We start from the raw sequence: 57,671 nt of genomic DNA, 5'->3' as shown, positions 1-57,671 counted from the left end.
CCAGAGCCTCCAAACTCAGATGATGGAATGGGTGCGCTGTGCTGAATTCACCTGCGATCGCGCTGCCCTTTTGGTGTCCCAAGATCCTCGGGTGGTGGCGTCGGTATTGATGAAACTCACGGGAGGCTCCCCAGCTCTGGCCCCTCTGCTCAACCTGGATGCATTTCTCGACCAAGCGCGCTCCTACGACCAAATGAGTCAGGGCGACCTAGGGCAACTGCTGAAAGAAGCGCAGACCAGCCAGCTCACCCATCCCCTACCCGTCCTGCGAGCCAGGGAAATTGATCAATGGGCCCAAACTCAAACCTATTCAGATCTTCTCGAACGGCGTTTAATGCGCTATGATGATCAAGCTACTAAGGGCGGATGGCGAAATTGGTAGACGCACCACACTCAAAATGTGGCGACTTCGGTCGTGGGAGTTCGAGTCTCCCTCTGCCCATACAGTAAAATCGATAGAATAGGGTTAATCATCTCAGATGAGTCCAAGGCGATCGCGGGCTTGTCGATAGACTCTAGGATAGATGAATCACACAACCATAAGGAGGACACCCATGGGTCAGCAGCTCAAGCGATGGGAATCTCCTCGGAAACCTGGACGCAATACCAAGGGGCGAGGCGGATCCGCACGACAACGGCAGCGACGCAAGCAGTTGCAAAACCTGCGTCAGCATCTTAAATCAGACTCTTCTCATACACAGACATCTAACCGGGAGGGCGATCGCCTTTCCGGTTTTGTTCTAGGTGCTGCCGAATTGGATAGTGCAAGGGTTGCTGATCGGTCTGCCTGAGTATATTCCCCATCCCCTGAGAGCACCGATCTTGTGGAGCCCGTCCATCCTATCCCTGCTGGTGTATCAGCCTTGAGGCACCCCCCTAGGCATCTTAGACGTCAGACAGTGCCTTGCCCATGCAGGGCATCGACGTTTTTAAACATCCTTTGAACGCAGCGCTGAAATAGTCGCTAGAATCACACCATCATCCCTAGACCATCATCAGTTTTTCAGCGTAAGCTTTCTTCATGGGAGCTTCATAGAAATTCTGAATGATTGCGATCAAATCTGATCCATAGTAGAAGACATCACTGAATTGGGTTGCATCGATTCCATGTCACAGACCATTGATAACGATTGATAACAGTAGGGTGTTTGCATAGAGTGGCAAAGGCATCTTGTTTTTTAAATCCACTCAGGCAAGCTATTAACTGTTAGGAATCATCTTGAACGGGTGTTGTCTATCGCGATTACTTTTATCTCTCTTAAACTACTTCCATTTACCCCCATCGGTCACGCTGCCTTCGAGACGTATGCCCTTCGTATATCATCTGTGTAATCTCTATTATTGTTATGCTGTCTTGCTGATCGAACAACGATTGGCAGGTTATGTAGCAGAACTAACCTCCCATGGCCAAACCATCCCTGGATGGATGGATAGCGCCAGCCGAGCTATGTCAGTGCGAGTTACATCAGTGAGGGTAGCGTGATGAACAACCGTCTGCTCCAACAGCACTTCGAGACTGCCAAGATCTCGTTCAAAAATCTTGAAGATGGACTCAGCGACTACCTAGAGCCTAGTGGCTCGTCCCTGGCAGAGTTGGTGGCAGCTTTGTCATCCTCGTTGACGACCCTAGAAAAAACCTGTCGCTCGATGCAGCGTCGTAATGGTGAGCTGGAGTCGTTTTATGAACAGGCGCAGCAACTGAATGCCGATCTTGAACAACAGGTACGGCAACGGACGGAGGAAGTGCAGCGTTCCCTTGACTTTGAGTCGATGCTCAAGCGCATTACCGATCGGGTGCGAGATTCCTTGGATGAAGGGCATATCCTACAAACGGCGGTGCAGGAGCTGACGCTGGTGCTGGGGCTAGGGGGCTGCAATGCATCGCTGTATGACCTAGAACAGGGTACCTCCACGGTTTGCTACGAGTATATTGACTCGGTGCCCACCTCTCGCGGCAAGGTGGCCCAGATGGATCGGTTCCCAGAAATCTATCGTCAGCTACGGCGCGGCCATTATTTCCAGTTTTGTTCTCTCATGCCCAACCCAGAGCGAGGGCATGTGGCCTTGTTGGCCTGTCCCATTTTTGTAGATACTCACTCGCCCGGCGCTGGCGATCAGCAGGTGTTGGGGGATCTATGGCTGATTCACCACAAAGACTATGTGTTCAACGAATTTGAGATTCGTATGGTGCAGCAGGTGGCCAATCAATGTGCGATCGCTATCCGCCAAGCCCGTCTTTACCAAACCGCTCAAGCTCAGGTTGAGGAACTAGAGAAGCTTAACCGCCTCAAGGATGAGTTTCTGAGTACGGTGTCCCACGAACTGCGTACCCCCATTTCCAATGTGAGGATGGCGGTACATATGCTGCGCCAAAATGTGGATGAGAGTCGGCGGCAGCGATATTTTGAAATTTTGGAATCGGAAGCGGCTCGGGAGGCAGAGCTAATCGATGATTTGCTAGATCTCCAGCGCCTAGAGGTTGCTTCTTACCCCATTGAGGTGCAGTGGATTGATCTGGCCGTTTGGCTACCGGAAATCGTTGCGCCCTTCCAGTCACGGGTGGTGAACCGTAAGCAGCAGCTATCGGTAGACTGCGCCTCGGCCTTGCCGGCCGTTCTCTCCGATAGCACCATTTTACGGCGGATCTTGGCAGAGCTTTTGAACAACGCTTGTAAATATACGCCCTCAGAAGGAGCGATCGCCCTCCAGGTGACCCTAGCCTCCACGGAAGCCCACAACGGCACACCGCCCCAGCCCTATTTAGCCTTCACCGTGCGCAACCAGGCCGAAATCCCTAGTAAGGAAATTCCCCATATTTTCGAGAAGTTTTACCGCGTGCCCTACGCCGATCCTTGGAAGCAGGGGGGGACAGGCCTGGGCCTGGCTCTCGTGAAAAAGCTCGTTCATCAAATCAATGGAGCGATCGCCGTGGAAAGTGTAGACGGCTGGACGATGTTTAACGTCAACATTCCCATTGAGCTGGACGAATCCTTGACTACGTCCTAGCGCGAAACATACGAAAGTGGGGCGGCCCTTGTGCCCCATTTCTCAGTCCTGGTAGGTGTCGTCTACCCTCTACCCATCAGCGATTAATCAGCGATCGCCCCAGCTACACTACCAGCCCGCGGATAGAGCTTCATCAAGGCCTGCACCTGCTCGGCATGGTAGGAACTGCGGGTGAGCGGCGAGGATACGACCTGCAAGAAGCCGATGCTCTCGCCAAACTCACGCCAGGCATCAAACTGCTCCGGGGTAACAAAGTCCTGGACGCCAAGGTGCTTTTGGCTGGGCTGGAGGTATTGCCCAATCGTCAAAATGTCGCAGTCCACCGATCGCAGGTCGCGCATCACCTGCCGCACCTCTTTATCGGTTTCCCCAAGACCCACCATAATCCCAGACTTGGTGTAGAGCCATGGGGCAATCTGCCGCGATCGCCGCAATAGATCAAGGGAGCGATCGTAGTCGCCCTGAGGACGCACCCGGCGATAGAGGCGGGGAATCGTTTCAGTATTGTGGTTCAGCACCTCTGGGCGGGCAGACAGCAGCGTCGCCAGAGCATCCCAGTTGGCGCACAAGTCAGGAATTAAAACTTCAATGGTGGTTTTAGGCGACAAAGCCCGCACCGCTTCAATGCAGCCGATAAACTGCGAAGCGCCGCCATCGGGCAGGTCATCCCGATTCACCGACGTAATCACCACATGGTTGAGCCCCAAACGTTTCACCGCTTCAGCTAGACGCGTCGGCTCAGTGGGATCTAAGGCCTGGGGTTTCTTTTCAAAGTCAATGTCACAGTAGGGGCAAGCACGGGTGCAGGCGGGGCCCATGATCAAAAACGTGGCGGTACCGTGATGGAAGCATTCTCCAATGTTGGGGCAGGAGGCTTCTTCACAAACCGTATTCAGCCCTAGATCACGGAGCGTGTCTTTGACACTGCCAACCCGTTGCCACTGGGGCGCTTTCACCCGTAACCATTCTGGCTTTACTGTCACGTTCACGACCTACTGATTCTTACCAAGACCCTCATTTTACCAACAGTCTCCTGAGTTTTGCAGATCCCCTGCGGAGAATCTCAGCTTAGGTTATAATGTCTCAGTGCTAACGACGGGATGTGGCGCAGCTTGGTAGCGCACTTCGTTCGGGACGAAGGGGCCGCTGGTTCGAATCCAGTCATCCCGATTTTTCTAAAATCTACTGCGGAAGCGCTTTGTAGCTGACGCATCAATCTTTGGCTGACCCTAACCTAGGCTACGGTCTGACGGCCGTGGAAATTGCAGTGGTTGAACAACCGGATGGCAACGTTCGCTGGCAGCGATCGTTAGGACGCCGTTTGTTGTGAAACAAGATGTAGCGACGAATCCACTGCACGTAGGTTTGCTCTGTGCGGCAGGAGTAGTGCTTCAGACGGCTTCATGCACTTGGTCTAGCAGCTTCTTAGAACGACGATGCTCCATGACAGCTCCACATGCAGGTATCCAATACAACACTAGTGATGCATAGGTACGTCTAGCAATAAAATGGCAGATATACAGATCTTTGCTGTCTATCTGCCCTAGAGAGGGCTATTATGCAGATTATTCGCCGCCTATCTACCCCAAAAGGGTGATTAGACGACCCATAATCTGCCTATTCACCTAGTAGGAGGTATATGGGCAGATTGGATCAGTCTAATAAGTTGTTAGGTCGCTAAAGATATCGGTTAAGACGCAGTCGAAAGCCCATCTCTGGGTATTCAGTGTTAAATTCTTAGTGGGTGCGGAATAACTACTTCTCATCTAATGGTTAAAATTTAGAGGGAGAATTTAGATTGTCCTAAAGGAGTCATAGCGTTGTGACACCAAATGTCGAGATTTTGAAGACAGAATTCCGCGAATTTTGCGTAATCTACTTGTATATACGTAATATCAATGATATTTTTACCGCTGCTGGAATCGAGCAGGGAAAATCAGGAAAGAATTTAAGTGGTGATCGTAGATCGCTTGTTGAAGATTATTACGCCTCCCTAAATTGGGAAAGTATGGAGTCGATCCGAAAGTTTGTCAAAGTTTTAGAAAATACATTACTTATAAGTTGGATTGGTGATGAGGGGAAACAAAAACTACGCTCTCTTTGCGAAAAACATGGTTTTGCAGTAGACAAAGATGGTTACAGAGTTTACCTCACCACTCTAGGAGTAGGTAGCAACGTTAAAAATTTGATTTTTGCGGCGAATGGACCAAAACCAGAAATTATTTTCTCTGATTCAGTCAGCAACGACATTGAAATTGTAAAAAATTCTGCTTATTGTCTCATATACGATCGTCCCATTAAGTCACATGGTCTTCTTTGGAAGGAACTTATTGATTGGTGGAGGGAGAGAGAAAAACTAAATGAAGAATCGGACATAGAAGTTGGCAGAAAACTATATGCTCGTTTGTCTCAATCATTGACTTCTGCACCGGAGAAGTTATTTTGGAAGATTTATTTTAAGAATTTCTATGAGTCATTAAAAGAGAAACTGCCTGCTCTAATTCCACAAGTTTATTTGCACTATGATCCGTATACACTGAAGCAGTTGCAAGATCAGCGTCGCTTGGTGCGACAAAGAATGGATTTCCTGTTTTTACTATCAGATCGAATAAGGATAGTAATAGAAATTGATGGCAAACAACATTATGCTGAAGAAGATATAGCCAGTCCCAGGCTATATTCTGAAATGATTGCTGAGGATAGACGACTAAAGCTATCTGGCTATGAAGTGTATCGATTTGGAGGCTATGAACTTAGTAGCGAGAGTGCAGCGGAAATAATAGTAGAGTCTTTTCTTGTCAACCTATTCAAACGCCATGATTTGATAGCAAACGCAACCTAACACTTCACGGCAGCGGACGGACGAAAGCCGCTTGTGGTGTTGCCAAGGTTATCTGCCGCCGCTGCGTTTTGCCGTTGGGCCGCTTAGTCTCCAGTAGTGACAAAGCCGGAAGCGCATCTGTTCGCAACTTGGGTTGAAAGCTATTCCAACATTTGGTGCTGGTGCGACGAATTCTAAGGAATATTCTGAGAGTGAGTGTAGGCTAAGATTGAAGAGAACTCTGCTCATGGATAGCTGATATGACAGCCACAGCGCGTGTTATTCATAGTGACCCTGATATTCTGGGAGGAACTCCTGTTTTTGTTGGAACTCGTGTACCAATGAGAACTTTGATCGATTATCTCGAAGCGGGTGATCCACTCGATGAATTCTTAGATCATTTTCCGAGTGTTAGGCGTGAGCAAGCGATCGCAGCTCTGGAATTAGCAAAGGAAATGCTAACAACTTATGCGAATCCTGCTTGATGAATGCGCCCCACGTCCCCTCAATTGTGAACTGGTTGATTACGAGATACAAACAGTTGTTGAAATGGGATGGTCAGGAAAAAAGAATGGTGAGTTGTTGAGACTCATGAACCAAGAAGGCTTCGCGATTCTACTAACCACCGATCAAAATTTGCGGTATCAGCAGAATTGAGAGCAAGCTGGAGTAGCAGTCGTTGTTCTTGTAGCACGCAGTAATCGATTACCAGATTTAGTACCTTTGATGCCTGACGTTTGTAGTGTGTTGACCACAATTTCACCGGGGCAAGTCATCGAAGTCGGAGGCTCCTAATAATCATGCAAGCGTTGCAGCACAACAACCCCCATACATCCGACCGTTGAGCCGTTATCGGCTGGATGTTTGAGGTAGCCTGCAGCGGGTGATTGGGAACCTTAGCGGTCTTTGCATCCAGTCCTTACACTTGTCCGTCTAGACTGTCTGTGCGTCCGAAAGCACCCAAAAATGGTTGAATGACTACTATCGAGTCCAATACTCGATCTTTAGTTCGATTAGCCAAGAGAAAATCTGCTCGGTGTTGCTGAACCAAGAGATGAACTGCTAGCTATAGGATCTGAAACTCCACGCAACATGTTGCGGAATCATCCCACCATTCAGCAATGCCGAAACCTGTACTGTCACTGATTCCTCAAACGGAGGGAGCGCTACTCGGCGCTTTCCTTGGACGCTTCACTTTCTAGGGTTGCCAGGCTATCGGTGATTCAAAAATTTCTGTCTCAGAGAACGGGCAAGATTGGGGAAGTTGTTCAGGGTCGAGGGATGTTTCTCGACCTACCAGATCTAGACCGTCTTCATAGCCAACACCAATAGCCTCGGTTAGATAGGGTTTCAAGCTCGGGTTGTCTTTCAGGTGGCGCTGAATTTTCCGGCGCTGCTCTCGGATAGTGTAAACCCAGCTCTTAGATCGAGCCTCGGGCTGGTAGTGCCACTTGAGCAGGTGTCCTAGCAGCACTCCCAATCGATTCCGCAACTCCTGCCGCTCTTGCCGCCCCAATGACTCAATCTCCTCAATTAGATTTTCAATGTCGAGCTCGCCTAGTTGACCTGCGCGCAACAGTTCAACCTGGCGCTGAGTCCAGGCGTAAAAATCTTGGTCATAGAGCGTGGTGGTTTGCATCGAAGACACCGCAACGTTCTTAAATTGTACCTATGATTCTCTGCTTTACCTGATACTACCAAGCTCAATGGAAGAAATGGTCTGAACATCTTGTCCGTTTTGCCCAGCCACCCTCTCTCAAACCATGTTTAAAGATTTATGTCGCACAACCTCGTCATAGTACAATTGAACTAATATGGTTGAGTAGTTAGCTGATGTTACGCCAGCAGGTGACCACCATGTCTGAGTCCGGCATCATAGCTTTTCGTCCCGCTACCCTTGCTGACGCGGCGCTTCTTCGTCATTGGGATGCCCAGCCCCATATCATCGCTAGTCACGGCGACGACGACTGGGGTTGGGAGGTGGAGCTAGCCCGCACTCCCACTTGGCGTGAGCCATGGATTGCAGAGCTAGAGGGTCGCCCCATTGGTTTTGTTCAAATCATTGATCCTGCTCAAGAAGATAGCCACTACTGGGGCGATGTGCCTGATCATCTGCGAGCGATCGACATTTGGATAGGGGAGGTTACAGCGTTGGGCAAGGGCTACGGCACCACCATGATGCAGATAGCTCTATCCCGCTGTTTTGCTAACCCTGATGTAACGGCTGTTCTGATTGATCCGTTGACTAGTAATACCCGCGCCCACCGCTTTTATCAGCGTTTCGGCTTCCAGTTTGTGGAGCATCGATGCTTTGGTGACGATCACTGTTCTGTTTATCGCCTAGATTGAGCCACGTGGTCTAAGTTCAACGCTAAAGCCTTGTAGCTACAGTGCCGAGACGGTTCTGAGGGTGTTCTGGAAAATGTCTGCGCGACTGAGGGAAAGTTGTCTATCCCATGAGCTAGGGCTGTTTTAACTGTCCTGTTAGCAACCTTCGCGATCGCTGTTTTGGCGAAACAAGGTCTGTCAAAACCGACGAACTATCATACCTGTGGTCAGATTGCGATCGCCACCATAACTATCGTTGCTGGCATTAGCCTTTTAGTTGAGCCGACAACATATTGCTAGGGGCTGGCACTTTCCGCTACGTCATGATCCATACCACACGTTTTATTGAAAAAAGAGGAAACCGTTATGCAAGTTAATCCTTACCTGTTTTTTGATGGTCAATGTGAGGAAGCCTTCAAGTTTTATCACCAAGTCTTGGGTGGAGACCTGTGTGCCATGATGCCGTTTGCCGGTTCGCCTGCCGAAGCCGACGTGCCACCGGAATGGGCTACCAAAATCATGCATACTCAACTTACCTTGGGCAACTGGGCCATTATGGGATCAGATTGCCCTCCCGGAAGTTATGAGATGCCCAAAGGATTCTCGGTTTCACTGCAAATTTCAGATCCAGATAAAGCCGAGACTATCTTTCAAGCTCTATCCGAAGGTGGCAAGATTCAGATGCCCTTAGAAAAAACCTTCTGGGCACAACGATTCGGTATGGCGATCGATAAATTTGGCATCCCCTGGATGATCAACTGTGAGTAGTCCTTGAAAAGATGTTGCTGAATAAAGATATGACATCAGAATAAGAGTGAGATGCTCACACTATCTTGATTGTGAGTGTGAACGTCGCGCTAACGAACCGTGAGCGCAAATCCTATCGCTATTCAGCAACGCCACATTTGAACCTTCCCGATTTCCGGGAAACTCTGTCAGGGGGCAACGTTCATCACCCATTTCATCCATTGCAAGAGCGATCGCCCCCCTGAAAGACGATGCAGACCTGGAGCCTTGGCTGCGGCTAAGCTATCCACCGATCGCAGTGCCGCATACTGAAGACCCAAAAAGCTATCCACCGCTGCGTAGGGGCCGCCCAAGGTCATCGCCCCTGCCGCATAGACTCGCCCTTGCCCCGATCGCAGGTCAGGAAGTTCAAAATCCTGGGATACTGCGAGGCGTCCTAGGGGATTCAAGGGTAAGCCATAGCAGGTGACCAGATCGTCCAACAGTGGATTGGCGGACACCTGGGCATCTAGACCTGTGGCATCAATAATAAAATCGGCTTGTAGTTGGCGGGTGCCCTTAAAGTCGCGATCGCGAATGTGGGTCAGGGTGCCCTGGCCAGTGCTTGGCTCCACCCGCTCCACCTCGCCAAACTCAATTTTGTACCAGCCTTGGCGCAATCCCTCTTGGACAATCTGCTGCCAGTCATGGCGATCGGCGGTGGTGGTGCCGCCCCAATCGGCTAGCAGTCGTTGACGTTCTGAAGGACTAGCCTGCTCTAGCATTACCCGCAGGTCGCCGCTCCAGCAGGCTTTGGGCCAATTAAAGGGCTGTAGTTCGTAGTGATTTTTCACCTGTCGCTGGGCGGTACGAAATCTATGTCCACTGGGTTTGGGCGATCGCATCAGATGGAGGAGATAGATCTGGGGATTGGTCTGACGGGCTTCGTAAATGCGCTGCACCACCCGCGATGCCACAATCCCCCGCCCCCGAATCATCACGGTGCCGCCGAAGGTTTCCAGGTGTTGATAGACATGGTCATGGTCTTCGTAGGCATTCACCACGGTTTTAAAGTCATGGGTGGCGGCTCGATAGGCCTGCAGGTCGGGCAGAAACTGAATCGCTGGGTAGCCGGTCGCCAGATGTAGGTAGCGGGCGACCACAAAGGCATGGTCGCGGCGGTCGGCGGTGGAACGGGAATAGGCGATCGCATACCGTCCATCTGTGGTTTGGCGAATGGAGCGAATCCGTCCGTAGTCAAAACAATGGTTCCAGCCAATGCGCGCAGCTTCGCGATCGATGGAGGCAAACACCCGCCCCGATCGCGGCGTATAGGTTTCGGCCAGCGTCGGTTCGGCAAAGACCTGCCACAGGTACCGTAGGGCAGGGGCAAGCTTGCCGCGACCCAGATCATCCCAAGCTTCCCGTAGAGCGTAGCTCGGCCAACCCCAGATATTGTCTGGGCAAGAGTCTGAGTTAGATCGCAGCCGTTCATGGGGGGGAATTTGGGAATTGAGGCAAAGACGCTGGTAGCGGGCGTAGGGCACTGCTTCCATGCCAATGGCCAGAATCTGCTGAGCGGATACCCCGCCCAGGCGCAACAGATCTACCCAGACAAAGCTACCGAGTCCTGCCCCGAGGGCCACATAGTCAAATTCGCGGATGGGCAGCCCTGTATCCATGAGATCCCGTAGCGATACGTGGGGCTGTTGAAAGAGCGGTGGCGGAAAGGAGGCTCCCGACGTGGGCGCGCTAGCCTCGGGAAATAGAATGGTGGAATTGGTTGAGGACTCGGACTCGGACGGCCCGGTCTGTCCTTCGATCGACCAGGTTAACGTCAGCGTGTAGGGGCCAATTAGCAGGCGATCGCCCTCGCTGAGGACGGCGGATGCTTGGCGATCGCCATTCACGAAGGTGCCATTGCTGCTGCGCTGATCGTCTACCACCACGTCACCACCCTCTTGCCTGAGTAAGGCGTGGAAGCGCGACACCTGGCCACTGTCTAGCACCATGCGCGACACCCGCTGCCCATCGACCTGAGCTGGCATATGGGCAAAGTCTCGCCCGAGGGCGATCGGCAACGATAGCACAGGAGTGCGCAGCTCCCCCGTGGCCGGGTCTTCCCAACTTAGTTGCAAACGGAGAGGCGGATCACTCATGGGAATTTACGGATATGCCGGTGGATCAACAAGCGATCGCCCTTAGTGTTGCAGGGTGCTTTCTGTCCAACCCTAGTGGGTGGAGCGCGGGACTGCTGGTGGGGCTAGCTCAGGCACTAGAGATAGGCGGTGACGACGTAGGGCTAGATCTTGATGTTCCTAGGTCTGTCTATCTTCTATCCCCAACCGCAAACTAGCATATCCGTTATACCATTCCTCCAGCCATTATTAATTCAAGAACAGTTGGAATGTATAGCTATAGCCGACCTTCTTGAGTTCATCTAGGGCGATCGAGCCAGGGCGATCGCTTGCTGAAAATCTTTACTGGTTGAGCCATAGACGTGGGCGGAATGCGGAACGCGATATCTGTATCTCTAGTCTATGTCCTAATAAGGTCGGCTATGGCCATACAACGTCGAATGAGAGGTGGGCAGACAGACAACAATGAAGTTGATCTGATGGATGAGGCAGGTTTCGCACATTGGCTGACGACTATACAGGTCATCGCCGAGTACGGTGGGGTGGACTGGTGCAAAGAGATCATGATGGGCCGGGATACACCATTTGGCAGCGGCGGTTTCACCATCCTGGTTCTTCGTGTTATTTGAAGGTAAATTTACTTTGGCATCAGGGAAATCACTGATTTTTTGTTATTTTATCCTCGTAGCGGGTCTGGAAAACTGTAAAATTACAGATTTACAGCTACTAATGCAGCCATTTAAGACTTCATATAATCTACTTGACAAACTCAATTGCAGGTCACATAGTATACACAGAGGTGCAGAAAAATACGCATTCTACCTTAGGTCACAAAAATCATGCAAAATAATTCAGTTTTTATTCGCCGCTGGTTACGTCGCGGCGTTTCGCTCTCTGTTCTAGTTCTGGCCGGTGTAGTCACCTCCCAGGGATCGCATCGTTTTAATATACTCTCCGCTGCAAATCAACCTTGGTTGACTCTGGGTTCCTCAGCTTACGCCCAAGAAGCCTATGACTGGGCGCAGATTGAGCAAGACATTATTACCGTACAAAACCAAGTCCGCCAAGATCCAGCCAGCTTGATCCCGTTGTTGGAGGAACGCCTGGCCAATATGAATGACGAGGGTGTAATTAGTTGTGGGCCTAACTGCCGTCCTATTCAAACGCAGGAAGGAAGGCCAGCTGTTCAAGAGGCCATTGATTTTTTGCGTCAACAGGCGGCGGTTTCTACCCTAGAAGCCTCACCTAATGTTGCCCAGGCTGCTAAAGCCCATGCTCAAGATCAGGCTAGTGGTAGTATGGGGCACGATGGCTCTGACGGCAGTACCACTGCACAACGGATAGGCCGCACCGGAGCGCTTTATGTATCCAGCGGGGAGAATATTGCCTATGGGCCAAGCACGGGGCAACGAGTGGTGCTGGATTTAATTGTTGATGATGGTGTGCCTAGTCGGGGGCATCGTACCAATATTTTTGACCCTAGCTGGACACATACTGGAGCGGGCTGTGGTCCCCATGCAGGGTATCGTATCGTCTGCGTTATTAACTACATCAGATTTACGACTCAGCTTAATGTGGTTAATAACGGTAGTGTTAACCTAGAGAGTGTTACCCTCGGCGAGATTAATATTTTGGGTGATGCTCTAGCACCTGGCGAAACTCGGGAAATTACGTTGCGTGAAGATCAGTGCGAAGGTAGTCTAGGCTTGCAGATGAGTGGCTATCTTCCAGCCAGTATGGCAAGTCGTATGGTATGTGGTTCCACCTTAACCGTTAACCCGAATAACGGCTTCCGGCTTTCGTCTCAATAGGTAGTTAGCCGTAGCTTCTGGGGCAAGGGTGCTGTCAACGTCGGCCTCACTGAGCCCCAAGTATTGTCTACTTAGGGGCTTAGTGAAGCCGACGCCGCGCCGCTTGAGCCGTATAACAGCCGCCTGATCTCCGCTTTTACATACGCGATAGTGCAGTCACCTTCTTCAACTTGCTAGAATCGAGGCCATCCAGATCGTCTAGGTAAAGCCACCCTTCCCGCACGAGCTGGGAGAACACAAAGATGAGGACTGAATATCGATAGTCGTACTTGCCATCAATATCATGTCGCCGAGCACTGAGGTAGTCATGAACCTGCCAAAGGTCGTCTAGCCCTGTGATGCTGTGCATCTTAGTCTTAACATCGCTGACGAGGGCGCTAATTTCTCGTTCATAGGCTGCTTGAAAGGCCTTTTGAGCGATCGCCTTCTCCTCAGTTGTCCAGTCTGTATCTATTCCTTGCATTCTGAAACCTTATAATTATCATCAGTCTTTCTATTTTGCCGCGATTATTCAATGAAATCTACCCAATTTAGAGCAAAATTTTGAAATAATCTAATGCTTACAGTTGTTCCCACAGCAGGACGATAGGCCCCGTCAAACCTAAACCTGGGTTGCGGGAGCAAGTAAGTACAAATACTTATTTATTAAGTCCGATAGGCATAGCCTCAACGGCCGTAGCAGATTGCGGTAGGGGCAGGATTTGATCAGCTCAGCCCAACGGCAGTATCTTCGTCATCCTTAGGTTAGTCGCAACTGCAATGTTCAGTCATGATGGAACCATCAGCCGAGGATGCTTAAGAGGGCAGTTTCTTGATTGCCTCTACCGGCGGGCAGCCGGCAGGCGGTACCAAGGCAGATGGGGATACTCGTGATGCTCCCAGTGGTAGCCCAAATGATAGCAGGTGAGAAACGACAGCCAAACGGGATAGTCGCTGCTCACGGCTCGATGGCGATTAGGGTTTCCCTGATTACTGTGACGATGGGGTAGATATGTCCCAAAGATAAAAAGCTGGAAAGAGCTGAGTACGAGTGGGCCGACCCAAAAGGCGATCGCATTCGTCGGCGACACCTGAAAGCCATAGACCAAGATACCCAATACGCCGATCCAACTGACAATGAGCTGCACTAAGCGGTAGCCTGACAGGTATTCCCCCATAAATTTGAGATACCAAGCCACCGGATGGCAATGCACTCCGTCGTGGAAATCAGGGTCGCCAAGTTGAGCAGGACAGCGATGGTGGTCGCGGTGCTGCTGGCGGCAGTGTTGGTAGGATAAGAATGCATACAGACCGACCGCAACATGACCCATGGCATGATTGAGCCGGGGATGTTGAGGCAGAAGACTGAGATGCATTGCATCGTGGGCAACGATGAATAAGCCGGTCTGGAGAACTGTACGCCCTATGATCACAACCAGGACAACTAGCCAAGGGAGCTGAGCAATAGGTATGTACAGAAGCCCCAGCAAGCTTCCTATCCAAGTCAGGAAAAGTGCGATCGCCCATCCAACGCCCAGCCAGCTCCCTGATTCAGAGAGGGGGCGGCGAGTCATTGACTCAGGGGAAGACGCCATGCAGGAAATATAGTTGAATCACTTGAAAGCACCTCCATTCCCGTGACCTTAGATCAGGGAATGGAGGCAGTGTTAGATCAGACGTTCATGATCTGAGCAGATATCTGAACAGAGATTAACGGGTCAGATTTAACAGTTCCTTGGGTGATGCCAAGAGGTCAATAGCCACAAAGTAGATCTTATTCTCAGGGTTGAGTAAGAAACGCCAGGCCATGTTCATACCCACAGCGGCACCAAACCAAGGGGTTTGTACTTTACCGGTGACTTTGATTTGGGTGTAGCCTTCATCAGCGGGTTCCAAAACACCTCGTTCGGGCATCAGCTTAAGGTTTTGGCAGTCTTCCCGGAAGAACTTCAAAACTGCGTCACGACCGACAATCGGGCGTTGGAAGGGAGGCTGGAGCGCACCATCATCGGTGAACAATTGAATCAACGCATCAAAGTCGTTGGCATTCATGTTGTTCATGTAGCTCAGCACGGTGGGGTTATCAATCCCTTCAATGGTAACGGCTGTCCGCTTATCGGCTACAACAGGAGGCACGATGGGCTCTGCTACGCTTTGGTAGGAACCGAGCTTTTTGGGATCAAAGCCCATGTCTACGACCGAGTTGCGCAACACGGTGATTTGTTGACCAGACTCTAGGTTACGGATGGCTTGCAGGACAGCGGCGGCGTTGGCGGAGAGCTGATAGCCTTCAGGAATAGGAGCGACGAGACCTTCATCCATCCACTGTCCAAGCTGGTACCAGAAGCCAAGCTTGATGTTCGATGACCACATGGAGTAGGTGCGGCAGATGGGGGTGTCAGCCCGGTTCGCCAAGTCACACATGGCTTGAGACTGCTCTTGGAAGGACATTTGCCGAATTTCATTCAACGTATTTTCGGCAAACTGCATGTTGGCTGCACCGGGAGCCGCGATGGTGATGGTTTTTCCCATTTCCAGGTAGGCAAACCAAATCAGCGCTAGTTGATCTTCGGCATTCAGTTGAGTGAATCGAGCAATTGTAGCTGGCACAGCATCGGCAGAAAGGGTGCCGGGAAAAATACTGCGGGCTGATTCAATGGTAAAGGGCATAAGGTACCTCGCCTTAAACTACGGTTTCACAATCTCGAAAGGCATGATCTTAGACAGTCCCAGCTATGAATGCATAGCTATGGGTTAACCCAAAATCGCCCCCAACCGCCCTAAAAATAGCCGTCATGACAGGGTTAGAATTCGGGGGATAGCACTATTATCTCAGCAGGATGTCGAAGAATCCACTCTCTTACGACAGATGCTTTTTTAACGACACCTTCAATTTATCACGGGTTTGTAACAAAAAGAAACATTTCTTTATATACTGTCCATAGGCATACGCTCTTGCCACGGCATTCCGGCACCTTTGGGTCTCGGTCGATGTGAACCGCAGGGCTCTGTGTTTGGGGTTCTCTGATCACCGATAGGGCGATCGCTTCCCCGTTAAAGACCTTTGCCCGGCACAGGCAGGAGCTGAATGTAAACAAATGCAACGAAATAGATGAAAAGGCGATCGCCCCGGAGTCTAGGGTTTTTCCATGAGTACGCTGTTGGCGGCGGCTAGGGACGCGCCACACCATGGGCAGCCAGACTTGAGATAGTCGTAGGACGAGACTTGGCCACAGCGGGGGCATTTGAGCCCATAGGCAGAAGGGGCCGTGGGCTTAAGTGGCTTCAGGGGCAGCGTCGTATCACCGGAATGCTCGACTGCCGGGGTGGTGACGATGGTGGGAGCGACGGTCTCTAAGACGATGGTTCCAATGTGCAGCTCAACCAGGCCTAGACAGAGGCGATCGCCCTCTGCTAAGGGCTGCTCGTCCTCTAGGATGGGACGATGATTGAGCAGGGGAGGATTGCTGGGGCGGAGGCTATGGACGTAGAAGGCTGAACGGGGAGGATCATAGAAGAGTTCGACATGCAGACCTGAGACCGTGGGATGGGATAACACCAGATCACATCGAGACGGATCTCGCCCTAGCCTGACCCTACCCACCTGTTTCGTGAGCATTTGATCGGTCACCGTAAACGATTTGTGTTGCTCATGCTCCACCCATTCCAGCGTCAATCGATTCATGATTTAGGAGTTGAAATGCGACATCGTGATCCCGTTGACCTGATGAACCTCGGTATACCCAGCTAGCTAGGGATTGGTTCAGTCCTGCAGACCTATTCTCTCACACCTATTTCAGGACTGCCTTCTCTTTATAATGGGCCGCATCCCCTTCATGGCTATGCCCATTCATGTCCAATCTGCACCAGCATCGATGGCGGCGATCGCTCTCTATCTTACTTATTCTACTGCTCTGGGGTGTGGCAGGATGTCAGCCGCTGCAGGCTAGGGACAGCAACGGTATTCAGCACCTTACCCTTTGGCATGGCGTCAATCCACCGGCGAACCGCGACGTGTTAGATGATCTGGTGGCACAGTTTAACCAAAGCCATGATCAGATTGAGCTGGAAGCGCTCTATGTGGGGCAGGGCGATCAGCAGATCCCCAAAATCCTCACCGCCGTGCTGGGGCAGTCTCCGCCAGATTTACTGTGGTATGCGCCCATGCTGACGGGGCAGTTGGTGGAACTGGACGCCATCCGTCCCCTGGATGATTGGTATGCGCAAACCAAGCTACTGGATGACTTAGACCCGAGTCTATATGAAGCGATCGCTCTTGAGGATCATCTCTGGTCGGTGCCCTTTGGGGTGAATAATGTAGGGATCTTCTACCGTCCTAGCTTATTTGCAGAAGCTGGCATTGCCGACCTGCCCCGCACCTGGGATGAACTGCGCCGGGTCGCTCAGCAGTTGACAGATAGGGACGCCCATCCTCCCCGGCACGGCATTCTCCTGCCCCTGGGTAAGGGAGAATGGACGGTGTTTATGTGGCTATCGTTTCTTTGGAGTGCAGCCGGGGATCTGCTGGATCATGGCCAGATTCATCTCGTCACGCCAGAAGCGATCGCTGCCCTGCACCTGTGGCAAGACTTAGTTGCAGACGGCTCCGCCCTGCTCTCCCAGCCCGAGCGTGGCTATGAGCTAACGGATTTTCTGGCAGGTAAGGTAGCGATGCAGCTTACCGGGCCGTGGACCTTGCGAGAACTGCGATCGACGGGGGTGGATTTTGCCGTGATGTCCATTCCCATGGATCAGCAGCCCGCCACCGCGATTGGCGGCGAGAATTTATTTATTTTCCGTACCCAGCCTGAACGAGAGCAGGCAGCGCTGCAGGTTGCTGAATTCCTCGTGAGTGAAGCCGCCCAAACCCAGTGGGCCATCGGCACCGGTTATTTACCCGTCAATCTGCGATCGCGGCAAAGTGAGTCCTACCAAGCTGTGGTGCAAGACCAGCCTGCCCTACAGATTTTTCTCGACCAGGCTGAGCAGGGGCGATCGCGGCCGATTTTTGCCAACTACAATCGTCTGTCGGATCAACTGGGGAGAGCGATCGAAGCTGTGGTGCTACAGTCAAAATCACCGGAGGAAGCTTTATCTCAGGCTCAGCAGCGGCTAGATCGCATTCTCGGAACGTCTCCCCATGAGCGATAATTTATTTACCGATAATCCATATGGGGAAATAAGCTGGTATCGACATAGCTCAGCCGCGCCATGGGGCTGAGGGCTTCTAACACCTGTTGTCCGTAGCTCCGATGATTGACGCGGTTATCCAACAGGGCCACCACGCCTTGCGTTTCCCGCACGGGGGCGATCGCTCGCTGCAGGGTGCTCAGGGCTTCCGGCAGGAGATAGAGGCGAAACCAATCTTGGCGATTTTTCTTGTAGGCGGCGACTCGTCCAGCCACGAGGGGATTTTCCAGGGACGGAATCGGCAGGGTTGCCATCACCAAGAGCTGCGGAGCTGGAAAAACGGCTTGGTGGTTTTGCCAGAACTGCCAGCCGCTCACCAAAATGCCGTTGTCATCCAAACAGGTGCGCTCCATCTGCACCCGCGATCCATACTCCGCTGCCAAAACGGAGGCAACTTGAGCCTTGAGGGGTGTGTCATCAACTAAAAGCACGGTTAACCCCGGTCGTTCGGCGCTGATCATCAGCAGATGGCGGATTTCCAGCATCATGGCGGGCTGAAATTCTGGCGTATTAGGAAACGGTAGGCGATCGGGTACGTAAAGCTGAATGCTTTCTTGCTGGCGATCGGGGGCAAATTTCACGCAGGTCATATCCCCCAGCCCTAGGCGCTGGCGATAGACGGTCGCCTGGGTATCAAGCTCCACAGCTCCGCCTATGAGGATCACCGGCTGGAGTTGCCACATGAGATCTAACTGATCGGCTAACTCCAACGGACGACAGTTCAGCGAGAATTTTCCTTGGGCTCGATCAAGCCTAGCCCAAAGCAGGTGGGGTGAACAGGAAAACTGTTCCCAAAAGGCTTGCCAAACCTCTGGCAATTGATCCAGCAGATCCTTTCCTTGAAAAACGCGCCATAGGTCAAATAAGGCATCTTGCTCTTGATCTTCTAGGCGATAGCAGTTGTAGGGATTTTCGGGATGCTGGAAGAGCGATCGCGTTAGATAAATTCGCACATCGCGAATTAGATCAACCTGAGTTGGACAGGCGCGCATCAAAGCATCCCAGTGATTGGGCATCACCTTGGCGGTGAGCTGGTTTTGCACCCAAGCTTCTAGGTCATCAATGCCGTCAACTAAGGTAGGAATATGGTCGGGAATGTGGCCGCTATGCTGGAGGCGATCGCTCAACCAGGCCTCGGGTGTGGTGATCAACAAGCCTTGAAAGGACGATGAGGGCCAGCGATCGCCCACCTGAATAGGCTTGGTGGTGGATATCCACTGCTGTAATCGAGGAATATCAACCTTCAGCAGCCTCGACTGCACCGCCGCCGGCACCACTAATACGACCCCTTCTGTCCACATGAGGGCCGGCAGTAGGTAGCTGATGCGATAGCGACCATGGTAGCCCGACGGTGCGCCGGTTTGAATCAGCGAACTGCGCCCTAGGCGCAGGGCCCGCGCCACTAGCCGCGCCATGGTTAGATGATGGGGCCAGCATGATTCTCCCTGCTGGCGCAGGAAGGCACGCAATTGCTGGTGGACTTCAACCTCAATCACAGGCGCTAGGGTTCCTTCCGGACAACTGACACATGAACCTCCATTGTGACATACTCTTTCATCGCCTACGGTGGTGCCGCTCTATGGATCGAGATGAGGTGAAAAAAGGCTTAAATCGTTACCGATGAAGGCGATCGCCCCTTTAGACAAGCCTGAACCAAGGCTGGGGCAAGGGCTGGATGGCTATCAAAATGCAGATGCACGTAGCTGGCCAGTACCGATCCTTGGCAATATCCTTCTGCCTGGGGCGGCTGGTTCCAGCGACGGAGTTGGTAGGGAGCGGTGGGGGCGATCGCTTGGGGATCGGCGGTATCCCACACTTGCTCAGAATAGTGAAATCGATGTCCGCGTAGGCGACTGCCGGCGGGGAATAGGGTATCGGCAGCCACCACGGTCACGTCGGTATAGCCCAGGGTGGGTCGGCGACCCATCTGCACCCAAAAGGGCAAGAGACCCGCCCAGGGATGCCGTCCTTCTGGGGTGATCAGACCCTGGGATAGATACATCAGCCCTCCGCATTCGGCATAGATCGGCCGTCCTGATTGAGCGAATTCCTGGAGCTGCGATCGCAAATCATTCCGTGTAGCCAGGCGCTCTGCGTGAAGTTCCGGATAGCCGCCCCCCAGATAGAGGCCATCCAGGTGGTCGGGGAAGCGATCGCTCAGGGGTGAAAAATAGACCAGTTCGGCCCCCGCCTGCTGCAAGCGTTCTAGATTGGCGGCGTAGTAAAAGCAAAAGGCTTCATCTCGGGCAATGCCTAAACGCACGGGCGAGGCGGATGGCGTCTGGGGTGTCAGTGTGCCGCAAATGGGCGCGGCTTGGCGGGCTAGGTCAAGAATCTGATCAAGATCGAGATGGGTTTCCACGAGGTCTGCCAACTGATCAATATAGGTCTCTGCCAGATGATCCTCTTGGGCCAGCCATAGCCCCAAATGCCGGCGCTGAATTTCCACCGACGCCTGGCGAGGAATGCCGCCTAGGACTGGAATACCTAGGGGAGCGATCGCTCTCTGGATGCGATCCAGGTGGGAAGCACTGCCAATGCGATTGCAGATGACTCCTGCAATGGCCACATCGGGGTCAAAGGTTGCATAGCCCTGCACTAACGCTGCTGCACTACGAGCGATCGCCCTGGCATCCATCACCAACAGCACCGGAGCCTTCAGCCATTTGGCCATCTGAGCTGTGCTGCCTTCCTCCGTGTCGCCATAACCATCAAACAGCCCCATCACGCCTTCAATCACCGCCACATCCGCATCGTGACAGGCATGGTAGACGGTCTGACGGTTGACCAACGGCGACAGCATCCAGCCATCGAGGTTGTAGGACATGCGCCCCGTGGCCAGGCGATGATGACCCGGATCAATGAAATCTGGGCCCACTTTGAAGGGCTGCACCCGTAATCCCCGCCGCTGCCAAGCCCGCATCAGCCCGATCGCCACGGAGGTTTTTCCCACACCGCTCTGGGTACCCGCGATCGCCACTATGGGAATCTGTCGTTGCATCAGCTCCACTTTTTCACCTACTCATGTCTGTGAACGCTTGGCCATGATGCCATGACGCTAGGCTATTTAACGGTCGAACTCGCCTCTACAGGAGGAGATGATCCTGGTTGACGCGATCAGCATTGATAGTTTGCAGCACGATCAACGGCTGCGATCGCCCGCTAATGAACACCGAGGTATCATTGCCCGTTTGCACCAGCTCGATTTCACGGCGGAAGATGGCTCCTGGACTGCTGCTGTCGCTGAACAGATCTTGTAGATCGATCACATCTCGGTCTAGCTCAAAGTCGGTGATGATGTGGGTGCCACGGTTGCGGGTAAATAAGAACGTATCGCGTCCTGCCCCGCCTGTGAGGATCGTTTGACCATGGCCGCTGATGAGCAGGTCATCTCCGTCACCGCCCACAAGGCGATCGCTGCCGTTGCCGCCTCGCAGGATATCATCTCCGTCGCCGCCCCGCAGGCGATCGTCGCCTGCCGTGCCGATCAAAACGTTGGGCCCAGCATCTCCGGTGAGCGTGATGCCATCGTTGACGGAGAGCGATCGCGTAGCGCGGTCATCATTGAGAATCGTCACGGTGGCGTTGCGTCTTCTGGTTTGAGCATTTCGAACGCTCGTGAGCTGCAGCCGGAATTGCTCATTGGGTTCCACGGCGGTATCGCCGAAAATCGGCACTTTAATGACCTTGCGGGTTTGTCCTGGTCGGAAGACTAGCCGCCCTCGCACCCGTCCATAATCGCTGTTGGCAACCTGGGCTGTGCCGTCTATCGTTTGATATCCTATCTGAACGGGCAAGCCACTCGCCTGGTTGAGGCGGAGGACAATGTTTGCAAAGCGTCGGCCGCGATCGCCCTCCTGCACCCGTACTGCCCTCATCGTGAGGGTGGGGGTTGGATCATCGTTGAGAATTCTAACCACGCCTTGATTTTTTCTAATCTCGGCAGCGGTGGGATCACTGAGGTTGATGAAGAAAGGTTCGTTGCGCTCAAAGCGGCGATCGCCCACGATGGGTAAGGAAATCTGCTGGATGGTTTCGCCGGGCTGAAAGGTGAGGATACCGTCTTGGGCAAGATAGTCTTCTCCGGCAACGGCTGTGCGGTTGGCGGTGGCGTAGTTGACCGTAATCACTTCTGAACTTGGGGCTGTTAATGTGACTGGAATGACGACATCTTGCTGCCCACGATGGCCTTCTATCTGGCGCACATTACGGATAATAATAGAGGGGCGATCGTCGTCGTTCACCAGCGTAGCGGTTCCAACCACGGGCGTAGGATCAGCGTTCACAAGGTTGGTTAAGGCTAGGCTAAAGGTTTCGTCGTCTTCAAAGGCGCGATCGCCGACGACTGAAACGGTGATGAAAGCTGTGGTTTCACCTGCGGGTAAGGTAAGTTGCCCTTGGGTGGGAGTATAGTCCCCGGCGATCGCTGAACCATCTTGAGTTGCGTAGTCAAGCGTGATTGGAGCACTGGCAAAGCCGTTGACCTGTACTTCAAACACCGCATTTTGAGTGCCGCTATCTCCTTCTAAAACCGTGATGTCACGGATGGTGAGTTGAGGTAGGGCGTCATCGTTGAGGAGGGTGACGGTGGCTAGACTTGTGCCTAGAGTGGTGTTGACGGGATTGCTGAGGACAACGTTGAAGCGTTCATCCTCTTCGTTGACTAGGTCGCCGATGACCGTGAGGGATAGGATCGCTTGGGTTTCGCCAGGGGCAAAGGTCAAACTGCCGGCGATCGCTGAGTAGTCTTCATCGCGGCGGGCGGTGTCGTCTTGGGTGCTGTAGGCGAGGGTGATGGTTTCGCTGCTGGGGTTGCTGAGGCGTACGGTCATCGGCGCGAGGGTGGTGCCGCTGTCCCCTTCTGCGACCGTGGTGCCGACTAGGATGACGGTGGGTTGAGGATCGTCGTCGAGGATGGTGGCGGTGCCTTGGGGGGCGGATAGGGTGGCCCCGACGGCATTGGACAGCCCCACCTGAAAGGTTTCCTCGGGTTCAAAGCTGAGGTCGTTGATGATGCCGACCGTCAAGGTTTGCAGAACTTGCCCGGCGGCAAAGGTGAGGGTGCCGCTGTTGGCCAGATAGTCCTGCCCAGCTATCCCACTGTTATCCTCGGTGCTGTAGTTGACGGTCACGGTGCGGCCGGCGGGGCGATCGAGGCTGACGGTGAAGATAGTCTGGCCGGCTCCTTCGTTGAAGCTGCGGTCGGTGATCGACAGCACGGGCGGCAGATCATCATCAACCAGGGTGGCGATCGCTGTTGTGGTGCCGGGAAGAGCGTTGGTGGCATTGCCTAGCAGCAGTTGGAAGGTCTCGTCGTCCTCGTGCAGGTCGTCGCCTAGGATGTTGATGGTGATCAGGCGCTGGGTGTCGCCGGGGGCAAAGGTGAGGCGATCGCCCGCTACGGCGGTGTAGTCGTCGGGGGCGATGGCGCTACCGTTTTGGGTGCGGTAGTCGAGGGTAATCTCTTTGCCAGAGGGGCGATCGAGGTTGACGGTGAACACGGCCGCTCCAGCATTTTCCAGCACCGTGAGGTCGCTGATGCTATAGGTGGGGGGCAGGTCGTCATCTTGGATGGTGCCGAGGGCGCGATCGCTAGCGAGCTCGGCGTTGGTGGCTCCATTCAGCCGCAGTTGAACGATGCGATCCTCGTTATCTAGGTCATCATCGGCGATGGTGACGGTGACCCATTGCCGAGTTTCGCCGGGGGCAAAGGTCAGCGGTGTGGCTAGGATAGGCGTATAGTGAACCGAGCCGATGGCGGTGTCGTCGTCTGTACGATAGTTGACGGTGATGGGTTTACCTGACGCCTGGCTGAGGTCGAGGGTGAAGATTATCTGTCCGGCCTGCTCTGTGGCGATCGCATTCTGAACCGTCAGGACGGGCGGTGCATCATCGTCCAGAATGGTTCCCGTAGCGCTTTCCCGCTCTAGGGTGACGTTAACAGGGTTGCTGAGGTTGAGTTGGAGGGTTTCATTGTCTTCATCCAGACTGTCGTTGATCAGCGGCAGGGAGAGAGTTTGAACAGTTGTCCCTGCTGCAAAGGTAAGAATGCCGGCGGGAGCCACATAGTCGAAAGGGGCGATCGCGGTACCGTTGCTGATTTGGTAGTTTACGGTACTATCTCGACCGGAGGGCGTGTTCAGGGTCAGGGTAAACACCATTTGACCATCGCCTTCCCCGTTGCTTTCGAGGGCCGTGACGTTGCCGACGGTCAGAATGGGGGGCAGGTCGTTGTCTACAATCGTGCCGATGCCGACGCTGGTGCCGAGACGGGCGTTGCTCTCGCTGCTCAGCTCCACTCGGAACTGCTCGGTATCGGCTTCGTCCAGATTGTCGTTGAGGATGGCAACGGTCACCAACTGGAGCGTTTCACCGGGGGCAAAGGTGACGGCTCCGTTGGTGACGGCGGTGAAGTCCTCCGGCGCGATCGCTGTATCGTTGGCGGTGCGGTAGCCGACGGTAATTGGGCGGGCGGAGGGAGTATCCAGGGTGACGGTGAAGACGGCCTGCCCATCGGTTTCGCTACCCAGAGCATCGCTAATGGAGGCGATCGGCGCTAGATCATTATCTAGAATGGTGCCGGTCGCGGAGCTATTGCCCAACGTGACATTGGTGCCATTGTTGAGGTTGATGAGAAAGGTCTCGTCTGCCTCGTCGAGCAGATCGTCGATCACCGTCACCGTCACTAGCTGCAGGGTTTCGCCGGGGGCAAAGGTGAGGGTGCTGGAGGGAATGGCACTGTAGTCGGCGGGGGCGATCGCTGTCCCGTTGCTAGTTTGATAATCGACGGTGATGTTTTTACCAGAAGGAGCATCCAGGATCATACTGAAGATAAGTTGCTCCTCACCTTCGCTGCCGCTGCTGTTGGCGATGGTCAGCACGGGAGGCAGGTCGTCGTCGAGGATGGTGGCGATCGCCCCTGGGTTACCTAAGGTAGCGTTGGTAACGTTATCTAAACTGATCTGAAAAGTTTCTGTATCTTCATGGAGAGAATCGCCAATGACCGTCACCGTCATGGTTTTCAGGGTTTCGCCAGGGGCAAAGGTAAGCGTGGCGGTGTGGGCAAGAAAGTCACGGTCGGCGATCGCTTCTATGCCTGAGGTGCTGTGGTCTACGGTGACGGTTTGGCTGCTGGGCTGAGATAGGGTGACGGTGAAGATCCCGAGGCTATCAACGCCTGTACCTTCTGTAAGGCTGAGGTCGCCGGTCGCGAGATTGATCTGGGGGGTGGCGATCGCTACGCCGCTGGAAAATTCTGAAGTATCCCCGGTGGTTAGGTGAGTGGCCGTGGCGGTGATCAACTCCCCTAGGGCAGCATTCCCTAAGGATGCCGTGAAGGTCACTGTGCCGCTGTCGTCCGTGTTGACAATCACAAACCCTAAAGGCGTCTGTCCTTCTCCATGGCCGCTACTGTCTAGGGCGATGTTGCCGAAAAAATCTAGGCGGAAGCTGGTGTTGGGCGTGCTGGTAAAATTACCCATGACCACCGCATTGCCTTCGATCAATTCCGCTGCGGTGAGCACCGGGAAGTTTTGCAGACCATTGGCTCCCGTATCCGCATCTGTGGGGTCATTGACCGTGACTCCATCCCCGCCGAGGTCAATGCCCAAACCACCGTTGTTGACAATCTGGTTGCCCTGGATGCGGTTGCCCTGGGCGTTGCCGCTCACCACAATGCCGCTGCCTTCGTGGTTGGCGATGCGGTTGCCCTCGGCTCCCGACCCGCCGATGATGGTGTTCGTGCTGTCAGCGATCGCAATTCCAGTCCCGTTGCCCGCACCGACCCCAATATCGTTGCCCTGGATGCGGTGGCCGTTGGCCATATCCGCCAGTCGAATGCCCGCCTGGCCATTGCCGTCGATCACGTTGCGATCGCCCGGTGTAGGGCCGCCAATCACCGTGTCCGCTGCACCGATGATCTGAATGCCGTTGCCGCCATTGTTGGTGAGCCAATTTCCCGTCAGGCTATGGCCATCACTTAATACCAGAATGCCATCGCCGCTGAAGTTGCTAATCTGTAAGCCGCGAATCACGCTGCCCTCCGATCCAGCGCCTAGGACTAGTCCAGTCGCAATTAGTCCGTTGCCATCGAGGGCGATCGCGATCGTTCCGTTACTGCCCACGCCTTGGGTATTGACCACCGAGCCCGGTTGGCTATAGCCCTGGATCGTGATCGGTGCGGTCAGGATCGGCAGTGCTTCATCGAGAAGAATGGTGTGGGGGCCGTCGCCGGGAATATTGAAGGTGATCGTGCCGCCGCCGAGGGCATTGGCATTGAGGATGGCTTGGCGGAGGGTGCCTTCGCCGCGATCGCCCGCGTCAGTGACGACTAGGTCATTGAAGCCAAGGGTGACTAGACCGCTGTTGTGGGTGCGATCGACCCCGTAGGCGACGTTCTCCTCCAGCGTCAGGGTGATGGTTTCATCCGCCTCGGCAAAGTCATCATCAATCGGCACCACCGATAGATTGACCGATGCTACCCCATCGGGAATGACGACCTGCACCTGCGTGGGGCTGAGAATGGTCAGGCTGCCGGCGCTAATGTCTAGGCTATAGTCGGCGGTGAACTGAGCATTGCCGCCCACGGTGAGAACCACCGTAATGTCTCCTGTGGCTGCGTCCCGGCTGAGTTGATAGCTGCCTGGCGTTCCGGCATTTTCGTCCGCCCTGTCCACGAGGGTGGTGATCTGGACGGTGGCAACCCGCTGGATGCTCGCAGAAAACTCGGAGGTACTGCCAGCTTCACTGGTGGCCGTCGCGATAATATGGGGACGCCCAAAGACAGAGGGAGCTTCTAGGCTAAAGGTAGCGTTCCCATCTCCGTTGGTGGTCACCGCTTGGCTGCCCAGATACACTGCTCCTTGACCATTGGGCAAACTGCTAGCGTAGATGTCGATGACCGCGTTGATGAAGGGATTGCTGTTGAAGGTGCCGGTAATGGTGGTGCCGTTGGCGACATCGAGAATGGGCGTATTTTGGAATCCGTTGGGGCCGATATCTGCGTCCAAAGCATCATTGATGGTCTGACCGTTATTACCCAGATCAATGCCCAATCCACCTCCAGCCAAGGTAATTGAGTTGCCGCGAATCGCGTTATTAGTGGCGGTATCCTCAACAGTAACGCCGTTGCCATTAACATTAGTGATGGTGTTGCCTTCTCCAGGCTGAACGCCGCCGACGCGGTTGCCGCTGGAACCAAAGCGCAGATTAATGGCCTGGTTGCCAAAATTGCTGATCGCGTTGCCTTGGATGGTGTTGGCATTGGCGTTGAAGACATCAATACTGGCAAATCCACCGCGAATGATATTACCTTCACCTGCACCTGCCCCCCCAATCAAACTGTTATTGGTGCCGCTAAGCTGGATGCCCAGGATGCCGTTGCCCAACAGGGTGGTACCATCTGCCGCCGCACCGATGTAGTTGCCCTGGACGGCTAAGTTGGCGGTATTGAAGGAAAAGATGCCGATTTGGTTGCCGGAAATAACGTTGCGGCTAGCGGGGGGGGTACCGCCGATATAGCTGTTGGTGCCAAATTGGCTAACGAGAAGTCCCTGATCGTTGCGGGTTGAAGCGTTGACGACCAATCCCGTGGCGTCGGTGCCGATATAGTTGCCCTGCACCACTACATCGCGGGTGTTGATTTCAATCCCCCGCTGAAACTGGTTGAGGACTAAACCTGAAATGACGCTGCCCGCCGCTCCTTCATTGAGCAATAGCCCTGCAAAGCTTCCGGTGCCCTGGCCTTGCAGGACGATGGTGAGGACGGCATTGCTGCCCTCGGTTTGGGTGTTTTGATCTGACCCTGCTTGGCTGTAGCCATCAATGGCGATCGCTGCCGTCAGGGCCGGTAGGGCGGTGGCTAGGGCAATGGTGTGGGGCCCATCTCCGGGAATAGCGAAGGCGATCGCTCCTCCCCCGGCCGCATTGGCCGCTAGGATGGCCTGCCGTAGCGATCCGGCACCCTCGTCATTGGTATTGGTGACGGTAAATGTAATGTTTGCGCCGCCTGGCGTGGCGTTGAGCCCAAAGGCGATCGTGTCTTGACTGACAATAGTATCGCTGCCATCGGGGCTGCGCACCAGGGAGCGTCCGGCATTGTCATTGCCCCAGTTTTCCACGGTGTTGACGAGGGTGGCGGTGGGCGAGAAACCATTGTAGCTGCTGGGATTGGCGGCGATCGCTCCGTCATAGCGCAGTTGGATATAGGCGTCGTCGCTAGGATCGTAGACAACAACGTTGTCGCCGCTATTATTGAAAATGCTGGAGCTAGCTCCGGCATCAAACACTAAGGTATTGGGAGAAAAGATAGGTAAGCTACCGCCTGCCTGCACCCCCGTCACCACCACGGCGTAGCTGCCCGGCTGCAGAACCGCATCGTCAGGAAAGGTAAACCAGCGACCCGCTTCCCCATCCCAGAGTTCCAAACCGCCGAGGTCAATGGGACGGGTACCCACGTTGCGTAGTTCGATAAACTCATCCGTGTCACCAGCAATGCCATTGCCATCTGTATCGATGTTGGCTGTAGCGCTAGTCGGATCAATCAGCAGTTCATTGATGGCAATACCGCCACGCAGCACACTGGTCGTGAAGGGCATGGATGAGATCCTTGTTTAGTGAAGGTATGAGATGAGGTGAAAGCCTTACAGCCATGGGTGGTGTAACCTCCGCCGACCCTAGGCAAAAGGGGGTGCGTCCAACCAAGCGGTAGCCAACGTGTCGATGGATGGGCTGAATCCGCAATCGTCGGAGATGCCGTAATCTCCAACCGGGATGGGGCTTGGGTGTCATCGCGCAGTGCCGCCACGGCATCCCCATGCTAATTGCTCAAAGCTGGCTCAACCTAAGATCAGGCTGAGCCTCGAAGCATGGGGATCCTGATAGCAATGCCTGAGCTAGCTAAGATGCGTTATGAAATGCCCCTGGCAATAGTACTGAATGATGTCTGTCTGTGTGAACAACGAGCACTATCACGTCAGCAAATACACCTGTACAGCAAAAAAGGCCTTCCTTAAGTAAAGGCTATGTTGAGAGGCGATCGCCAGCTTTCCTTCTATGCTTCATATAGATTTTACGGGTTAGAAATGATTCGTTAAGACTTGATGAACCTCTCCCGTCTTCTTCATGTAACTTGATGAAGAATCAGGATAGCTCAACGAGGATAGTTCTCTGTTGGTATGAGCAGGTGATCTGGTCTGAGCGATCGCTGCCCATGGTAGCAGTGCCCTAACCCATGGAGATTGCCCTAGGACGCAGAACATCGTCAGAGCAATCCGGGGACTTGTCCTGTCGATTCATCAGGGCGACTGGGAGAGGATGTCAACCCCGAGTCAGTTCCTAAAGCAAATGCCCCCTCAACTGTGGCGAACCCAGGAGGAGGCATTTGGGATAATCAAAGATTGAACGTCAGCCTGATGGATTTCGGCTGAACCGTTGATGGACACTCTGCGTTGGTTGTCTTAGCAAGACCCGGCAGGGCTTTGCTTCCCTGGCAGGAGACCGCAGGGCTGACTAAAGAGCTTGGCGAGATACGATTTTTTCAAAGGTAGCCTGGGTTTGATGCAAAAGCTGCCCGCGGCTATCGCCCATGTGGGTGAGAGGAGGAACCAAGTTGCGAGCCTGCAGCGCCATGTGAAGTTGCAGATGGGCGACATACTCACTGAAATCTTCTCTGGATGTAACGTCTACTTGAGAATTAATCGATGACATCGAAGCTTTCTACCTCTTGAGCCTGCAATCAACAGTGTTAGGACTGAGCGGGAGGGAGCAGTGGTGGGATCGTGGTTGACCCATCAGCAAACGCTAGACCATGCAACCATGTCTAAGTCCATGGTGGATCTGGGATAACCGTTTGGGTAACTAACGTCACCTTAACTGCCCGAATGAACTGGGGATGAAACCCAAGGTTCTCTAATCAATGCTATCGAAGTTACCACGGCGTTATGGACTTCAAGAGAAACTCGCAATGAAGTGTAACCAAGATGCTGGTAAATATTGCAATTTGTAAAAAAGCGGCAGCTAGGATACGGGTTCTAGGTCGAAAAAGGTCTCAAAAATGCGATCGCCCACTTGGTTGATCTGGGATTGTAGGTTGTCCAAAAATTCGTGGAGCCCCTTCTCCATGATTTCGTCCATGGTCAGGTAGTCCAGTTCCGATCGCAGTTTGCCAAGGGCGCGTTCCGACGAGTTGCGCCAGGTGTCTGCTGGATAGCCGGTGATGTGGTGGAGCGATCGCTCTGCCTCAATCAAGCAAAATTGGATAGACCGGGGAAATTGGCGATCGAGGATGAGGAATTCTGCCACCTCGCGGGGATTAATCCGCTGCTGCCGTTTGCGGTACATTTCATAGGCACTGGCCGATTTAAGCAGGGCAATCCACTGTAGTTCATCCAGGGTGGTACCGACGTCATGGATGGACGGCAGCAGGATGAAGTATTTCACGTCTAGAATCCGGGCGGTTTTGTCGGCCCGTTCCAGCAGCCGTCCCACATGCCCAAAGTGCCAGCCTTCGTTATGGGACATGGTGGCATCCATGACGCCGGAAAAGAGGTGGCTGGCCATTTTCACCTCTGCAAAGAAACTGGAGAGGTCGGCCAGGGATTTGGCTTTGGAGACATCCTGCACCATCAGGTGAAACGAGTTCACCTGTTCCCACATTTCTGAGGAAATGATTTCCCGCACCGATCGGGCATTTTCCCGCGCTGCCCGCAGGCAGGAGGCGATGGAGTTGGGATATTGGTCATCAAAGGTGAGGAACTGAATGACGTTTTCTGCGGTGGCTTCTCCATAGCGCTTCTCAAATTCCTGGAGATCGCCGGTGGTAATAATCAGCGGTCGCCATTGCTGACGAATGCCTAGGGGATTATCCAGCAGCAGATTCAGGTTGACGTCGATAAACCGAGCGACATTTTCGGCTCGCTCAACATAGCGGTTGAGCCAATAGATGGAATCAGCGACGCGACTCAGCATAGAACGTTAGAAAGGTAGGTTAACGGGGGGCGATCGCTCTGGGGCGGGGCTAGTCTTGGCGTTGGCTTTGACTCTCGTCCTGGTCTGCAATCACCCAGGTGTCTTTACTGCCGCCACCCTGGGATGAATTGACCACCAGGGATCCGCGTCTCAGGGCGACGCGGGTCAAGCCGCCGGGGCTCACGTGAATGTCTTTGCCGTTGAGGATATAGGGCCGAAGATCCACGTGGCAACCGCAGACGTCATCGTCTAGCAGGGTGGGCACCCGTGAGAGACAGAGGGTGGGTTGGGCGATATATTTGCGCGGATTGGCGGCAATGCGTCCAGCAAAGTCAACCCGTTCTGCCTCGGTGGCATGGGGGCCAACTAACATGCCATAGCCGCCGGATTCATCCGCCGCTTTCACCACCAGCTTGTCGAGATTGTCCAGCACATACTGCTGCTGACTGGGTTCCCAGCAGAGGTAGGTGGGCACATTGGCCAGCAGTTGCTCTTCGCCGAGGTAGTAGCGAATCATCTCGGGCACGTAGGCGTAGATCACCTTATCGTCGGCAACCCCGGTGCCGGGGGCATTGGCGATCGCCACCCGACCAGCTCGATAGACCTCCATCAGCCCTGGAACACCCAGCATCGAATCGGAGCGAAAGGCGAGGGGATCAATGAACTCGTCATCAATGCGGCGGTAGACCACATCAACGCGTTTCAGTCCCTTGGTGGTTTTCATCTTCAGGTAGCCGTCGGCGACGACCAGATCCTGACCCTGCACCAGCTCCACACCCATTTGCTGGGCCAGGAAGGAATGTTCAAAGTAGGCAGAGTTGTAGACCCCTGGCGTGAGCAACACAACGGTGGGGCCAGGTAGCCCGGAGGGCGCTAGGTTGAGCAAGGTCTCTAGGAGTTTGCTGGCATAGTTGTCTACGGGCTGAATGTTGAGGGTGCTGAACACTTGGGGAAAGGTGCTCTTCATCACCCGGCGATTTTCCAGAACGTAGGACACGCCCGAGGGGCAGCGCAGGTTATCTTCTAGCACATACCAGCGGCCATCGCGATCGCGCACCAGGTCGGTGCCGGTGATGTGGCACCAAATGCCTTGGGGTGGCTTCAAGCCCATACAGGGTTTGAGAAAGCCGGTGGCCGACTCGATCAACTCGCCGGGAATAATGCCATCTTTGATGATCTTTTGATCGCCGTAGATGTCATCTAAAAAGAGATTAAGAGCGGTGATGCGCTGTTTCAGCCCTTTTTCTAGCTCTGCCCATTCCTGGGCCGCGACAATCCTGGGAATGATATCAAAGGGCCAGATGCGCTCTGTTCCCTGGTCATCGCTATACACATTGAAGGTCACCCCCATTTTGAAGAGGGTGTTTTGCGCCACTTTCTGCCGCTGCTGAATTTCCTGCATGGAGAGCGATCGCAATCGCTCAATCAGCAGCTTGGCCTCATCCCGAGGCTGCCCTTTGGCGGCAAATAGCTCGTCGTAGAAATCCCCTGGATCGTATTGATCAAACTGCACAGCCTGCACGGTTTAGTCCCCAATCGATTACGGTCAAAGAACTTACGCCGCTGTTTTGAACCCGAGGAACAAGCCTCAGAAAACACCAAGGTTGGATGCCTTGAGGTAAGCGCGCAAGTCCGATGTGATTTAGTATCCATCTATTCAATAGAGGCTGAGGTAGAGGCTTGGCTGTAACAAGGGATACGAAGTGCTCGGGTCTGTAATGGAACGATAAAGTCCCATAACCTTTGCCCTGTCTAGGATTACTGCCCTTATGAGTTCTAGAATATGCGGGCCAATCGCGAACGGCGATCGCCCTGGTAGATACCCAGATCTCCAAAAATGGGTTAATAAAAACTTAACCTCGGAGTTAGGTGGAAGCTAGGTGGACTGTTCTTGGACTAAGACGTAGGGCTGCACGATCAGGGTGGTAAATCGGCGAGAGCGATCGCGCTCCCAGTCGGCCAGTTGCTCCACCGTCGGCTTGCCAATCATCTGCTCACTAATCCAGCGCTGCACCAGTTGCACTTGGTCATTGGCGATCGCCATCCCCACATCGACCAGATCAAGACCACTGCCGACGATTACAATGGCATCGCGATGCACATGGGGCACCAGCCAATCCCATTCGGCTTCGTCTAGGGTTTCGGTGAGTTGGACGCGTAAATCTTGCATAGGTTCAGTGGGTCTAACAGCTTGCTGGTTCAGCAGGATTTTAGTCTATCGCGGTTTGTTCCTAGGGGCGATCGCCTGGCTGGGGGCGATCGGGGCGGTTTGATCCTGTGGCTAACGGCCGCGATCGTGGAGATCGTGGATAGCGTTGGTACATTGCTGGGTAATAGCCTGCAGCTCCTCGCGGCGGGTGGAGGTGGGTGGAGAAATCAACTCGCCAATCCTCACGGTCACCGGCACAGGGCGGGGAAGGGGATGTTTCTTCCTGAGAATCGCCTGGGTGCCCCAGAGGCTCACGGGCAGCAGCGGCACTTGAGCATGGGCCGCAATCAGAGCCGCTCCGAGCTTGGGGGAGGGAATGCGGGCGTCGGGGGTGCGGGTGCCCTGGAGGAAAATGCCCACGCTCCAGCCTTGCTCAAGCTGCTGTAGGGCGGCGCGAATGGCACTGCGATCCGCGGCTCCCCGTTTGACCGGATAGGCTCCATAGAGGCGAATGGCCTGGCGCAGCACCGGCACCCGAAACAGCTCTTGCTTGGCCATGAAGGAAACGGGGCGACCTACGCAGTTGGACACAATGGGCGGATCAAAGTCGCTGGCATGGTTGGTGACCACAATCAGCGGCCCATGCATGGGCACTTGGTCGGCTCCGTAGATGCGACCGCGAAAGTAGAGGTGCAGCATGGGGCTCACCACCGACCACTTAAAGAGGTGATAGAGCAACAGACTGGCAAAGGGTTCGCGATCGCGACTCATGGTGGCTGTCTCCTACTCGGCTGCCAAATCTGCCAAGGAGCTGACATTTTCAAGGGCAATGCCCGAGCAGGTGCGTTTGATCAGGCCAGTCAACACCTTGCCGGGGCCCACTTCCACCACGCGCTCAATGCCTTCGTCTGGTAATTGCAGGGAAATTTCTCGCCAGCGCACCGATCCGGTCATTTGCCGAATCAGGCGATCCTTGAGCACTGCGCCCTCCACCGTCGGTGTGGGGTCTACGTTCGACAACACTGGCACCGTGGCGCTTTGGAAGGTTACCGCATCCAAGAGCGGCTGGAAGGCGGCGGCGGCATCAGCCATCATCGGCGAATGGAAGGCACCGCTAACGTTGAGGGGAATGGCGCGCTTCGACTTGATGGCGGCCATCACGGCATTCACGCCATCGGGGGTGCCCGAAATCACCACCTGTCCAGCGTTATTATCATTGGCCAAGACCACGTCCGACCGTTCCTGAAGCTGTTGGTCGAGCTGATCGCGATCGCAGCCAATCAAAGCCGCCATCATGCCATCCGAGGCTTGGCTCATCAGCTCTGCCCGCCGCTGCACTAGCCGCAATCCGGCTTCAAACTCAAACACACCAGCGGCATAGAGAGCTACATATTCTCCCAAGCTATGACCGGCTACCAGATCGGGCTGCTGTCCCTGCTGCCGCAGCTCGTCTACCAACAGGCTTTCCACGGTATATAGGCAGGGTTGGGTATAGAGGGTATTGGAGACCTTATCGTCGTCGCTCTGACAGATCTCTGGCACCGACCAGCCCAGGATCTGGGCCGCCTGCTGCAGCCTATCCTGCGCAGCGGGTCGCGCGAAAAGATCGCTGCCCATGCCGATCGCCTGGGAGCCTTGCCCCGGAAATACCCATGCCGTCTTAACCATACCGTTGACTTGCCTTTCTTGATTCTGATTGTGTTCCCATGATCTCATCAATGGGGCACCTCGACTAGGCAGCGGTTGGTTACGCCTCGGGATCATGGCTGGGAGCGATCGCCCTTAATGAGCCTAGGGCGTGTTTTAAAACTCATCCAAACCCTGATTCTTTCGTACGAAAGATCAAGGGGTTTAGCAGGTTTTAAAACAGAGCCTAGTACTCTAAAGCGGAAGTGACCCGCCTAGTTGCTGGGGCGGGAAACCTCATAGGTCCTGTATTCCTTTTCGTTCTTCTGTCTTCGTTCTTCTGTCTTCGTTCTTCTATCTTCCGGCACTAGGTCTAGCGATCGCTCTGTCCCCATTGGAAAATGGCCGCACCCCAGGTGAGACCAGCCCCAAAGCCCGACGCGGCAATCACATCACCGGGTTTAATATGTCCTTGCCGTACCCATTCGTCTAGGGCGATGGGAATGGAGGCCGCCGACGTATTGCCGTAGGAGGCCATGTTGCTAATGACGCGATCGCTGGGAATACTCAAGCGCTGGGCAACGGCATCCAAAATGCGTTGGTTGGCTTGGTGCAGCAGGAGCCAGTCCACTTGGTCTGTACTCATGCCAGCCCGGAACAGGGCTTTCTCGATTACTTCCGGGACGCGCTTCACGGCAAAGCGATAGACCTCTTGCCCGCTCATGGCGATGGGTTGATAGGTGCCTTGCTGCACGGCAATGTCAGGGGTGAGCGATCGCTCTGCACCTTGGAACGGCAGCGTCAGACAGCTATTCTGACGACCATCGCTATGCAGGTCAAATCCTAGGAGGCGATCGCTGGTGTCGCTGGCCTGCATGACCACAGCCCCGGCCCCATCGCCAAACAGGACACAGGTGCGGCGATCGTTCCAATCAATCCAGCGTGATAGTACATCCGCACCAATCACCAACACCGTGCGGTATGCACCGGTGCGAATGAACTGAGAGGCAGTGACCAGGGCAAACAAAAAGCCAGAGCAGGCTGCCGTTAGGTCAAACCCCACGGCTTTGATGGCACCTAGCTCCGCCTGAATGAGGCTAGCGGTGCCAAAAAGATCATCGGGGGTGGAGGTAGCTAGGATGATCAAGTCCAAGTCTTCCGCCGCCACCCCAGCCATCTCTAGAGCCGCCTTCCCCGCCTGAGCAGAAATGCCAGTCAGAGCGCGATCGCCTTGGGCCAAGCGCCGTTGACGAATGCCTGTGCGGCTGGCAATCCACTCATCGGACGTATCAACAACGTGACTGAGCCCCTGATTGTCTAACACCGTATCGGGCGCTGCCGAGCCGCACCCAATGATGGCGACTCCTCTACCGATATCTTGCTGCATTACTCAACACTCTCTGTGGTATCAGACTGCCGGGACAGGGAGCGTTGCCCGTCCATGTCGGCGATCGCATCCTGATACTGAGATTGAATACGCTCCAGCACCTGATGATCGACGGCTTCCTTGGCCAAACGAATCGCATTAAACACCGACGGCGCTTGAGAGCTACCGTGACTGATAATGCAAATGCCATTGACCCCTAGCAACAGCCCGCCGCCGTGCTCAGCATGGTCAATGCGTTGCTTAATCCGGCGGAGGTTGGGCTTGAGTAGGCTGACGCCGACCTTGCCGTGCAGCCCGCGAGGTAGCTCATCGCGCATGATTTGCAAAAGCACCTCAGCGATCGCCTCGGCAAACTTCAGCAGCACATTGCCAACGAAGCCATCACAGACAATGACGTCAAACTCACCCGAAAGCACATCCCGGCCTTCAGCATTCCCCACAAAGTCAATGCGGGAATTGTCCTGCAACATTTGGTGGGTACGAACGGCTAAGTCATTCCCCTTCGACGATTCCTCGCCGATATTTAGGAGCCCGACCTTGGGATGGTCAATCCCTAGGGCGTACTGGGAATAGATACCGCCCATCACCGCAAATTGTTCGAGGAAGCGAGGCCGGCAGTCTACATTGGCTCCAACGTCCAAAATCACCACCGACTTGCCTGGTGTCAGGGTGGGGAAAATGGCCCCAATGGCTGGTCGGTCAATGCCCGGCAGCCGCCCTAATCGCAACAGCGCCGCCGCCATCGCTGCACCAGAATGGCCTGCCGAGACCACCCCGTCAGCGCGCTTCTGCTTGACCAAATCCATCGCCACGTTGATCGACGCTTGGGGCTTTCGCCGTAACGCCGTCAGCGGCTCCTCGTGCATCTCGATTGTCCCTTCTGCCGGGACAACCTCCAAATGTGATGAGGAACCATGACGGTGAATCTCTTCTCGAATCTGTTGTGGATCGCCCACAAGCAGAATATCCACATCTAGTTCTTCCTGCGCTCTAAGTGCGCCTGCGACGATTTCAGCCGGGGCATGGTCCCCGCCCATCGCATCCACTGCAATCCGTGCCCGATTGGATCCCATCGATCGAAGTTTGTAGAAACCTAAAAAATTTTATCAGATGGCCTAGTACTGAAGGGCCGAATCCGGGCAGATGAGATAGATTATTCCCCTTCTCCGGGTTCAGTAATGCGCTGAAAAAGATACCCCGTGCCCCGGGCGGTCAAAATGAGCTCCGGGTTACTCGGGTCATCCTCCAGTTTGGCACGCAGCCGGGAAATATGAACATCGACTACGCGAGTATCCACATGACGCTCGGGGGTATATCCCCAAACTTCCTGCAAAATTTCGGAGCGCGAGAAGGGTTCTCCCGATCGCCCCACGAGTAATTCCAACAGGCTGAACTCCATGCCAGTCAAGCGAATGCGCTCATCGCCTTTGTAGACTTGGCGCTTGTTGGTGTCAATGCGAATGTTGTTAATTTGGATGACGCCAGAACTAGGAATTCCGGTGGTACCAACTTTTTCAACCCGCCGCAAAACGGAGCGAATCCGCGCTTCTAGCTCCTTGGGCGAAAACGGTTTGACGACATAATCATCGGCTCCTAGCTCTAAACCGGTGATCCGATCGGCCACGTCACCCAGGGCCGTGAGCATGATAATCGGCACATCCGATTCCTTGCGCAGCTCTTGGCAAACGCCATAGCCATCGAGTTTGGGCATCATGACATCCAGCACGACCAGGTCTGGAGCTGCGGTGCGAAAGGTGTCTAGGGCTTCTTCGCCGTCTGCTGCTGTGACCACGTCGTAGCCGATCATCGATAGGCGAGTTTCCAGAATTCGTCGAATGCTCGCTTCATCGTCAACAACAAGTATTTTTTCTTTATGATTTTCCAACTGACTCAACACTCCTTGAAACGACTAGCGTGTAGTCGTTAATTTTCTACACATTATCATGAAGAATAATAGCGTATGTTCTGGCTAGAAATAGCCGAAATTCCCATTGTTGTTACATTTCAACGTTTCTTAATATTCAACTTTGCGCATACAAACCTAGAGATAATCCTAGGATTTCTCATGCTAGAAGTTTTGCTATTTTTCTGACTTGGTCAGGATGAATCGATGGTAACTCAGTCTGTCTGATTGGTTGCTTGCCGGTTTGTAACGCCATACTAAAAAGTGCTGGGTGATCCGGCAACGTCCCCTAGGCCAACTCCTATGTCAAAATCTCGAACTCAGTATGTTTGCCAAGAATGTGGCGCTGAATCGGCTCAGTTGTTCGGCAAGTGCCCTTTTTGTGGTAGCTGGAACTCGATGGTGGAGCAGGTGACCCCCTCCAGTACGTCCACCGCTGCCAGCCGCCCGGCGGCAAGTGCGATCGCTGTGGGTACACCACCCAAGGCGGTGGCCTCTCTGACGCTTCCCCAAATTTCCGACCATCCCCAGGCGCGGCTGCCGTCGGGCTATGGCGAGCTGGATCGGGTATTGGGCGGTGGCATTGTGCCGGGCTCTTTGGTGTTAATTGGCGGCGATCCGGGCATTGGTAAGTCAACCCTTTTGCTGCAGGTGGCCAACCAAGTGGCGCGGCAGCAGCGGGTGCTATACGTTTGCGCTGAGGAGTCGGGGCAGCAGGTGAAGCTGCGATCGCAACGGCTGGGGGTTGGTCAGCCCCAGGATGATCACACTGATCCACCGGACTTGTACCTGCTGCCGGAGATTGACCTTGAGGCCATTTTGGCAGAATTAACCTCCCTCAAGCCGCAGGTGGCGGTGATTGACAGTATTCAAGCCATTTACTACCGTGCGTTGAATTCTGCGCCGGGATCGGTGTCCCAAGTGCGGGAATGTACCACCGCACTGATGCAATTGGCCAAGCGCCAGAACATCAGCTTGTTTATTGTGGGCCATGTCACCAAAGATGGGGCGATCGCTGGCCCGAAGGTGTTGGAGCATTTGGTGGATACGGTGCTGTATTTTGAGGGCGATCGCTTTGCCAGCCATCGGCTGCTGCGGGCGGTGAAAAATCGCTTTGGGGCCACCCATGAAATTGGCATCTTTGAAATGGTGGATCGGGGTTTGGCCGAGGTGCTGAATCCGTCGGCGCTCTTTCTGGGAACGCGCCAAGAAGCCGTGCCGGGCACCTGTACAATTGTGGCCTGCGAGGGTACACGTCCCTTGGTGATCGAGCTACAGGCCCTCGTCAGTCCCACCAGCTACCCCTCCCCTCGCCGGTCGGCCACGGGTATTGAATACAGCCGTCTGCTGCAAATTTTGGCGGTGCTGGAAAAACGGGTGGGCATTCCCCTGTCTAAGCTGGATGCCTACGTGGCTTCCTCGGGCGGCTTGACGGTGGGAGAACCGGCGGCGGATTTAGGGGTGGCGATCGCTGTGGCGGCGAGTTTCCGCGATCGCGTTGTCGATCCCAACACGGTTTTGATTGGTGAGGTGGGTTTGGGTGGCCAGGTGCGGCCCATTTCGCAGATGGAAATTCGCCTGAAAGAAGCAGCCAAGCTAGGGTTTCAGCGGGCTATTGTGCCGAAGGGAACTACGGTTCCTAAGCTAGACTTGGAGGTCATTCCCGTGGGGCGTGTGGTGGATGCGATCGCCACCGCCCTCCTGCCCAACGATAGTGCTGCGATCGCGACCCCAGAACCGGATGCCTAGGAACCTCGTCGTCGAGCATCCAGACTCGCCAGGGGATAGCCAAGGGGTGATCCCAGACCAGCATTGTGACTAATTTTCAGCGATACCATATTCCGTCCCCAAGGATCGATAGAATTTGAATATCTGGAGCGATCGCCCTCGTCGTTCAATCTACGAACGTGTGCAATGTTCTCGGATTCATCGGAACATGCTCGGTAGCCGGCAAGATTCAGCTTGGCTGCCCCATCCGTGAAGTACAGGGTGAGGCGAATCACGCCCCAGATCAACCCATCATCAGGGTCAGCGCATCCATCATCATGAACAGTTAAGGCAAAAGAGTTCACGCTGGCTTGCTGCCGGCATCTACGCCTGCCTCGTTTCGTACCCAAACTCTCAAGGGCTGCCACCAATCGCCTATATCCCAACCCCCTTGCCCAGCCGGGCGGGGCTGTTGAGTCAAACGATTCTGGAGCCGTTGACATTAGAGCATGGGTTTAACATCTGCTGACTTCGTTTCGTAGGCCTCTCAATCCAATGGGAAACCTTGATCGGGTAACTCTTTATGCCACGTTAGGTGATCTACCCCTCCATGATTTTCAGGTCAACCTCAACACGTCGGGTTTGGTGATTGCCAAGCAGTTTGAGCAACGCCCTGACTTGCCCGGTGTGGTGATCATGAGCGAGACCAAGATGGTTGGCGTCATTTCTCGGCGGCGATTTCATGAGCAAATGAGCAAGCCGGCTCAGCAAAAAACGTTTCTAGAACAGCCCATTCAGATGTTGTTAGAGGCGGAGCTGAAGCGTCGTAAAGCCCGTGCGCTGATTTTGCGGGATACGGAACCGATTGATCTATCCGCCCGCACGGCCCTGAACCGTCCAGCGGATGAGGTGTATGAACCGATCATTGTGATGTTTCAGGATCACAGTATTCCTGAGGTGCAGGCGTATTTTCTGCTGGATATGTATACGCTGTTGCAGGCGCAGTCGCAAATTCTCATGGTGATCAATCAGGAGATGAGCCAGCAGCGCGCCATTTTGGAAGAAAAGCAGCAGCAGGTGCAGGAAGGGCAGCGCAAGGTTGAGGAATATACCCAGTTGCTGGAAGCGCACCAAGGCGTGATTCAGGAGCGCAATTTGCTGCTGGAAACCCAGCAGGTTGAGCTATTGGAACAGGCTAGGGAAATTGCTCAGTTTAACAAGCGCTTCATGAGAATTGGGCAACTGCTTTCAGCGGAAGGACAGCAGACCTTTCAGGCGACCTTTGCTGGGGTGAATGCCATTTGCCACAATACAACGCAAATTGTGGGCATCGGGCGATCGCTCACCGATGAACTACACACCATCCAAGACACGTCCCAACTGATTGCTAAGGTGAGCCAACAGGTGCGGCATTTGTCCGTCCAGGCGGCCATTGTTGCCAACCATGTGGGGGTGGAGATGGCGGGGTTCAGCCACATTACCGCTGAGATTGGCAAGCTGGTGAATCAAACGTTGGATGCCGGACGCCGGATGGATCGCTTAGCCAGCCGTTTCCATAGCCGTGTCCAGGCGTTGACCGACTCGGCCCAGTCGGGCACCACGGTGGCGCAATCCCTGCTGCAGAAAATTGAGCAGGCTCAGACTGCCTTAGCGGAACTTGAAAGGCTGGTGCAGGGGCCCATCCAATCCCTGACGGAGACCGATTCATCCGCCACCCTGGGGCTCTCGCCTAATATCCAAGATGCGACCCAGGAGTTGATTCAAAAAATTGCTACAGCAGAAGCCACGGTGACGGATTTAGAGCAATTTCTGCATCGCCGTGATTCGGAACCTCTGATTCAAAAAATTAAGCGAGCCTTGGAACAAAATCGCCATAATCTGTCCCCATAGGCTCAGGGTTGCCCACTAGATCAAGGTGCCTACTAGATCAGAGTTGCTAACCAGCTCTGCCGTAGGATTCCTGTATGGACAACCTGCCTGGCCTAATCAGCGGGCTCACACCACATATTGGGTGGGTGGACGGTAGGTGACGGAATCTTGCTGCATTTGCTGTTTGAGCTGGGCGAGCGATCGCAGCCGTCCATCTCGGGCGGATTCGAATTCGGCATTGATGCGCAGAGCTTGGTCGTAGGCAGCGATCGCTGATTCGTACTGCTGCATCTGCTCTAGCGATCGCCCCCGATCATGCCAGGCCCATTGGTTGTGGGGCTGCAGTTGCGATACTTTGGCGTAGGCGGCTGCGGCTTCTTTATATTTTTTCAGTTGTTCCAGCAGGGCTGCTAGCTTAAACCAAGCAATATGGTCATCGGCCTGTAGCTTCACCACTTTGCTGTAGGAGGACGCTGCTTCCCGATAGCGCTGCAAATTTTCCAAGGCCATGCCCTGCATCAACCAAGCATTGGCATCGCTTGGATCATCGCGCAGAGTGCGAGCACAGGCCGCGATCGCCTCTTGATAGTGCTGGAGATGGTAAAGCTGATCGACCTTGCGCTGGTTCATGAGCACCTGCTTACGGCTCTCCACAGCTAGGTGGAAATCAGGCTTGAGGTTGACGGCGCGATCGTAGGCCTCCACGGCTTCATCAAACTGCCCGGAATGCTCCAGCACCTGTCCCCGGTCGTGCCAGGCCCAATAGTTGCCCGGTTGAATCTGGATCACCTTGTCGTAGGCGGCCAGCGCTTCTGGGTAGCGTTTCAGGTGTTCCAAGGCCTTGCCGCGCTTAAACCAGGCTAGATAATCATTGGGCTGAACTTCAATCACCCGCTGATAGGAACTAGCGGCATCTTCGTAGTGATGCAGGTTTTCAAAGGCAATGCCGCGCTTAAACCAAGCCAGGTAGTCATTGGGGGCAATCTGGATCACCTTGTCGTAGCATTCAATGGCTTTGCGGTAGCGCTGCTGCTGAAACAGCTCATCGGCGCGCTCAAACCACACGAAATGGGCGTCGGAATATTTGGCAGGCGGTACGGTGCGATCGCCTAGGGATAGCTGATCGCGCTGAGCAGATTTAACCGCTGAATTGACGGTGGGTAGAATCACCGTGTCGTGCTTCGGCGATGCCAGAACCTGCAGAGCTTCCATGGCTTCTACGGCGGATTGGTAGCGCTGGCGATAGTCATAGCGCACCATCAAATCGATGATGTCGGCTAGGGCTGGGCTGATGGTCTGGATGCGATCGCGCCACAGCAGTTCACCGGTGCGGGCATCGTAGCGCAGCTTGGAGGGCGATAGACCAGTCAGCATTTGAATGCCCACAATGCCCAGGGAGTACACATCGCTGCAGTAGCGAGGGCGGCCCGCCAACTGCTCGTTGGGCATATACCCCGATGAGCCTACGGCAATGGTAAAGGTGGACTCTTCTTCTAGGTTGATGGTTTGAGAGCCAATTTGCTTGACGGCTCCAAAGTCAATCAACACGACTTTTTGATCATGCTGGCGGCGAATTAAATTGGATGGCTTAATGTCGCGATGGATGACCTGCTGTTCATGAACAAAGGCTAGGGTTGATAAAACATCCTGTAGAAAGTCAATAACTTCATCTTCAGGGAAACAGACGTTTTTCTTAATGGTTTTGTTAAGAACCCGCCCTTCTACAAATTCCTGCACCAGATAAAATTCTCGGTGTTCTTCAAAGTGGGCAAAGAGCCGAGGAATTTGATCATGGTTGCCCAGTTGATACAGCACTTCTGCCTCGCGGTCAAACAGGCGCGTTGCCGCTTGCCAAGCCGCCTGACCGTCTACTTGAGGTTTTAATTGCTTGACCACACAGGTTGGCTTGCCCGGTAGATGGCGATCGACGGCCAGGAATGTTTGCCCAAAGCCCCCGCCACCGAGGTGTTCCGTGATGTGATAACGTCCGCCGATGGTTGTTCCTAGCATGGGTAGATGCGGCTTCCAAAATACTGTATGACGTCGGGTTGGCTCGAACTGATGACCCTCAGGTGGTGAAGATGAATACCCTGCTCACGGTGTACAACCACTACATAACAGACTGCGGTTAAGCCTAGGACACAATGGGTAACATGCTTCGTCGTGGAACAGCTTAATACTGCTTAACAGCTTCATAACAACATTAGGAACGTCAAGGGATGCACGGATGATTGACAAACTCATCGAAGCTATCAATGTGTCTCAAATGCGATCGCCCTGCCTGAAATAACAACGTCTGCCCTAGTATCTAGCAAACTACTCAGCTTGCGACTCCGTGATATAAACGAACTCGGGAAGATTGTGGCTTTCACCATTCAGTATTCCCTACAAAATGGCGAACGGTGCAAACGGGAAATCAAGATTAAGTGAATTTTCTGTGTGTCTTTTCAGGTTAAGCCAAAAAAATGGATGGATAAATCGACCCAAAGGGCCATCTAGTCTCTTGCGCCTCTCCTTAATGCTGCGGAGGGCGATCGCCCATCTTCCCCGGTAGGATTTGAAACTATCCGCAACATTACGGGATAGGCTGCTCTTTCTTCTCTGAGACTACCCACCTTGGGGCACAATTTTAACAGGCATCAATCCGTAGATTTGCTCGGTTCAAATCATGTTCTGCTAGTTTGGAGACCTGCCATGATGAAAGCGAAAGACATAATGGTTCAAGCAGTTGCGACGATCAGTGGTTCAGCCACGGTGGCTGAGGCCGTTGCCTGCCTCAAAGAAAACCAAGTCCGAGCCTTGGTGGTGGAGCGTCGTCATCCAGATGACCCCTATGGCATCTTGTCTGAGACGGATATTATCTATAAAGTTGCGGCCTACGGGAAGGATCCCAAGCAGGTGCGGGTGTATGAAATTATGACCAAACCCTGCATTGTGGTGAATCCTGACCTAGGGGTGGAATATGTCGCCCGTCTGTTTGCTCAAGCCGGTGTGCATCAAGCTCCGGTGGTGAGTGGTGGCCTGCTGGGTACCATTTCAATTCACGATATTTTGACCAAAAGCGATTTTGTGGAAAAACCCAAAACCTATTTTGAGCTGTACTGCGAAGAATTCCCGGATGCCCCAGAAGCTCGCATGTACGACGCCTAGATGGCGATCGCCCCTTGATGGTCTGGGAGCGATCGCCCCCTGGACATGCGCCGGTTTGCCTTAGGGTGGAGCGCAGACTACGGTAGTCTTGGGTCTAGAATCAGGATGGAGCGGTAAGTAGATCTTCCTACTTGCCGTTCACCCATGCAGTTATCTGGAGAACGGGGATGCTAAAAGCACAAGACATCATGACAACGGATGTGGTGACCATTAGTGGCTCAGCTACGGTGGCCGAGGCTGTGGCCCTGATGACCGAGAGGGGGCTGCGATCGCTGATTGTGGATCGCCGCTACAGCGAGGATCCCTACGGTATTATCACGGAAACCGACATTGTCTATAAAGTGGCCGCCTATGGTCATGACCCGAAAACCATGCGGGTTTATGAAATCATGACCAAGCCCTGCATTGTGGTGCCGCCAGAATTGGGCGTGGAATACGTCGCTCGGCTATTTGCCAATACGAGTATTCGTCGCGCCCCGGTGATTAAAGGAGAGTTGCTAGGGGTGATCTCGGTGAGTGATATTCTCACCAAGGGAAATTTTGTCAACCAACCCCAGCGTCCTTATATTGAAGACGAAATTGATGCAGCTCGGGACGAAGCGCGGCGCATCTGTGCAGAGCAGGGAGCCACGTCCCAAGCCTGTGCTGCTGCTTGGGATATTGTAGAAGAACTGCAGGCGACGGCGTCCCACAACCGGGCTGACCGGGCGCTGTCGTAATTCGATCATCTTTACGATCGTTGTCGTTCGACAACAAATGTCGGTCATCTGGTCATCTATGGGAGCTATGGTGCAAAAACTGGTAGTAGCAACGGGTAATCCTGGGAAGCTACGGGAGATGCAGGCCTATTTAACGGATCTAGATTGTGAACTGGTGCTGAAGCCAGCGGATCTAGAGGTGGAGGAAACCGGGACGACCTTCGCTGAAAATGCTTGTCTCAAAGCATCTCAGGTGGCTAAGGCATTAGGGCAATGGGCGATCGCGGATGATTCGGGTTTGGCCATTGATGCCCTAGACGGTGCGCCGGGGCTCTATTCAGCTCGCTATGGGCCGACAGAGGCGGCCTGCATCGATCGCGTGTTGGCGGAACTGGGAGATAGCAGCGATCGCCAAGCGGCCTTTATCTGCGTGGTGGCGATCGCTCGTCCTGATGGCAGCATTGCTACCCAGGCCGAGGGCATCTGTCCAGGCGAGATCCTGCATGCGCCTCGGGGCGTCGGTGGCTTTGGCTATGATCCAATTTTTTACCTGCCCGAGCATCAGATGTCCTTTGCTGAAATGCCCGCTGACCTGAAGCATCGGATCAGCCATCGTGGGCTGGCCTTTGACCAGCTTTTGCCTCACTTGCCTGCCCTGTGGGCGATCGCCAACGACTAATCGTGGGAGCCTACGAGGCTCGGTGATGTTCGGAAAGCGCTAAAGCCCTACCTCCCAGATTCCTGCTAGCGTGGAACTAGCAGGAGTATTGTTTTGCCCACCTGATGTCCCGAGCTGACCCCGACCCTATGCCAACCCCAAAGCCCAAGCTAATTCACCAAAGTATCGTTCTGCACCGACCGATTTTGCATCGGGATACCACCGAAGAACTGGGGCGAGTGGAGGTGGTGTGGATGTACCCTGATGCCCATCGGGTGCTGGGGTTTGTGTCTAAGCAGGGGTTGGTCAGCTCTAAGCGCCTAGCCTTCACGCTGAACCAAATCCACACCCTTGGCCCTGAGAGCATTGTGGTAACGGCTAGCCCCACGGAAACCGAAGCCCAAAAGGTGCGTCAGCTAGAAACGCTGTTAGGTCTGGAGGTGTGGAGTGAGTCGGGCAGCAAGCTGGGCAAGATTGTAGACTATGCCTTTGATATTAAAACTGGGGCGATCGCTTACTATCTGTTTACCTCCGATGGCTGGCTGGGGTTTGCCCAGGGGCTCTATCGTCTGCCGCCCCGCTACCTGCTCAGTTCCGGTCAGCAGCGGGTGCTGGTGGCCGAAGCGGCTAGCCGAAAGCTGACTGTGGAACGGGAGGGCATTCAAGAACGGCTCACCCACATTCGCGATCGCCTGCGGAAAAACTACAGCGATGCCACGGATGAGCTGCAAGACTGGACAACCCAAGCGCAAACCACGGCCCAGCAGGTGACCGGGCGAGTGCGCCAGTGGGGCAGTCAATGGGGCAGCCAGGCCAAGCAATGGACGGAGACCTTGCGGCAGCGGGCCCAGACCCAGGCCGAGGATACACGCCACCAAGCCCAAACCTGGAATGAACGCCTGCGGGACGAGGGGCAAACCTTCACCCAGCAGGCTAAGGAAACTGGGCGATCGCTCCTTGATCGGGTGAAGCAACAGGCGGCATTGCTCACCGATCGCATTGAGGAGTTTGACTTTTTCCATGTGCCGGAAGAGTTTGAGGGCGATCGCCCCCTCACCCCTGACCATGATGGGGATGAAGACGAGTTTGAAATTCTCTTTGATGACTGGAGTGCCGAGGAAGACGCGAAGGGCGATCGCTCTGAGCAGCCAGGGGCGAATTCGGAGAAGACCCCTGCTGCAGAATCGGCGTTGACCAAGCAGGCATCCGGTGCCCTCAGCACCGAGGATCAGCGCCCCATTCAGCCGGATCTGATTCCAGGGCCTGATCTTGAGGATGATGATCCTTGGATCTAGCCTGATGGAACAGGCCTGAGGAACCTGGAATGGCGCTCAGGCAGGATCTGGGCGATCGCCGGATCTCTGCCCCAGTCAACGAGTACTCTGAGACGAACGTAACCCGCCTAGTGTGTGTCCTGGGGTTCCTTTTCGTTTTTCTGTCTTCGTTCTTCTGTCTTGCGGTACTAGCGACTACCGGTGAATACCTGTTCGGCGGGGCCGGTCATGTAAAGATGGTTGTCCTCTGCCCAGGTAATCAGCAGCGAACCGCCGGGTAGCTCTACCGTGGCTTGGCGATCGCTGCGATTGTTCAGCACGCTAGCCACTAGGGCTGCACAGGCTCCGGTGCCGCAGGCTAGGGTAATCCCTGCACCCCGTTCCCACACCCGCATTTTGAGATAATCCGATCGCACCACCTGGATGAACTCGGTATTAATTCGCTTGGGGAAGGCGGGATGATGCTCAAACTGTGGGCCAATCTGCTCTAGGGCGATCGCTTCTACATCGTCTACAAAGGTGATGCAGTGGGGATTGCCCATGCTCACGCAGGTGACCGCCCAATCTTGACTGGCCACGGATATCGAGGTTCCTACCACCTTGTCATCCGCCGCGCCGAGGCTCGTGGGAATCTCGCCCGCCAGCAGGCGCGGGATGCCCATGTCTACAGTCACCTGCCCGTCGGGTTCTAGCTTTGGTGAAATCAAGCCCGCGAGGGTATGGATACGATAGGTTTTTTCCGTAGTATCTACACCCCCTGCCGCTTCAAGCTGAGCCACAAACCGCGCCATGCAGCGAATCCCGTTGCCACACATTTCTGGCTCCGAGCCATCGGAATTGAAGATCCGCATGGTGTAGTCGGTGTCGGCCTGCCCCGGCAGGGCAAAAATCACCCCATCTGCCCCAATACCAAAATGGCGATCGCACCAAGCGATCGCTTGCTCTGGTGTGAGCAGCGGCTCGGCTTGCTGACGATTGTCAATCAAGATGAAGTCGTTACCAATGCCGTGATATTTCGTAAAGTCTATAGCCATAGGAGTGAACGAGTTGAGGGTGAAGCTCTCTATGGATTTAGCATACGTCGAAACTGATGCGAACTACCATGCGCTGATATCTGAGCCGCTCCACACCTCGATCTCTAGGTCATGAAGGTAGTGCAAGGCCTGCTCAAGGCAATCGGGCTGCCCTTGCAGCACCAAGTCAAACCATCCATCGCCCTCAGCATTGGCCCCCAGAACGGCCGCCGCAATATTCACCGTGACGTGATAGTGAGACACCAGCTTAGAAATCACCGGCTCTTGGTGGTAGTGCTGGGGAATGCGAAGACGAAGACGTGTCTGAACCAACGGCTGATCAACGGACATAGGGTCTCCTGGTTTGTCGGTGAAATCGCGCATCATCATTGGACTAGATAACTCTTGGCCGGTTGTCTGCCAACAGATCAACAGAGATGGAAGCCTATCCCCAAGATGGAAGGCGCCCTGGTCTACGAGTTGAATCTACGGTAAATCGATAGAGATAGTGATGTTTGCGAGTCTTTATTCTATCGGCAGCCCTGGAGCTCGTCAAGGCTTAAACCCTCGTTTTCCGATCGGTGATTCGTAGATTGAACGCCGGTGTTGCTTCAGGGTTGATGAGTTCAAATGTTCTATGATGGATAAGTAATGGCTTTAAGTTCAGCAAAAACTCTTAGATTGTTCCGTGAACTTTATCATTAGTTCATCCGGATACCCAGGTATAATCCCGTATAGTTCGTATAATGAGAGACTAATACGAGACGCATACTTAATAAATCCTTAAAAAATCGGCTAATTGAACAAGACGATCTAGTGTTTTTACGGATAAGTGCTTAGCCTTCCATCTTCTCCTGATATCGATATGTCACTTAAAACCCATAGCAACGACCTAGACCGTGAGCTAGAGCAACTCATCCAAGGAGTGCTCTCCACTGGACGTATTACCTACAGCGACAAACAGCGATTCCTGGGCTTTTTAATGGCAGGTGAAACGCTGACGAGTCATCAACTAGCCCAGGTGCGCTCCGTGAGCGATCGCCTGCAAATGGGCCTGCTGAAAGTCGTCGATTAACCCCAGCCTTTGCCCTAGATTCCCAGGAATACATCGAGCCTAGTCTATGGTGCGATCGCTCAGCTTGACAGGATTGGGAAAATTGGATTAACAAATCTAGGCGATCGCCAATTCGTTGCTACTATCTCAGCGTAGGGAACGGATCGGATTGTCTAGCGCTGATTCTTCTCGGCGCTTGGTTCATAGAGCTGTTGGGTGCAATAGCATCCCAAGAGCCATCCATGACCCTTGAGTCTCCATGGCGAGGGCAGTATGCCGACCTGCGTGGCGGCGCTGTCATCGGTGGATCGTCGATCGCGTTCATCCTAAACGCAGCAGAGCCCCTGGTACGCGCAGAATTCCATGCCGATCGTTCCACACACCACAGCAACTTGCAGACCCTCGACAAGGAGTTTTGATTATGGCTGCCATCAAAGTAGGCATTAATGGATTTGGGCGGATTGGACGACTGGTGTTCCGCGCCGGTATTGATAACCCTAATATCCAGTTTGTCGGCATCAATGACCTGGTTCCTCCAGAAAACCTCGCCTATTTGTTGAAATACGACTCTACCCACGGCAAATTTAAGGGCACGGTGGAAGCGGTAGACAGTGGCATCGTGGTGAACGGCAAGCATATTCCCTGTACTGCCATTCGCAATCCTTCCGATCTGCCCTGGGGGGATGCCAAGGCAGACTATGTCGTTGAAGCAACGGGATTGTTCACGGACTATAAGGGCGCGGCTCAGCATCTGGATGCTGGGGCAAAGCGGGTGGTGATCTCGGCTCCTACCAAGGATCCTGAGAAAGTGCGCACCCTGCTGGTGGGCGTCAACCACGACACCTTTAACCCAGAGACCGATGCGATCGTGTCGAATGCGAGCTGCACCACCAACTGCCTTGCGCCGGTGGCCAAGGTGATCAACGATAATTTTGGTCTGGCGGAAGGGCTGATGACCACGGTTCACGCCATGACCGCTACCCAACCGACGGTGGATGGGCCAAGCAAGAAGGATATGCGCGGAGGACGCAGCGCTGCTCAGAACATTATTCCGGCGTCCACCGGAGCTGCCAAGGCCGTCACCCTGGTGATGCCAGAACTGAAGGGCAAGCTCACTGGCATGGCCTTCCGGGTGCCCACGCCGGATGTCTCGGTGGTTGACCTCACCTTCAGAACCGACAAGGCCACAAGCTACGCCGAAATTTGTGCGGCGATGAAAGCGGCTTCCGAAAATGGTTTGGCTGGCATTTTGGGCTACACCGAGGATCCGGTGGCCTCCACCGACTTCCAAGGTGATCCCCGTTCCAGCATCTTTGATGCCACGGCTGGCATTGAGCTGAATGCCAATTTCTTCAAGATTGTCGCTTGGTATGACAATGAATGGGGCTATTCCATGCGCGTCATTGATCTCATGATGTCTATGGCTGAGAAGGACGGCATTCTCTAGGCTTGAGCCTCTAGCCTTCAGCCTAGTTATGCATTGATGAACCTTTGGGAATACTCAGGGGCGATCGCTCTTGGGTATTTCCCTAAGCATTCGGTTCATGGTAGTATGGCTGAGCTATGGGTTACCCATGCGGGTGTAGTTTAGTGGTAAAACCTCAGCCTTCCAAGCTGATGATGGGGGTTCGATTCCCCCCACCCGCTTTAGAGATTTGACTTGCGGCCTAGGACTAGTTGGTGGCACGAAAGAGTACTGTCCAGGTTGCCGGGCCCACAATACCATCGGCATTGAGGCGGTTGCGCTGCTGAATATCTTGCACGGCTGCTTGGGTTGCCGGGCCAAAAACACCGTCAATGGGAGCGCTGTATACGCCTAGAACTCGTAGACGTTCCTGCAGCCGCTCCACGGCCGATCCTCGCATTCCCAAGCGCAACACGGGTAGATCTGTGGGACTGGGGGCGATCGCTTCCTCAGAAGCCGTTTCTTCAGACGATGGTGCTTCAGAAGGCGCTGATTCGCTCGGTGTTTCGAGGGAGGGGCTTGGAAACGGCACGGATGCTGCTGGCGTCTCGGTAGGTTCGGTGGGCTCGGTGGCGGCTTGTCCATTGGGGCTGGGGAGAAGAGCAGCCCAAGTATTGGCCCCCATGACGCCATCGACCGCGAGTCCGGCAGCCTGCTGAAACGTGGCCACAGCGATCGCTGTACTGTCTTGATACTGTCCATCCACGGGCCCGGTGTAGTACCCCAGCAGCGTCAGCATGGCCTGCACTTGAGCCACGGCCACACCCTGGCTGCCGAGTTGGAGAGTGGGCCGCTGGGGCGATCGCTCCGTTTGCGCAGCCGGTGGGTCGGCCGATGGGTCGGCCGATGGGGCGGCCGCTGGGGATTGAGCGATCGCTGGATTGCCTAGCATGGCCATCCCTAGCCCTAGCCCCAGAGCCAGCCAACCTCGACTTGTCTGGAAGCACCCTTCTGAAGGATTAGAAGGTAAACCGTGAGTGATCCTGCCGTTCATGATTGTTTGCTATGGTTATGTCCAGAGTCCACAATTGCACTGTATTAATTGCGTTGTATTAACTGCACTGCATTAATTGCGCTGCATTAACTGCACTGTATTAACTGCACTGTATTAACTGTGCCATGAGTGTACTGCACATCGTCGATCGCTCCACTCGTCTATCCGGATTAATTTTCTAGCGTTTTACATCTACATACCTATGCCGCTGGTCTACCCGCTTGCTCATGTTCCATCCCTTGTTGATCAATGGCTGGGCGTCTACTGGGGCGTTCTTTTTGGCGATTTGATGGCTGCGGGGTGGGCAGCGCGGCGCTCACCAGGACGATCGCTTGCCCATCGCTTATATCAACCTAATTTTCTGGCTGCCGCTCCAATGCCTGCCTGGGGACGACAAAGTTTAGCCCTGGTGCATCAGCTGCAAACCCATGGGCCGATCGCTCATGTTGATCTGCCTGTTGATCCATCTGTCGATCCATCTGTTGATCTGTCTATGGATGAGCGATCGCTGGCCCAAGTGATCAGCTATGCGGTGCCTTTGATCCTGTTTTACCACGATGATTGCTCTGCCTTTGAGCAGCAGTTTCAGTCCATGATCAGCGGGCTGCCGTTCGAGCCGTCCCATCATGGCAAGGTAACCGCTGGGGTGCAGGATCTCGCCCGATGGATGGCCCAAGTCCTGCAGCGGAAGGGGGCTGCCGTAGATCTGATGCCTGAAGATCTTGAACCCGATCACCCCATGGGAGCAACTCTGGCGATCGCCACCTCGGCAATGCAAACCATAACCGATGCACCTGCCCTGACCCTCGTGCGATCGCTCTACCACTGTGAGCAGCGGGGGATTCAGGATGTGGATACCTATCGCAGTGTGGGCATGACGGTGGGCATGGTAGCGGGGGCGTTCCATGGCGCGTTGGGATGGCCCTGGCGTTGGTATGGGGCTGTGGAAGGAACCAGCGATCGCCCCTCCAGTCTGCTGCAACTTTGGGGAATCTCGTCCCGATTAGAGCTTGAGCATGACGTGCAACGCCTAGCGTCGGCATGGATGGGAGCTATGGTTCCCCAGCCTGTCATCGATCCTAGTCTGGCGATCGCAGCGGCCCAAACCTTGCAGCCCCGTTAAGCTTAGACACCGTCGTGAAATGGCTTCGATATACTATTACTTGGGTATGTCCTTGGAGTATGTACTTGAGTATGCGAAGTCTATGCCTGAAGGTACATCTCGGTTAACCGATCCGTTAACCGATCGCTACAATCCCTTGGCTTCAACGAACTGCAGGCTGTTGGAGGTATCAGCCCCTTGCCTTCCTCGTTGAGCTTCTATAATCGCAATATACAATCCTGTAGGTAGATGGCGATTTTGACCAGAATTGTTCACACTAAAGTGGCCTGAACATGATGGTTTTACACATCTATTGGCCCTGCGCCCTATCGTCTTCATGTCTCTGTTCTGTTGAGTGTGGTGCTTCTTCCGTTTTGTCCCTCATACGGTTTTGATCAAGACCTTTGCCCGGGTCTTGTCTAACTAGAGCTAATCGCCGCGCGCTGTTCTATTGCTCTCCCACTCGAATTCTTGGTACAGAGATGAAATCGTTTCGACGTCTTACTCAGCAGTTCGATCGATGGCGACAGTTCCATCAGAGTGCTTCCTCCTCTAGGTTTGGGCCTCGGATGCAGCGGTGGGGCGATCGCCTCGGACGACTTCATCACAGTTCAGTCTCCGCTTCGACTCGACCTTCATCGCTGCAGACCATGAAAACAACTCAACGTTCTGCTCGGACGTTTCGGCAAGATATTTCCCAGCAGCGCCCCATGGCGGTGCGCGGGTTGCTCACGAGTGTGGCTATCCTCTCCCTGACGAGTGTAATTGGGTATCGGTTTTATAACGAGCCCCAGCTGGCCGTGGATACGACGGCTCCGGAAACCCTCACGGCTCCGGATAATGCTCGGGTCGAAGATACAAAAACGACGGAAGAAGCGCGGCAAGCGGCTCGTACCGGTTCAATTCCGGTTTTGATGATTGACGAAACCGCTAATCAGACGATCTATCAATCCTTTGATCGCCTGCTGCAGCGAGGTAATGATGTACGGCAGCAGTTGGGTGGGTTTCCATTTACCTCCACCAGCAATATCTCCTTGGCCAGCCAACGCTATCTCCAACGCACCACCGAATGGGAGTGGCGGAGGATTTGGTCTGAGGTGCGGCCAGGCTCGACGCGATCGCGCTCTGCTACGCCAAGTTCCACGACGGCCAATCTCCAGCCACCTCCACCGCGTCCTGCGGCTCCGGGGATGCCAGCGGATAGCACCAGCACAACTCGTGTACCCTCCTCAGCGAATGGGCTGGGCGGTTCCCAACAACTGGCGATTTTAGAGCTACGGACGGCGCTGCGGGATAAGTCTGAGGATGAAGTCCAGCACATGGAAAGCACGATCAGTCGAGCCCGCGATCGCTACAGGACGATTGCCGATCAGCTTGAGAATAATCCCGATGAGTTGGATAAACCCTTTGGGTCTTACATCCTAGACTTAACGGATGAGGAATGGACTCAGGTGCAGGGGGAGATGCGTCAGGTGCTAGAACGCATTTTGCTCCAAGGCATTCCTCCAGGCTTGCCCAACAGTATTCGCCGCCAAGCCATTCAGGCTCAGGTGGCGGTGAGTATGTCGGACTCTGTACAACCCTTGGCTGTTGAGCTGCTCGACTCGGTGGTGCGCCCCAACCTCACCCAAGATCCAGAACAGACCCGTATTAGGGCTGAGCAGGCAGCGGAGGCCATTGATCCAGAAATGGTGGCCATTCGCCGAGGCGAGACCATTGTAGAAGCGGGGGACACGATTACCCAGGCAGATTTTGTCCTGCTGGATCACTTTGGCATGAGTCGCCGCCGCCTCAATTACTTGGCCTTAGCAGGTTTTGCTGCGTTGATCAGTGGAGCGATCGCCCTTTTCTGGCTCTCTGAGCGTATTTTTTATGCCCAGCTACGACTGCGTGACCATATCTTGATTCTGCTGCTGGTGTTAACGGCTCCCTTGGCGATCGTCTTGGGCTTGCCCGGCAGCAGTTTACCTGCCATTGGTCTTCTCATCGGCAGTTTCTATGGCTCTCCCCTGAGCATGACGGTGATTGCCTTGCTGGGGATTGTGCTGCCCATTGGCATGGAAGTGGCGCTCAATTCCCTCTTGGCGAGTGCGGTAGGCAGTGCAGTGGGGGCGGTCTTATCCGGTCGGATGCGATCGCGTGAGGAGCTGGCGCTCTTGGGGCTAGGCGTCGGCTTGACCCAAGGGGTGGTGTATTTAAGTCTCAGTCTGATGCTGACGGCGGCTACCAGTCCTGTTTGGTATGCCGTGCTCACGGCTGCTGGTGTTCAGACCCTGCTGGGCATTGCCTGGAGTGTTGTCGCCTTGGGCGTCAGTCCTTACTTGGAACATGGGTTTGACTTGGTCACGCCTACCCGCTTGGTGGAACTGTCAAATCCCAACCGTCCCCTCTTGAAGCGCCTTGTGTCGGAAGCTCCGGGCACCTTCCAGCACACCCTGTTTGTGGCGACCCTCGCGGAGGCTGCGGCCCGGGCCCTAGGCTGCAATGTGGAACTGATTCGCACCGGCACCCTGTACCACGACATTGGTAAAATGCACGACGCCATGGGGTTTATCGAAAATCAAATGGGTGGGCCCAACAAGCATGATTTGATCGACGACCCTTGGAAAAGTGCCGCCATTATCAAAAAACACGTCACCGAAGGGTTGGTCATGGCCCGCAAGTGTCGTCTGCCCCGGGCCGTGCGCTCGTTCATTCCAGAGCACCAGGGCACCATGCTGATTACCTATTTCTATTACCAGGCCCAGGAGCGCGCCAAAGAAGACCCGACGTTGGTGGTGAACGAGGCGGACTTCCGCTACGACGGCCCCATTCCTCAGTCGCGGGAGACCGGCATTGTGATGCTGGCAGATTCCTGTGAGGCGGCCCTGCGATCGCTTAAGGATGCCACTCCTGAGGAAGCGCTGTCTACGGTCAACAAAATCATGCGTCACCGCTGGCAGGATAATCAGTTGGTGGATTCTGGGCTCAGCCGTGCCGATTTAGCCAAGGTGGCAGACATCTTTGTGCAGGTTTGGCAGCAGTTCAACCATAAGCGGATTCCCTACCCCAAGGCGGCGCTGAACCCAACCCCATCGGCAACGTTCAAAGCATGATCACCGTTGTAGGGAGGCGGCTTGGATGGGCATACTAGGTAAACCTGGCTAGGTCAGCTATTTTACATCTGGACAGGCTGGACTTTATTCTGGAAATAGAATCACCGTGGGCTAGGTCTCTAGGTTCTACCTGGCTTGCACCATGCCGTTGCGATCGCGTGATGCATCCCCTGGGTGAAGAACAGTTTTGTCAAGCATCTTCATGGCTATTCTGGGTAGACAGCGATCGGCTCAGTCTACGCTGTGCAAGCCTTGCATCGATCATGAGACCGCATCGATGACTAGGCTTATGGAGCAGGGGGATGGCGGCAATGGCTTGGCCTGGGGATGTTCCATGCTGCAATAGATCCTATCTCCTCAGCTAGAACGATCGATCCGGTCACCATGAGACCCATGGCTTGACACGAACCGCTGTCCCTGGGCTTCGCCTGGAAAGGTTGGTCGTAGGTGCATCGAGGCGATCGCTTTCCTGGTGCCGTGATAGAGGCGATCGCCCTTGAGGTTCATTCTAGAAACGTTTTCATTCCCTGAGTTTTCTGTTTGTTTGCTGCCAACTCCCTAGGCTCGTTTATGGATAGTACGGTTATTCTGCTTTTTATTGTGGGATGTGCGCTGCTGATTGCTGGGGCGGAGATGCTAGTCAATCATGCATCTTTCCTAGCTTTGGCGTTTGGCATCTCTCCCTTGGTGATTGGGTTGACGATTGTGGCCTATGGCACTAGCGCCCCAGAATTGGTGGTGTCGGTGCAGTCGAGCTATAGCGGCCAGGGAGATTTAGCCGTGGGCAACCTGGTCGGCAGCAACATTGCCAATGTGCTGTTGATTTTAGGCGTCTCGTCGGTGGTGACGCCCTTGGTGGTGTCGAGAAAAATTATTCGCTTGGAGGTGCCGCTGCTGATTGGTATCTCCATCACAACCATGGCCATGGCCTGGAATGGCAGTATTGGCCGCTTAGAAGGGGCGATCCTGTTCCTAGGCGCGCTTCTCTATACCGGCTTTATCATCTACCAAAGCCGTCGCGAGGAGTCGGAAGATGCCCGAATCGCGGCGCTGGATCTGGATGCCCCTCCAGCGATCGCCCTGGAGCGTCCGCGCAAAGGTCAGATTGCGATTCGTCTAGGCTGGATCGTTGTCAGCTTTGCCATGTTGGTGTTGGGGTCGCGCGCTCTGGTTTACAGTGCCTCGACGATCGCCCGTTCCTTGGGCTTCAGTGAGCTGATTATTGGCCTGACGATTGTGGCGGTGGGCACCTCGCTGCCGGAGTTGGCCACGTCGGTGATGGCCAGCATCAAGGGAGAAAAGGACATTGCTATCGGTAATGTGATCGGCAGCAATATTTTCAATATCCTGTTCGTCATGGGCGTATGCAGCATGATTGCTCCCGAGGGCTTGCCCATTGCCCTGCCGGCCCTGCGGTTTGATATTCCCGTGATGGTGGCGGTGGCGATCGCCTGTTTACCCATTTTCTTCACCGGGGGCATTGTCGATCGTTGGGAAGGGCTGCTCTTTTTGGGCTACTACCTGGCCTACACGAGCTACCTGGTTTTCAACGCCACTCAGCA

At 54.3% G+C, this 57,671-nt stretch carries 46 protein-coding genes, 3 tRNA genes and 2 pseudogenes (2 of these 51 cut by a window edge); 26 read left to right on the top strand and 25 right to left on the bottom strand.

Annotated elements, in window-relative coordinates:
* The 4 genes from JUJ53_RS14815 to JUJ53_RS14800 form a co-directional block, all read left to right on the top strand.
* A protein-coding gene (locus tag JUJ53_RS14815; RefSeq protein ID WP_204152791.1) for a M48 family metallopeptidase crosses the window boundary here: on the top strand, nt 1-382 show its 3' portion. The gene continues 491 nt to the left of window position 1, outside the view; only the last 382 of its 873 coding nucleotides appear in the window; its start codon lies off the left edge, out of view; the stop codon is at nt 380-382.
* Nucleotides 361-442, top strand: a tRNA-Leu gene (locus tag JUJ53_RS14810). Before JUJ53_RS14815 ends, JUJ53_RS14810 begins: the two co-directional genes overlap by 22 nt.
* Before the next feature lie 112 nt (nt 443-554).
* On the top strand, nt 555-791 hold the full coding sequence (locus tag JUJ53_RS14805) for a hypothetical protein (protein ID WP_204153003.1): 237 nt from the start codon (nt 555-557) through the stop codon (nt 789-791).
* A gap of 691 nt (nt 792-1,482) precedes the next feature.
* A complete protein-coding gene (locus JUJ53_RS14800) occupies nt 1,483-3,006 on the top strand; it encodes an ATP-binding protein (protein WP_204152790.1) in 1,524 nt (507 codons plus the stop codon).
* An 83-nt stretch (nt 3,007-3,089) separates the two neighbouring features.
* Here the strand turns inward: JUJ53_RS14800 and lipA are convergent, their stop codons facing one another.
* Complete coding sequence (gene lipA, locus JUJ53_RS14795; protein WP_204152985.1) at nt 3,090-3,989, bottom strand: lipoyl synthase; 900 nt, start codon at nt 3,987-3,989, stop codon at nt 3,090-3,092.
* Nucleotides 3,990-4,102: 113 nt separating this feature from the next.
* Between lipA and JUJ53_RS14790 the strand changes: the two genes are divergently transcribed.
* A tRNA-Pro gene (locus JUJ53_RS14790) sits at nt 4,103-4,176 on the top strand.
* Nucleotides 4,177-4,311: 135 nt separating this feature from the next.
* Here JUJ53_RS14790 and JUJ53_RS24725 read toward each other — a convergent pair.
* Nucleotides 4,312-4,451, bottom strand: a pseudogene (locus JUJ53_RS24725) (phage integrase N-terminal SAM-like domain-containing protein); the annotation flags it as partial.
* A 377-nt stretch (nt 4,452-4,828) separates the two neighbouring features.
* Between JUJ53_RS24725 and JUJ53_RS14780 the strand changes: the two are divergent.
* The 3 genes and pseudogenes from JUJ53_RS14780 to JUJ53_RS25520 all read left to right on the top strand — a co-directional run bounded on the left by JUJ53_RS14780 (nt 4,829) and on the right by JUJ53_RS25520 (nt 6,622).
* Complete coding sequence (locus JUJ53_RS14780) at nt 4,829-5,848, top strand: hypothetical protein (protein ID WP_204152789.1); 1,020 nt, start codon at nt 4,829-4,831, stop codon at nt 5,846-5,848.
* Nucleotides 5,849-6,087: 239 nt separating this feature from the next.
* Nucleotides 6,088-6,312 (top strand): DUF433 domain-containing protein, encoded by a 225-nt coding sequence (locus JUJ53_RS14775; RefSeq protein WP_204152788.1) that lies wholly within the window; start codon nt 6,088-6,090, stop codon nt 6,310-6,312.
* Nucleotides 6,296-6,622, top strand: a pseudogene (locus JUJ53_RS25520) (hypothetical protein). Before JUJ53_RS14775 ends, JUJ53_RS25520 begins: the two are co-directional and overlap by 17 nt.
* Nucleotides 6,623-7,025: 403 nt before the next feature.
* On the opposite strand, the gene JUJ53_RS14765 reads toward JUJ53_RS25520, so the two are convergent.
* Complete coding sequence (locus JUJ53_RS14765) at nt 7,026-7,466, bottom strand: DUF29 domain-containing protein (RefSeq protein ID WP_204152984.1); 441 nt, start codon at nt 7,464-7,466, stop codon at nt 7,026-7,028.
* Nucleotides 7,467-7,684: 218 nt separating this feature from the next.
* Here JUJ53_RS14765 and JUJ53_RS14760 point away from each other — a divergent pair, with 218 nt between their 5' ends.
* Together JUJ53_RS14760 and JUJ53_RS14755 are read left to right on the top strand one after the other, a co-directional pair.
* Nucleotides 7,685-8,176, top strand: coding sequence for a GNAT family N-acetyltransferase (locus JUJ53_RS14760; protein WP_204152787.1), 492 nt, complete (start codon nt 7,685-7,687; stop codon nt 8,174-8,176).
* Between the two features lie 345 nt (nt 8,177-8,521).
* Nucleotides 8,522-8,923 carry a VOC family protein gene (locus JUJ53_RS14755; RefSeq protein WP_204152786.1) on the top strand — a complete coding sequence of 134 codons (402 nt, stop codon included), beginning with the start codon at nt 8,522-8,524 and terminating at the stop codon, nt 8,921-8,923.
* 167 nt (nt 8,924-9,090) lie between these two features.
* On the opposite strand, the gene JUJ53_RS14750 is transcribed toward JUJ53_RS14755, so the two are convergent.
* Nucleotides 9,091-11,040: an FHA domain-containing protein gene (locus JUJ53_RS14750; RefSeq protein WP_204152785.1), complete on the bottom strand. Its 1,950-nt coding sequence runs from the start codon at nt 11,038-11,040 to the stop codon at nt 9,091-9,093.
* A gap of 401 nt (nt 11,041-11,441) precedes the next feature.
* Between JUJ53_RS14750 and JUJ53_RS14745 the strand changes: the two genes are divergently transcribed.
* Nucleotides 11,442-11,648 carry a hypothetical protein gene (locus JUJ53_RS14745; protein ID WP_204152784.1) on the top strand — a complete coding sequence of 69 codons (207 nt, stop codon included), beginning with the start codon at nt 11,442-11,444 and terminating at the stop codon, nt 11,646-11,648.
* A 210-nt stretch (nt 11,649-11,858) separates the two neighbouring features.
* Nucleotides 11,859-12,830, top strand: coding sequence for a CAP domain-containing protein (locus JUJ53_RS14740; protein WP_204152783.1), 972 nt, complete (start codon nt 11,859-11,861; stop codon nt 12,828-12,830).
* Nucleotides 12,831-12,966: 136 nt separating this feature from the next.
* On the opposite strand, the gene JUJ53_RS14735 is transcribed toward JUJ53_RS14740, so the two are convergent.
* The 4 genes from JUJ53_RS14735 to JUJ53_RS14720 form a co-directional block, all read right to left on the bottom strand.
* Nucleotides 12,967-13,293, bottom strand: coding sequence for a hypothetical protein (locus tag JUJ53_RS14735; protein WP_204152782.1), 327 nt, complete (start codon nt 13,291-13,293; stop codon nt 12,967-12,969).
* 358 nt (nt 13,294-13,651) lie between these two features.
* Nucleotides 13,652-14,383, bottom strand: coding sequence for a fatty acid desaturase (locus JUJ53_RS14730; protein ID WP_239125101.1), 732 nt, complete (start codon nt 14,381-14,383; stop codon nt 13,652-13,654).
* A 136-nt stretch (nt 14,384-14,519) separates the two neighbouring features.
* The gene (locus JUJ53_RS14725; RefSeq protein ID WP_204152780.1) at nt 14,520-15,479 is read right to left on the bottom strand and encodes an orange carotenoid-binding protein; all 960 of its coding nucleotides are present in this window, start codon (nt 15,477-15,479) and stop codon (nt 14,520-14,522) included.
* Nucleotides 15,480-15,945: 466 nt separating this feature from the next.
* On the bottom strand, nt 15,946-16,494 hold the full coding sequence (locus JUJ53_RS14720; RefSeq protein WP_204152779.1) for an FHA domain-containing protein: 549 nt from the start codon (nt 16,492-16,494) through the stop codon (nt 15,946-15,948).
* Nucleotides 16,495-16,661: 167 nt separating this feature from the next.
* Here JUJ53_RS14720 and JUJ53_RS14715 point away from each other — a divergent pair, with 167 nt between their 5' ends.
* Nucleotides 16,662-17,960 carry an ABC transporter substrate-binding protein gene (locus tag JUJ53_RS14715; protein ID WP_204152778.1) on the top strand — a complete coding sequence of 433 codons (1,299 nt, stop codon included), beginning with the start codon at nt 16,662-16,664 and terminating at the stop codon, nt 17,958-17,960.
* Between the two features lie 5 nt (nt 17,961-17,965).
* On the opposite strand, the gene JUJ53_RS14710 is transcribed toward JUJ53_RS14715, so the two are convergent.
* The 12 genes from JUJ53_RS14710 to JUJ53_RS14655 all read right to left on the bottom strand — a co-directional run bounded on the left by JUJ53_RS14710 (nt 17,966) and on the right by JUJ53_RS14655 (nt 38,012).
* Nucleotides 17,966-19,495 carry a helicase C-terminal domain-containing protein gene (locus JUJ53_RS14710; RefSeq protein ID WP_204152777.1) on the bottom strand — a complete coding sequence of 510 codons (1,530 nt, stop codon included), beginning with the start codon at nt 19,493-19,495 and terminating at the stop codon, nt 17,966-17,968.
* Nucleotides 19,496-19,605: 110 nt separating this feature from the next.
* A complete protein-coding gene (locus tag JUJ53_RS14705; RefSeq protein ID WP_204152776.1) occupies nt 19,606-21,000 on the bottom strand; it encodes a cobyrinate a,c-diamide synthase in 1,395 nt (464 codons plus the stop codon).
* Nucleotides 21,001-21,085: 85 nt separating this feature from the next.
* Nucleotides 21,086-28,594, bottom strand: coding sequence for a Calx-beta domain-containing protein (locus JUJ53_RS14700; protein WP_204152775.1), 7,509 nt, complete (start codon nt 28,592-28,594; stop codon nt 21,086-21,088).
* Nucleotides 28,595-29,507: 913 nt separating this feature from the next.
* Nucleotides 29,508-29,705, bottom strand: coding sequence for a hypothetical protein (locus JUJ53_RS14695; protein WP_204152774.1), 198 nt, complete (start codon nt 29,703-29,705; stop codon nt 29,508-29,510).
* Nucleotides 29,706-30,014: 309 nt separating this feature from the next.
* Complete coding sequence (locus JUJ53_RS14690) at nt 30,015-30,965, bottom strand: alpha-E domain-containing protein (protein WP_204152773.1); 951 nt, start codon at nt 30,963-30,965, stop codon at nt 30,015-30,017.
* A 49-nt stretch (nt 30,966-31,014) separates the two neighbouring features.
* The gene (locus JUJ53_RS14685) at nt 31,015-32,478 is read right to left on the bottom strand and encodes a circularly permuted type 2 ATP-grasp protein (protein WP_204152983.1); all 1,464 of its coding nucleotides are present in this window, start codon (nt 32,476-32,478) and stop codon (nt 31,015-31,017) included.
* A gap of 363 nt (nt 32,479-32,841) precedes the next feature.
* Nucleotides 32,842-33,135 carry a DUF2288 domain-containing protein gene (locus tag JUJ53_RS14680; protein WP_204152772.1) on the bottom strand — a complete coding sequence of 98 codons (294 nt, stop codon included), beginning with the start codon at nt 33,133-33,135 and terminating at the stop codon, nt 32,842-32,844.
* A gap of 111 nt (nt 33,136-33,246) precedes the next feature.
* Complete coding sequence (locus JUJ53_RS14675) at nt 33,247-33,885, bottom strand: lysophospholipid acyltransferase family protein (RefSeq protein WP_204152771.1); 639 nt, start codon at nt 33,883-33,885, stop codon at nt 33,247-33,249.
* Nucleotides 33,886-33,897: 12 nt separating this feature from the next.
* Complete coding sequence (gene fabD / locus JUJ53_RS14670; protein WP_204152770.1) at nt 33,898-34,782, bottom strand: ACP S-malonyltransferase; 885 nt, start codon at nt 34,780-34,782, stop codon at nt 33,898-33,900.
* A gap of 331 nt (nt 34,783-35,113) precedes the next feature.
* A complete protein-coding gene (locus JUJ53_RS14665) occupies nt 35,114-36,127 on the bottom strand; it encodes a beta-ketoacyl-ACP synthase 3 (RefSeq protein WP_204152769.1) in 1,014 nt (337 codons plus the stop codon).
* On the bottom strand, nt 36,127-37,200 hold the full coding sequence (gene plsX / locus JUJ53_RS14660; protein WP_204152768.1) for a phosphate acyltransferase PlsX: 1,074 nt from the start codon (nt 37,198-37,200) through the stop codon (nt 36,127-36,129). Before plsX ends, JUJ53_RS14665 begins: the two co-directional genes overlap by 1 nt.
* Before the next feature lie 80 nt (nt 37,201-37,280).
* A complete protein-coding gene (locus JUJ53_RS14655) occupies nt 37,281-38,012 on the bottom strand; it encodes a response regulator transcription factor (protein WP_204152767.1) in 732 nt (243 codons plus the stop codon).
* 321 nt (nt 38,013-38,333) lie between these two features.
* Between JUJ53_RS14655 and radA the strand changes: the two genes are divergently transcribed.
* Nucleotides 38,334-39,779, top strand: a complete 1,446-nt coding sequence (radA, locus tag JUJ53_RS14650; RefSeq protein WP_204152766.1) for a DNA repair protein RadA — start codon at nt 38,334-38,336, stop codon at nt 39,777-39,779.
* Here radA and JUJ53_RS14645 read toward each other — a convergent pair.
* Complete coding sequence (locus JUJ53_RS14645) at nt 39,776-40,102, bottom strand: hypothetical protein (protein WP_204152765.1); 327 nt, start codon at nt 40,100-40,102, stop codon at nt 39,776-39,778. The genes radA and JUJ53_RS14645 overlap by 4 nt on opposite strands.
* 190 nt (nt 40,103-40,292) lie before the next feature.
* On the opposite strand from JUJ53_RS14645, the gene JUJ53_RS14640 reads away from it, so the two are divergent.
* A complete protein-coding gene (locus tag JUJ53_RS14640; RefSeq protein ID WP_204152764.1) occupies nt 40,293-41,627 on the top strand; it encodes a hypothetical protein in 1,335 nt (444 codons plus the stop codon).
* Between the two features lie 105 nt (nt 41,628-41,732).
* On the opposite strand, the gene JUJ53_RS14635 is transcribed toward JUJ53_RS14640, so the two are convergent.
* On the bottom strand, nt 41,733-43,616 hold the full coding sequence (locus JUJ53_RS14635) for a serine/threonine-protein kinase (protein ID WP_204152763.1): 1,884 nt from the start codon (nt 43,614-43,616) through the stop codon (nt 41,733-41,735).
* 684 nt (nt 43,617-44,300) lie between these two features.
* On the opposite strand from JUJ53_RS14635, the gene JUJ53_RS14630 reads away from it, so the two are divergent.
* The 4 genes from JUJ53_RS14630 to JUJ53_RS14615 all read left to right on the top strand — a co-directional run bounded on the left by JUJ53_RS14630 (nt 44,301) and on the right by JUJ53_RS14615 (nt 47,407).
* Nucleotides 44,301-44,756 carry a CBS domain-containing protein gene (locus JUJ53_RS14630; protein WP_204152762.1) on the top strand — a complete coding sequence of 152 codons (456 nt, stop codon included), beginning with the start codon at nt 44,301-44,303 and terminating at the stop codon, nt 44,754-44,756.
* Nucleotides 44,757-44,923: 167 nt separating this feature from the next.
* On the top strand, nt 44,924-45,475 hold the full coding sequence (locus JUJ53_RS14625; RefSeq protein WP_204152761.1) for a CBS domain-containing protein: 552 nt from the start codon (nt 44,924-44,926) through the stop codon (nt 45,473-45,475).
* 67 nt (nt 45,476-45,542) lie between these two features.
* Entirely contained in the window at nt 45,543-46,133 is a 591-nt protein-coding gene (gene rdgB, locus JUJ53_RS14620; RefSeq protein WP_239125074.1) for an RdgB/HAM1 family non-canonical purine NTP pyrophosphatase, read from the top strand.
* 128 nt (nt 46,134-46,261) lie between these two features.
* Nucleotides 46,262-47,407, top strand: coding sequence for a PRC-barrel domain-containing protein (locus tag JUJ53_RS14615; RefSeq protein ID WP_204152760.1), 1,146 nt, complete (start codon nt 46,262-46,264; stop codon nt 47,405-47,407).
* A gap of 167 nt (nt 47,408-47,574) precedes the next feature.
* Here JUJ53_RS14615 and dapF read toward each other — a convergent pair whose 3' ends face one another.
* Together dapF and JUJ53_RS14605 are read right to left on the bottom strand one after the other, a co-directional pair.
* A complete protein-coding gene (gene dapF, locus JUJ53_RS14610; RefSeq protein ID WP_204152759.1) occupies nt 47,575-48,420 on the bottom strand; it encodes a diaminopimelate epimerase in 846 nt (281 codons plus the stop codon).
* Between the two features lie 63 nt (nt 48,421-48,483).
* Nucleotides 48,484-48,750 (bottom strand): NIL domain-containing protein, encoded by a 267-nt coding sequence (locus JUJ53_RS14605; protein WP_204152758.1) that lies wholly within the window; start codon nt 48,748-48,750, stop codon nt 48,484-48,486.
* Nucleotides 48,751-49,264: 514 nt separating this feature from the next.
* Between JUJ53_RS14605 and JUJ53_RS14600 the strand changes: the two genes are divergently transcribed.
* The 4 genes from JUJ53_RS14600 (at nt 49,265) to JUJ53_RS14585 (ending at nt 51,100) form a co-directional block, all read left to right on the top strand.
* Entirely contained in the window at nt 49,265-49,474 is a 210-nt protein-coding gene (locus JUJ53_RS14600) for a hypothetical protein (RefSeq protein WP_204152757.1), read from the top strand.
* A gap of 221 nt (nt 49,475-49,695) precedes the next feature.
* Nucleotides 49,696-49,872: a hypothetical protein gene (locus tag JUJ53_RS14595; RefSeq protein WP_204152756.1), complete on the top strand. Its 177-nt coding sequence runs from the start codon at nt 49,696-49,698 to the stop codon at nt 49,870-49,872.
* 2 nt (nt 49,873-49,874) lie between these two features.
* A complete protein-coding gene (gene gap, locus JUJ53_RS14590) occupies nt 49,875-50,900 on the top strand; it encodes a type I glyceraldehyde-3-phosphate dehydrogenase (RefSeq protein WP_204152755.1) in 1,026 nt (341 codons plus the stop codon).
* Between the two features lie 129 nt (nt 50,901-51,029).
* Nucleotides 51,030-51,100: transfer RNA gene (locus tag JUJ53_RS14585), tRNA-Gly, on the top strand.
* A gap of 26 nt (nt 51,101-51,126) precedes the next feature.
* Here JUJ53_RS14585 and JUJ53_RS14580 read toward each other — a convergent pair.
* Entirely contained in the window at nt 51,127-51,912 is a 786-nt protein-coding gene (locus JUJ53_RS14580; protein WP_204152754.1) for a peptidoglycan-binding domain-containing protein, read from the bottom strand.
* Between the two features lie 202 nt (nt 51,913-52,114).
* Between JUJ53_RS14580 and JUJ53_RS14575 the strand changes: the two genes are divergently transcribed.
* The 3 genes from JUJ53_RS14575 to JUJ53_RS14565 all read left to right on the top strand — a co-directional run.
* A complete protein-coding gene (locus tag JUJ53_RS14575) occupies nt 52,115-53,035 on the top strand; it encodes a hypothetical protein (RefSeq protein WP_204152753.1) in 921 nt (306 codons plus the stop codon).
* A 629-nt stretch (nt 53,036-53,664) separates the two neighbouring features.
* A complete protein-coding gene (locus JUJ53_RS14570) occupies nt 53,665-56,109 on the top strand; it encodes an HDIG domain-containing metalloprotein (RefSeq protein ID WP_204152752.1) in 2,445 nt (814 codons plus the stop codon).
* Nucleotides 56,110-56,679: 570 nt separating this feature from the next.
* Nucleotides 56,680-57,671, top strand: the 5' portion of a protein-coding gene (locus JUJ53_RS14565; RefSeq protein ID WP_204152751.1) for a calcium/sodium antiporter. It continues 151 nt past the right edge of the window; 992 of the gene's 1,143 nt are visible here — the first part of the coding sequence; its start codon is at nt 56,680-56,682; the stop codon falls past the right edge of the window.

This window comes from Leptolyngbya sp. CCY15150, from assembly GCF_016888135.1.
In the GTDB taxonomy this organism is placed as follows: domain Bacteria; phylum Cyanobacteriota; class Cyanobacteriia; order RECH01; family RECH01; genus RECH01.
Note: the sequence above shows the minus strand (reverse complement) of the source record. Positions and strands in the feature narration are given on the sequence as shown.

What these genes read in the sequence shown, in the direction of transcription:
- rdgB (WP_239125074.1), top strand. Translation starts at nt 45,543, where the DNA reads ATGGTGCAAAAACTGGTAGTAGCAACGGGTAATCCTGGGAAGCTACGG.
- gap (WP_204152755.1), top strand. Translation starts at nt 49,875, where the DNA reads ATGGCTGCCATCAAAGTAGGCATTAATGGATTTGGGCGGATTGGACGA.
- JUJ53_RS14760 (WP_204152787.1), top strand. Translation starts at nt 7,685, where the DNA reads ATGTCTGAGTCCGGCATCATAGCTTTTCGTCCCGCTACCCTTGCTGAC.
- JUJ53_RS14600 (WP_204152757.1), top strand. Translation starts at nt 49,265, where the DNA reads ATGTCACTTAAAACCCATAGCAACGACCTAGACCGTGAGCTAGAGCAA.
- JUJ53_RS14695 (WP_204152774.1), bottom strand. Translation starts at nt 29,705, where the DNA reads ATGTCATCGATTAATTCTCAAGTAGACGTTACATCCAGAGAAGATTTC.
- JUJ53_RS14735 (WP_204152782.1), bottom strand. Translation starts at nt 13,293, where the DNA reads ATGCAAGGAATAGATACAGACTGGACAACTGAGGAGAAGGCGATCGCT.
- fabD (WP_204152770.1), bottom strand. Translation starts at nt 34,782, where the DNA reads ATGGTTAAGACGGCATGGGTATTTCCGGGGCAAGGCTCCCAGGCGATC.
- JUJ53_RS14715 (WP_204152778.1), top strand. Translation starts at nt 16,662, where the DNA reads ATGTCCAATCTGCACCAGCATCGATGGCGGCGATCGCTCTCTATCTTA.
- dapF (WP_204152759.1), bottom strand. Translation starts at nt 48,420, where the DNA reads ATGGCTATAGACTTTACGAAATATCACGGCATTGGTAACGACTTCATC.
- radA (WP_204152766.1), top strand. Translation starts at nt 38,334, where the DNA reads ATGTCAAAATCTCGAACTCAGTATGTTTGCCAAGAATGTGGCGCTGAA.
- JUJ53_RS14675 (WP_204152771.1), bottom strand. Translation starts at nt 33,885, where the DNA reads ATGAGTCGCGATCGCGAACCCTTTGCCAGTCTGTTGCTCTATCACCTC.
- JUJ53_RS14765 (WP_204152984.1), bottom strand. Translation starts at nt 7,466, where the DNA reads ATGCAAACCACCACGCTCTATGACCAAGATTTTTACGCCTGGACTCAG.
- JUJ53_RS14690 (WP_204152773.1), bottom strand. Translation starts at nt 30,965, where the DNA reads ATGCTGAGTCGCGTCGCTGATTCCATCTATTGGCTCAACCGCTATGTT.
- JUJ53_RS14665 (WP_204152769.1), bottom strand. Translation starts at nt 36,127, where the DNA reads ATGCAGCAAGATATCGGTAGAGGAGTCGCCATCATTGGGTGCGGCTCG.
- JUJ53_RS14775 (WP_204152788.1), top strand. Translation starts at nt 6,088, where the DNA reads ATGACAGCCACAGCGCGTGTTATTCATAGTGACCCTGATATTCTGGGA.
- JUJ53_RS14575 (WP_204152753.1), top strand. Translation starts at nt 52,115, where the DNA reads ATGCCGCTGGTCTACCCGCTTGCTCATGTTCCATCCCTTGTTGATCAA.
- JUJ53_RS14630 (WP_204152762.1), top strand. Translation starts at nt 44,301, where the DNA reads ATGATGAAAGCGAAAGACATAATGGTTCAAGCAGTTGCGACGATCAGT.
- JUJ53_RS14725 (WP_204152780.1), bottom strand. Translation starts at nt 15,479, where the DNA reads ATGCCCTTTACCATTGAATCAGCCCGCAGTATTTTTCCCGGCACCCTT.
- JUJ53_RS14615 (WP_204152760.1), top strand. Translation starts at nt 46,262, where the DNA reads ATGCCAACCCCAAAGCCCAAGCTAATTCACCAAAGTATCGTTCTGCAC.
- JUJ53_RS14755 (WP_204152786.1), top strand. Translation starts at nt 8,522, where the DNA reads ATGCAAGTTAATCCTTACCTGTTTTTTGATGGTCAATGTGAGGAAGCC.
- JUJ53_RS14640 (WP_204152764.1), top strand. Translation starts at nt 40,293, where the DNA reads ATGGGAAACCTTGATCGGGTAACTCTTTATGCCACGTTAGGTGATCTA.
- JUJ53_RS14745 (WP_204152784.1), top strand. Translation starts at nt 11,442, where the DNA reads ATGGCCATACAACGTCGAATGAGAGGTGGGCAGACAGACAACAATGAA.
- JUJ53_RS14595 (WP_204152756.1), top strand. Translation starts at nt 49,696, where the DNA reads ATGACCCTTGAGTCTCCATGGCGAGGGCAGTATGCCGACCTGCGTGGC.
- JUJ53_RS14705 (WP_204152776.1), bottom strand. Translation starts at nt 21,000, where the DNA reads ATGCAACGACAGATTCCCATAGTGGCGATCGCGGGTACCCAGAGCGGT.
- plsX (WP_204152768.1), bottom strand. Translation starts at nt 37,200, where the DNA reads ATGGGATCCAATCGGGCACGGATTGCAGTGGATGCGATGGGCGGGGAC.
- JUJ53_RS14805 (WP_204153003.1), top strand. Translation starts at nt 555, where the DNA reads ATGGGTCAGCAGCTCAAGCGATGGGAATCTCCTCGGAAACCTGGACGC.
- JUJ53_RS14720 (WP_204152779.1), bottom strand. Translation starts at nt 16,494, where the DNA reads ATGAATCGATTGACGCTGGAATGGGTGGAGCATGAGCAACACAAATCG.
- JUJ53_RS14635 (WP_204152763.1), bottom strand. Translation starts at nt 43,616, where the DNA reads ATGCTAGGAACAACCATCGGCGGACGTTATCACATCACGGAACACCTC.
- JUJ53_RS14730 (WP_239125101.1), bottom strand. Translation starts at nt 14,383, where the DNA reads ATGACTCGCCGCCCCCTCTCTGAATCAGGGAGCTGGCTGGGCGTTGGA.
- JUJ53_RS14580 (WP_204152754.1), bottom strand. Translation starts at nt 51,912, where the DNA reads ATGAACGGCAGGATCACTCACGGTTTACCTTCTAATCCTTCAGAAGGG.
- JUJ53_RS14800 (WP_204152790.1), top strand. Translation starts at nt 1,483, where the DNA reads ATGAACAACCGTCTGCTCCAACAGCACTTCGAGACTGCCAAGATCTCG.
- JUJ53_RS14700 (WP_204152775.1), bottom strand. Translation starts at nt 28,594, where the DNA reads ATGCCCTTCACGACCAGTGTGCTGCGTGGCGGTATTGCCATCAATGAA.
- JUJ53_RS14625 (WP_204152761.1), top strand. Translation starts at nt 44,924, where the DNA reads ATGCTAAAAGCACAAGACATCATGACAACGGATGTGGTGACCATTAGT.
- JUJ53_RS14680 (WP_204152772.1), bottom strand. Translation starts at nt 33,135, where the DNA reads ATGCAAGATTTACGCGTCCAACTCACCGAAACCCTAGACGAAGCCGAA.
- JUJ53_RS14740 (WP_204152783.1), top strand. Translation starts at nt 11,859, where the DNA reads ATGCAAAATAATTCAGTTTTTATTCGCCGCTGGTTACGTCGCGGCGTT.
- JUJ53_RS14570 (WP_204152752.1), top strand. Translation starts at nt 53,665, where the DNA reads ATGAAAACAACTCAACGTTCTGCTCGGACGTTTCGGCAAGATATTTCC.
- JUJ53_RS14605 (WP_204152758.1), bottom strand. Translation starts at nt 48,750, where the DNA reads ATGTCCGTTGATCAGCCGTTGGTTCAGACACGTCTTCGTCTTCGCATT.
- JUJ53_RS14750 (WP_204152785.1), bottom strand. Translation starts at nt 11,040, where the DNA reads ATGAGTGATCCGCCTCTCCGTTTGCAACTAAGTTGGGAAGACCCGGCC.